The sequence below is a fragment of the Flavobacterium aurantiibacter genome (assembly GCF_002251775.1).
Classification (GTDB): Bacteria; Bacteroidota; Bacteroidia; order Flavobacteriales; family Flavobacteriaceae; genus Flavobacterium; species Flavobacterium aurantiibacter.
Genome location: NZ_NOXX01000207.1, coordinates 1 through 56,942 on the forward strand (window position 1 = coordinate 1; position 56,942 = coordinate 56,942).

Below are 56,942 nucleotides of genomic sequence, written 5' to 3' on the forward strand. Positions count from 1 at the left end.
AGCGGCAGGTCGGGCTGTTCACTGCAATACGCGCGTTTTGGCGCTGTTTCAGCCTACGTATTTGGTTGGGCTTCCGCTGGTCGCCAACCAAATTCGGGCTTCAATCGCGCCAAAAAGCTCGTATTTTCGTTGCCATCCCTTGTGCGGGGGTGAGGGTGTCTGGTGAATCGTTTTTCCTCGAGCACTTCCGCCGCGGCCGCGAGTGCAACGAATAGCCCACAGCCAAAAACGCCGGCTTTTGTGGCAGCGAGCGGGCGACGCTAGAAGCCACGCCAAGCAACTACAAAAGCAGCGTTTTTGGCGCGTCCCGATAGCTATCGGGAGGTAGTGAAACGCGCGAAATGCCGCCCAAAAAATTACCAAAATGCAAACAGTTGTTCCTGCTTAGGCAATTATCTTTGCGGTAATGACAATTTTACCGACACAAATAAAAAATCAGCGTGTTTTTTTACCGGGATGCGATCGCGTTTCGGTTTCGATGAAGCGACNGGTAGTGAAACGCGCGAAATGCCGCCCAAAAAATTACCAAAATGCAAACAGTTGTTCCTGCTTAGGCAATTATCTTTGCGGTAATGACAATTTTACCGACACAAATAAAAAATCAGCGTGTTTTTTTACCGGGATGCGATCGCGTTTCGGTTTCGATGAAGCGACTCGATTTGTGGCATCCGGTGGTTTCTGGCAATAAGTTTTTTAAACTAAAATACAATTTAGAAGCCGCCTCAAAAATGGGTGCAAAGCGTATTGTAACCTTTGGTGGTGCGTTTTCAAACCATATTGCTGCTTGTGCGTATGCGTGTAATAATGCTGGTTTTGAGTCGGTTGGAATCATTCGTGGCGAAGAGCTCGAATTTCAAGAGCGCAACGCTACTCTACGCTTTGCCGAAAGTTGTGGCATGCAGCTGCAGTTTGTGTCGCGCGAGATTTATTCCAAAAAGCAATTGCCGTTTAAAATTGCTTCCACCGATTTTATCATTCCCGAAGGCGGTGCCAACGAATGGGGTGTGCAAGGCTGTCGGGAAATTTTATCGGAATCCGACTCGAAATTCGACTTCATTGCGGTATCGCTCGGAACCGGAATCACGGCGGCCGGTTTGTCGCATGCCTTGTTTCCACAACAACAATTACTCGTTTTTTCTGCTTTGAAAGGCGCACTAACTGACAGCGATTTTTTTACTTTTGCCGATGCAAAGCGATACCGACTTTTTGAGCAGTATCATTGCGGCGGTTACGCGAAATGTCCGCCTGAATTAGTGCACTTTATCAACGATTTTTACAAACAAAACGGTTTTTTACTTGATCCGATTTACACCGGAAAAATGATGTTCGGTTTAGGCGATTTAGTACAAAACGGATTTTTTAAAAACGGGGCAAAAATTTTAGCCATTCACACCGGCGGATTGCAAGCAATTTCTGGTATGAATGCACGTTTGAAAGCAAATGAACTCTTAGAAATACAAACTGAATTATGAAGTATTTACTGGCTTTAGTAGCTGTTTTATTTTTAGCAACCAGCTGCAAATCGAAACAAAATTTAGTGCGAACCACTAAAACGGAACCGAAGATTAAAACCGTGAAAACAAAACCGGTTGCCCAGAATTCTGCAAACCAAACGCAAACCACGAAATCAAATAACCCGAAAAAAACAGAAACCATTGTATCGACATCAAATACTGTGGTATATACCGAAGTAGTGCAGTCGTATGTGAACGATTTCAAAGACGTTGCCATGTCGAACATGCGTACTTACGGAATTCCGGCGAGTATAATCTTGGCTCAAGGAATTTTAGAGTCGGGAGCGGGTAGAGGTCGGCTGGCGGTTGAAGCCAACAATCATTTCGGAATTAAATGTCATAAAGATTGGACCGGCGAGAGTGTTCGTCACGACGACGACAGCGAACAGGAGTGCTTCAGAAAATACAACGATGCCAGCGAATCGTATCGGGATCATGCCGTTTTCCTAACAGGAAGACAACGCTATGCTTCGTTATTTCAATTAGAAAAAAACGATTACGAAGCTTGGGCACGCGGTTTAAAGAATGCAGGTTATGCCACCGATCCGAAATACCCGGAGAAGTTAATTTCGTATATAGAGCGTTACGAGTTGGCACAATACGATGCGGCTGTTTTGGGTAAAAATTACATTCCGAAGCAGGCATCTAGCGAATCGATTGCCTACAGCAACAGCAATTATTACGAAGTGCAAAAAGGCGATACGTTGTATTCGATTTCAAAGCGGTTCGGACTAAGTGTTGAAGAATTAAAATCAAAAAATAATTTGGCAGACAATGCGATTGCTGTCGGACAAAAAATTAAAATCAAATAATGGAATACAAAAGGAGTAGTGCTTTATTTATTGAAGCGCAACAGTATATTCCGGGAGGTGTAAACTCTCCGGTACGAGCATTTAAAGCGGTTGGCGGACATCCGATTTTTGTTAAATCGGCAAAAGGCGCTTATCTGTATGATGAAGATGGCAACCGATTGATTGATTATATTAACTCGTGGGGACCAATGATCTTAGGACATGCCTACGAGCCCGTAGTGGAAGCTGTGATTGAAAAAGCAAAATCGGGAACTTCGTTTGGAATGCCTACGGAAATTGAAACTGAAATCGCGAAACTAGCCATTGAAATGGTTCCAGGCATCGATAAAATTCGGTTTGTAAATTCCGGAACTGAGGCTTGTATGAGTGCTATTCGTTTGGCGCGCGGTTTTACTTCGAGAAACAAGATTATAAAATTTGCGGGCTGTTATCACGGTCATTCCGATTCGTTTTTAATTCAAGCCGGCAGTGGTGCCAGTACGTTTGGTATGCCAAATAGTCCGGGTGTAACCGTTGGAACAGCACAAGATACGCTATTGGCAACATACAACAATGAAGCTAGTGTTCGCGAGTTGTTTGCGGCCAATCCGCATGAAATTGCCGCACTAATTGTGGAGCCGGTAGCGGGTAATATGGGTTGCATTCCTCCTGCAGCAGGATTTTTACAGTTTTTGCGCGACATCTGCTCGGAGAATAATACGCTGTTGATTTTCGATGAGGTAATGACGGGCTTTCGATTAGCTAAAGGAGGCGTACAAGAGTTATATGGTATAACAGCCGATATTTGTTGTTTTGGAAAAGTAATTGGCGGCGGTTTGCCCGTAGGTGCATTTGCAGCTCGTCGGGAAATCATGGATTTTTTAGCGCCAGTTGGACCTGTGTATCAAGCCGGAACATTGTCTGGAAATCCGTTGGCTATGATTGCCGGACTAACGATGCTACGTGCAATTAATTCCGATGCCGAGCTGTTTAAAAGGCTCGAGGAGAAATGTGCGTATTTAGAAAACGGTTTGCGTGTGGCATTTTCAGAAACTGCGATTCCGTTTACGATAAATCGGGTTGGATCGATGATTTCAATTCACTTCGCCAAGGAAAGTGTTGTTGATTTTGCCACTGCAAAGCTCGGCGACAACGAGTGGTTCAAAAAGTTCTTTCACGGCATGCTTCAGGAAGGCGTTTACATTGCACCTTCGGCTTACGAAAGTTGGTTTTTAACCGATGCTTTAACTTACGAAGATTTAGATTTTACGATTAGAGCCGCTAAGAAAGTCGCGGCAGAGATGTAACTGGAAGCTGTTTTATGGGGATATGAAACAAAAAAGGCGGTCAATCGACCGCCTTTTTCTTAATGGGTTATATTGTGAAAAACTTCTTTGTTTGCTTTCAATTTTTCAAATTGATCTGCAGGAATTGATGCCTCTATTTTTCTAGCAATAGTTTGATAAATTATTTCTTTGCGTTCTTCGCTACCACCTGTTGCTTCATTTAGAAGACGGTATTTTGTGGTAAATAACTCTTTAAACGATTCTCTCTGTTGTTCAGTTAGCGTGAGAACCGTACTTAATTCCTCTAAGTTGCTTTCCACTTTTTTCACGTCGATTCCGGCACTTTTAGTTGTTTGCGGAGAGGTGAGAGTAGCTTGAGTGGTTTTTTGAGCAAAACTAACCAAGGAAAAAAACAATATTCCAACTACTAGAAAATTTTTCATAACTTTTAAATTTATTGTAAAGTCAAATCTAAAGAAAATTTTTCAAATACAATTAATCTTGTGGTTCATTTAGTGTAGGTTCTAAATTTTTGCCTCTACGTCGATCTGCTAGTTTTTTTTCGATTTTATCCGCTCTTTTGTCGCGCGATGCTTCCCACTTGGCGAATTGCTCTGCCTTGAGTATTTTTTTCATTTGGTCGCGCAACGCAATTTTTTCGTCAAGGATTTTGTTCTTCATGTCGAAACGATCTTGCTCGGTTGGCTTTACACCAGATTTTCTCTTGGCAATCAGTTCTTCGCGAGCCGCTTCTCTTTTCTTTTCTGCTTCTAAAAATACTTGCTTGATCTCCTTTTGCTGCGCAGCGGTTAATTCGAGCTGCAATGTTAATTCCTTAACACGTAATTCGGTGCGTTGCTCGGGCGTTAGCGGCGCTTTGCGGGTTTTAACTTCTTTCTCTTGAGCGAAGCCTACGAAACGCGTAAGTACAATCGCAATCATCAATAGTTTCTTCATATGCTTATTAATTAAATATATGTCTATGACAATTTAATTTTCAAAAGGTTTAATGTTCGGCTTTTAATTCAAAGAATTTCTCTTCTCCTTCACTAACTACGCCAATTAAGCCTAACTTCGTTAAATTCTTAGTGTACTGATCCCATTTTTTGCCAGACAATTGCGCTTTTCCTTTCAATTCAGAAATAAGTAACTTGCCTTCCGCTTGTTGCAGCAAGTCCAAAAGATGCTGCTCTTCAGCGTGCAATTCAACAGTTTTTTTCTGCTTTTCCGGTCGCATCTGTGGAAAGAAAAGCACTTCCTGAATCGAAGTATTGTCGGTTAAGAACATGATTAGTCGATCCATGCCTATTCCCAAACCTGAAGTAGGTGGCATGCCGTATTCCAAAGCTCGTAGAAAATCTTCGTCGATAAATTGTGTTGCTTCCACATCTCCTTTTTCAGCCAAACGCAATTGCTCTTCAAAGCGCTCACGCTGATCAATCGGGTCGTTTAACTCCGAATAGGCATTGGCAATTTCTTTTCCACAAACCATCAACTCAAAACGCTCCGTCAACTCCGGATTTTCGCGGTGTTTCTTGCACAGCGGCGACATTTCTATCGGATAATCCGTAATAAATGTAGGTTGAATAAAATTCCCTTCGCAAAACGCGCCAAAAATTTCGTCAATCAGTTTTCCTTTCCCCATGGTGCCATCCACTTCAATACCCATATTTTTGGCAGCCTCGTATAATTCTTGCTCCGATTTTCCAGAAATATCAAATTGAGTAAATTTCAAAATGGCATCGCGCATGCTAATTCGCGGGTACGGCGCCTTAAAATCGACATCCGTACCGTTGAAAGTCGTTTTTGTAGTTCCGTTTACCGCAATCGCACAATGTTCGAGTAATTTTTCGGTAAACGACATCATCCAGTTGTAGTCTTTGTAGGCTACGTAAATTTCCATAGCGGTAAACTCCGGATTGTGTGTACGATCCATTCCTTCGTTACGGAAATTCTTCGAAAATTCGTAAACTCCTTCAAAACCGCCTACAATGAGTCGCTTTAAGTACAACTCGTTTGCAATACGCATATACAGCGGAACATCAAGTGCATTGTGGTGCGTAATAAACGGTCTTGCGGCAGCGCCACCTGGGATAGGTTGTAAAATAGGAGTTTCTACTTCCAAATATCCTTTTTCGTTAAAGAAACTGCGCATTGCATTAAAAAGTTTTGTGCGCTTTATGAAGGTTTCTTTAACGTGATCGTTTACGGTTAAATCAACATATCTTCTGCGGTAACGCAATTCGGCATCGCTAAAGGCATCGTGTACTTTTCCATCGGCGTCGGTTTTAACTACGGGCAACGGGCGAAGTGCTTTTGAAAGAACGGTCAGCTCAGTAGCATGTACCGAAATCTCACCTACCTGCGTTTTAAAAACAGTTCCTTTTATTCCAATGAAATCTCCTAAATCCAGTAAGCGTTTAAAGACTACGTTATAGGCAGTAGCGGCTTCATCGGTCGAAATATCATCTCGAGAAATGTATACTTGAATACGTCCTGTCGCATCTTTAAGTTCTGCAAACGATGCCTTCCCCATGATGCGTTTACCCATCAAACGACCGGCAATGGTTACTTCTTTCCCCGCCAGGGCGTCGTAGTTATTGAGAATTTCTTCCGCGTAAGCGTTGGTGTGAAAGGCCGCCGCTGGAAACGGATCGATATTTAGCTTTTTAAGTTCTTGTAGTGCTTCTCTGCGAAGTATTTCCTGTTCTGAAAGCATGGAATAAATTTTTTGCAAAGATAGCTTTTAAGCTCGCGGCTGCAAAACCCAAAGCACGGATAAATTGAGTGGTAAATTTTTTGGGGTAATTAATTTATTTTCAATTGGATTGTCTGTTTTATCAGGGCGGCTTTTCGCGCTGTTCGTTGCAATACCGCCTTGCCGTACCGGTTTGGGCTGTTTTTCGAGTCAGCTTCCTTTGGTCGCTGGTCTCAAAACGCCCGCACACGGCACGGTTGCGGCTTTATTTCCACTACCATCACGGCCGCGGCAATCGTTGCTAGGAGGCGTATTGTAAAAATTGTTAGAAAGTTATTTTTTTATTTTGGGTTTTTAAGTTTTAAAATATTTTAAATCAGTATTTTATACGAGGTAATATTGCAATATTACAAGTGTTAAAATTCAATAGAAAAGTAGTTGCTTTTTCAAAAACATCATCATCAAAAACAGAATGAATTAGGATTCGTAACTTTGCAGCATGCAAGTACTCCAAAACAAAAAAGTTCTAGTAACCGATTTAGGTTCGAAAGATTACAAGGAAACATGGGATTTACAGGAGCAGATTTTTCAGCAAATTGTATCGCAAAAATTAGCAAATCGTTCAGGAGTCTATGAGCCAACGAAAAATCAGTTGCTATTTGTGGAACATCCGCATGTCTACACCTTGGGCAAAAGTGGCGATTTTGAAAATTTACTATTGTCAGAAGAGCAGTTAACTCGAATTGGAGCTACATTTTATAAGATTAATCGGGGAGGCGATATTACCTATCACGGTCCGGGGCAGCTGGTTGGTTATCCGATTTTAGATTTGGAGAATTTCTTCACAGATATTCACAAGTACTTGCGTTTGTTGGAAGAGGCAGTAATTGCTGTTGTTGGACATTACGGTTTAAAAGGACAACGATCATCGGGTGAAACAGGCGTATGGCTCGATCCCGACACGAAATTTGCGCGGAAAATCTGTGCCATGGGAGTTCGAGCATCGCGTTGGGTTACCATGCACGGTTTTGCCTTGAACGTAAATGTCGATGTAGGTTATTTCGATCACATCATTCCTTGCGGAATTAGAGGTAAAGGTGTTACCTCTTTGCAAAACGAACTAGGAGTTACTCAAGTTCCTATAGAAGAAGTAAAAGCTTTGTTTTTGAAATTTTTCCAGCAGTATTTCGAAGCGGAAATCGTTACCAGTTAAGCGGAAGTTCTGGGTCGGGGAGTAAGCGGAACGACTTTCGATGATACTCAGTAGCTCCAAACTCTCGAATCGCTTGCCTATGCTGTAACGTAGGATATCCCATATTTTTTTGCCAGCCGTATTTTGGATATTTATCTGCAATTTGATTCATGAATTCGTCGCGATAAGTTTTTGCAAGTATGGAAGCTGCAGCAATGCTTAAAAATTTTGCATCTCCTTTTACAATCGTTTGGTAAGGAATATTTCTATACGGTTTAAAATAGTTTCCGTCAATAATAACAAAATCAGGCGCAACCTTTAGCTTATCGAGTGCATCTTGCATACATAGAATTGAAGCATTTGCGATGTTTAAAAGGTCGATTTCATAGTTGTCAATAAATGAAACTCCAAAGGAGATAGCATTGTTTTCAATTTCATTTCTTAGTACATGTCTCTTTTTGGCGGATAGTTTTTTAGAATCATTAAGTTGATTGTTAAAGTAATCTCTTGGGAGTATGACAGCAGCCGCAGTAACTGGTCCAGCTAGACAGCCTCTACCTGCTTCATCGGTACCTGCTTCAAAATCGTACTGTGAATAACGAGTTTTTAAACACATATAAGCGTTTTTTAACAAAATTCGAAAATTAAATATATAATTTTGAAAAAAAATTAATCAATGAAATATAATACAATTTTTAAGATTTTATCTTGCTTTGTTGTTTTTCACGGTTTTTCTCAAACTGCAGAGCAGAGAAAGGATATAAGTAAAAGTTATGATGTTCGTGCAGCAAAAGAACTAGCAAATGAGCTTTCGGAAAGATATTTTGCTAGAAAAGCCGAGGCAATCCGATTAGCAGAACTCAATAATTGGCCAATTACTTACGTTGCCCAAGATTCATCTTATCGAGAGTTGATGTATGTAGAAGAGGGAAGACCCATTTATTATGCAACTCACAACGCTGGTGCAGCTAGAACAATTCGGGTAAACAGAATCAATACGGGTGGAGTAGCTGGATTAGATCTAAATGGTCAGGAAATGGTCGCAGGTATCTGGGACGGCGGTCCAATTCGTACGTCGCATGTTGCGCTGGTTGATCGAGTGATTACAATGGATGGTGAAAACTTCGTGAATAGTAACGAAGGTTCTAATCATGGAACGCACGTTGCAGGAACCATGATTGCTAGCGGTGTTGGGAGTGCATCTGCAAGAGGCCTTGCATATCAGGCAACACTTTGGGCAAATACGTTTGCCAACGACGAATCAGAAGTTGTAAGCCAAGCTTCCGATGGCTTACTTGTGTCCAATCATAGCTACGGAATTCCTGTTGAGAACGTAGTAAAAAGTGTTCGCGGGAAATATATAGGTGAGTCTCGTGCATGGGACCAATTTATGTATAGTTATAAATACTATCAACCCGTAATCTCAGCAGGGAATGATAGAGGTACGCCTGATGATGATGAAGCAGGTTACGACTTGTTAGTCGGTAACAAAAACAGTAAAAATGCAGTGGTAGTTGCTGCCGTGGGTACAGTTAATAATTACAATGGGCCAGAATCGGTTGTTATGAGTACATTTAGTAGTTGGGGTCCGACAGATGATGGTAGGATAAAGCCAGATATCAGTTCCAAAGGAGTAAGTGTATTCTCGACTGGCTCAGCATCCAATAGTTCTTTTTATTCAAATCAAGGAACGTCTATGGCTGCGCCTGGTATCGCTGCAGGTTTGTTATTGCTGCAGCAGCATTACTTCAATGAAAACAATACGTTCATGAAATCGGCAACTCTGCGAGGAATCATGATAAATAGTGCAGATGAAGCAGGGGATTATCCAGGACCTGATTGTAGATTTGGTTGGGGACTGATGAATGCTGAGCGAGGTGCTGAGATAATTTCGAATGTAGAATCTTCTAGCTTAATTGAAGAGAATGTGCTACAAGAAAACGCCACTTATAGCAAAACAATATTTTCCGATGGTAATGAACCACTAAAGCTTACTTTAGCTTGGACAGATCCCGCTGGTTCAATTGCAAACTCCGTTGAAGACAGTTCAACTCCTGTTTTAGTGAACGATTTGGACGTTCGTATTACAAAGGATGATCAAACTTACTTTCCATGGGTACTCGATTTGAATTTTATTCAAGGCGAGGCACTAAAACAAGACAATGCTGTGGACAACGTTGAAACCATTGAAATTTTAGAGCCTACCGCAGGCTTCTATCAAATTACAGTTAGTCACAAGGGATCTTTGTTTTCAAACGCTCAAGAATATTCTCTGATTGTAAACGGAATCAATGTGCCGCTTTCAACTCCAGAACTTTCACAGAGTAAAGTGCAGCTGTTCCCTAATCCGGCAACGAGCGAGGTAAGCTTATATCTTGAAAATATTGATAATGCTGATTGTGACATCACAATTACAGACGCAATAGGACGAAAAGTAAATAATTTCAAGAAATTAAATCAAAGCGGAGATCTTATTCGTTTAGATGTATCGGCGCTTTCATCAGGTATTTACTTTGTTGCTACTCAATATAATGGCTTGAGTGTTGTTAAGAAGCTTGTAATAAAATAGTAATTGATAAAAATGTAGATTTCTGGCAAAATCATAGTTAAATCGTAACATTTCTAAAACCTTTTAATAATAATTATTTGTTTTATTAAGTTTAATTTAAGATTTTTGCCAATAACTAATTTTAACAAAAATAATATGAAATCGAAGTTTACTTGGTTTCTAGCGTTAATTTTAACGCTAATGCTAAATGTATCGTTCGCTCAAGAAAAGACGATTACAGGTGTCGTAAGTAACGCTGGATTGCCTTTGCCTGGAGCAAGCGTTACTGTTAAAGGTACTACTGTCGGGACTTCAACAGACTTAGACGGTAAGTATTCTCTTAAAGCTCCCGTTGGTGCAACTATTGAGTTTAGTTTTCTCTCGATGAAAACAAAGTCAATTGTTGTAGGAGCAAGCAATGTCATTAATGTTTCATTGGAAGAAGATGTAAACAAATTAACTGAGGTTGTTATTACCAACAGTTACAACGCTGGTCAAAAGAGAAGCGATGTGGTTAGTTCGGTTAGCACGGTTAGTGCTAAGCAGCTAGAAAACAATGCATTTACATCTTTTGATCAAATGCTGCAAGGTCAAGTTGCTGGTTTGACTGTTGTGTCAGGTTCTGGACAACCAGGATCAGCTGCGAAAGTTCGTATTCGTGGAAATTCATCGATTACGGGAAACAATGACCCACTCTACATCCTCGATGGTGTTCCTATTACTGCAAATGACTATGCAGCGTTAAATCCTAATGATTTTGAGAACGTTAACGTTCTTAAAGATGCTGCTGCAACGGCTATTTACGGTTCTCGTTCTTCTGCTGGTGTTATTGTAATTACCTCGAAAAAAGGTAAATATAATTCGCCTACTCAGTACACTTATCGCGGACAGTCAGGTATTACCGAGGTTAGTCGTGCACGTTTCAATATGATGAATTCAAGCCAACTTTTAAATTTTCAGCGTTTAGTCTCTAATGGTCGAGGTGCCACTGGTGGCGCAAATGGAGGTCCAATGACAGATGCTGAAATAGCAGAGGCGTCAAAAGTTAACACAAATTGGAGAGATGTTTTCTTTAGAACTGGATTTACACAGTCTCATGAATTACAAATTCGTGGAGGTTCTGAAAACACAAGATTCTTTAATTCGTTAGGTTATTTTGAGCAAGATGGTGTTGCTATTCGATCAAACTTGCAACGTTTTACGTTTAGAAGTAATCTCGATCACAAAGCGGATGAGAACACGACAATGGGGTCAACATTATCTATTGGTTTTACTAAACAAGATTTGATAGATAGTGAAAACTCAATTACATTGCAGAACCCCTATGCAGCTGCCTATTTAGGTAGTCCTTACGATAGTTTGTATGATGCCAATGGAGATTTTGCAACAGGTAATGGTTTTATTGGTGCCAATGCCTATGAAAACTTAGTTCGTAATTTACGTTACAATAATCAGCTTAAGTTAGTAGGTTCTTTGTACGCAGAGCGAAAGTTTGCAAAAAATTTCACTGCCCGTTTCGACTTGGGTATAGATTATTCATATGATCAACTGATTAGAGGATCGGATCCTAATTCGTTTTATGGTTCGACGACACAGCCGGGTAATGAGGGTTTCTATGGTGAAACCAATAGTTATATAGCACGTTTTAATAACACTTTCAAGTTGAACTACTCCAATACATTTGCAGAAAAGCACAGTGTTGATATTTCTGGTTATTTTGAATGGTTGAAGACTCACGCTCGTTCAGGTCAGTTCTTTGGATACGGAATTAATCCCAAACTTGTTGGTTATCCTGAGGGGATAACGCAAGGTTCAGCGGCTAATGGATTATTTGCCGAGGTAGGTGGTGCTGAATCCGAAAGCGGTATTCTCTCTTATTTCATGGTTGGTAAATACGGTTATGGCGAGCGATTTAACGCTGAACTTTCTTTGCGTCGCGATGCATCAAACAGATTCGCTGATGCTAACAAGTGGGCAACGTTTTATGCTGTTGGTTTAAACTATAATTTTATTAACGAGAATTTAGATGGCTCAGATAAGCTTTTTCAATCTCTTATAGTAAGAGCGAGTTATGGTAGCTCTGGGAACCAGAATGGTATAGGTAACTTTCAAGAAGAAGGTACATGGGGAACTGGTGGTTACGGAGGTAATCCGGGAATCGCCCCTCTAACATTTGGAAACCCTGCACTTAAGTGGGAATCGGGCGTAAAGCGAAATATTGGTGTGGATTATAGTTTGTTAAAGAACCGTCTATTTGGTACTGTTGAATATTATGATAACTATACTGATAATCTGTTCATTTCTCAAACTCCACCTTTCGAAAGTGGTAAGCCGCAATTTGATGAAAATGCTGGAAAAATGAGTAATAAGGGAGTTGATATTCAATTAGAGGGAATTCTTGTTAAGACTAATGATTTGAGCTTCAGCTTGTATGGTAATTTTAATTACAACAAAAATACGATAGAAGATTTAGGTCAGGTAAGTGAATTCGTTCAAGGTACTGCTATTATCCGTGAGGGTTTACCGTTCGGTTCGCACTTTGCTGTGGGTTGGGCTGGAGTTAATCCTGCCAATGGACAGCCGCTATATTACGATTTAAATGGTAACGTTACAACACAGTTTACAGAAGATAATAGTACTGCGAATTGGGGTACTTACGAACCACCTTACTCAGGAGGTTTTGGTCACAAATTGAATTATAAAGGCTTAGAGTTCTCTTCATTATTTACTTTCGCCGCAGATTATATGCGTTATAACAATCAGACCTTTTTCCAAGAGAATCCTAATTTTGCGCAATTTAATATGTCCACTCTTATGCTTACAATGTGGCAAAATCCGGGTGACATAACCGAAGTTCAAAGTTTTAGATACAACAGAGAGTTTTCATCGAAAGACATTGAAGACGCTTCCTTTTTGAGATTAAGAAATATCACTATAGCGTACAACCTGCCAGATAAGGCCATCAAGAGTTTAAAATACATTTCGTCTGTAAGAATATACGCTCAAGGTCAGAATCTTGCAACATGGACTAAATTCTCTGGATTTGATCCAGAAGATGATAACAATATTGCGGGGTACGAATATCCTACACCTCGTATCTACACTTTTGGAGTAGACGTTAAATTTTAAAAATTGTAAAAATGAAAAGTAAATATTTGTTAATTATCGCAGTTGCGGCATTATTATTAGGCTCATGCGAAAATGTATTAGACATAGGTCCTCGCGATGAAATAACCGATTCGAACGCCATTACGAATATGGAAGATCTTCGTTTTGCGGTAACTGGTGTATATGGCGCAATTGGTGGTTCTAGGCCGATTTCTTGGTCGGCTTATTTTACCGACGAATGCCGTAGGTCACCGCAAAACAGGGGACAAGGTATTCAAATCCATACATGGTCTATTAATTCGGGTACCAACGAAGTAGATGATATTTATGGGGGCTATTATGTGACGATCGTAAGAGCAAATATTGTTCTTGAAAGGTTAGACGGAGTGCCTACAGTAACTGATGCTGAAGTTGTTGAGAAGACGAAAATTGCTGCTGAGTTACGCGCGATTCGTGCTTTCTGTCACTTTGAGTTGCTTCGTTTTTTTGCTCCCAGTTATACCGACGGTAATGCTTTAGGTGTTGTTATTGCCGACCGTGAACTTTTCTTGGAAGAATTACCTAGAAATACAGTATCTGAAGTTTTTGCATTTATTAATGAGGATCTTGCTGCTGCTTACACTACTTTAAATCAAATTAGTAATAATGATGATATTACACGTATAACACCTCTAGCCGTTCAAGCTCTTCGCGCCAGAGTTGCTTTGTATGAGAAAAGATATGATGATGCAATTGTTTTAGCAGAGCAAGTAGCTGCAGCGGTTCCTTTGGCAACTACACCTGCTGCATACTTAGGTATTTGGTCTGATGCACAAGAAACAGAGGTTATTTTTGAATTGAAAAGAGTTGCCGGTGACGGTGCTGTAGGTACAATTTTTCAGGATACAAACAGAGAAGTCTATTTCAACATATCAAATAGTTTGTTTTCTATTTTTCAGGTGGGTGATTACCGCAGAAATATTGGAGCACTCCAAGAGTCCGGAAGTACGCCAGCTAATTTAAAAGTTGGTAAGTATTCAGGTTCGTCTTCTAATTATGGTTTAAATGACATCAAGATATTGCGTGCGTCGGAGATGTACTTGATATTAGCAGAGGCTTATGCTTTAAAGGCAAATCCTGATCTTGATTTAGCTGCCGAATGGTTAAACAGATTACGCAGAGCGCGAAGAACTAATCCAAATTCAACGACTGTCTTACCTGATGTCACTTTTAATTCTCAGCAAGTAGCAGTGGATTTAATTTTAACAGAAAGAAGAAGAGAGCTTTGTTTCGAAGGACACCGCTTCTTCGACCTTAAGCGCTTTGGTCTTGGTGTTGACAGGCTTCCTGCAGACGTTGTTCTAAATTCTTTCGCGGAAGATTTACAAGCGGGGGATTACCGGTTTACACTTCCAATTCCACAGGAGGCTATTTTTGTTAATCAGAGGTTGGATCAGAATCCTAATTATTAATTTTTAATAATCATATTTATGAAAAAAATATTTTCAATCTTTTTTCTTGGTCTTTTATTCGCTGGATGTACTGGGGAAGAGGCTGAGGTGTACAAAGTTTCAGATGGGACAATCGCGTATTTCACTGCGGGCACTACTGATACATATTTTGTGCAAGACACTCCAAATTCGTCTACACTTATAGAAGTTGGCGTTACTGTAGCCTCACCAGAAGAAAGAACATTTACAGTGTCTGTAGATCCAAGTTCTACCGCAACACCTGATCAATATACTATCGATCAATCTTCTTTAGTTATACCTGCCAATTCGTATGTAGGCTATTTGAAAGTTGCTGGTAACTATGCTGCTGCAAGCATCACGGGCAGTACATTAGTTTTAAAGCTAGACTCTGTTGAAGGTGCCGAAGTGCTTTCTACGGATGCAGTATTCTCGCTTGAAATTTTTCAATTTTGTCCTTTAGTAAGAGATGAGTTTCTTGGTACTTATGCAGTGACTGAGTATGATGCCGCTGGTGCAGTAATTGATACTTATACAAGTGATGTAACTGCTGGTGAAGGTCCCAATGATATTTTAATGTCGAATATTTATAACTTTAGTCCTGACTCACAAACCAAATTGACACTAAATGATGCGGACCCTTCAAACTTTGTAATTGAATTTCCGCCTTTCTTACAGAATTTCCTTTTAGACGGAGGCGCTGCTAATGGTTTTATTTATGTGGAAGGTTTTTCAGGTACTTTTTCTGCATGTCAGAAAGAGCTTGAGTTTACCTACAGATTAAGATTTGGAGCTGGCAACGGAGGTACTTCGGCTACAGCTACCTATAGAGTAGTTGCTGTGTTACAGTAATTTGTAAATAGTTTTTATTTAATAATTTTAGGGTTACAGTGAGTTTTCAGTGTAACCCTTCTATTTTATATTTATGCGATTTATACTTTATCTTTTCTATTTTTCATTTGCTGTTCATAGCGCGTACGCGCAACAACGTAATCCTGTTGATTCGTCTATAGTTAAAAAATTGGAACTAGAAGGTGATGCTGCATGTGCTATGCTAGACTGGGAAGCGGCTGTTAACTGCTATAAAAGAATTTTGGAACTACGACCAGAAGTAGCAAATTATCACTATAAGTATGGAGGAGCATTAGGTATGTTAGCAAAAAGTAGTAATAAGATTAAGGCGCTTTCAATGATCGGCGAGATAAAAAAATCGTTTGAAACGGCTTTAAAGATAAACAAAAATCATATTGAGGCTAGATATGCTCTCATTGAACTCTATCTGGAATTACCTGGTATTGTGGGAGGAAGCGAGAAAAAAGCACAGAGGTATGCAAATGAACTTTTAAGTATTTCTGCAGTAGATGGATACATTTCAAAAGGTCGCATCGCAGAGTTTTTCAAAAGATATAAACAGGCCGAGAATTTTTACCTGCAAGCCCACAAAATCGGTAATTCTAAAATAACCAAACAAAAACTGATTAACATATACAAGCTTACAAAGCAATTTGATAAATTGCAGAGTCTAGGTTAATACCAAATAAATGAATATCCATTTTATCGCAATAGGAGGCAGTGCCATGCATAACCTCGCACTAGCTCTGCATGCAAAAGGGGAAACTATAACAGGTAGCGACGATGCTATCTTCGAACCATCGTTGACCCGTCTCAAAAATGCGGGTTTACTTCCCAATATTCTCGGTTGGCACCCTGAGAAAATTTCAACTTCTCTAGACGCTGTAGTGCTCGGAATGCATGCAAAAGAAGATAATCCAGAGCTTTTACGAGCCAAAGAACTAGGCATAAAAATTTACTCCTATCCCGAGTTTTTATACGAACAAGGAAAAGATAAAACACGTGTAGTCATTGGTGGTTCCCATGGAAAAACATCAATCACCTCAATGGTATTACATGTTCTCAATTACTGCGATAAACCAACCGATTATATGGTGGGTGCACAACTGGAAGGGTTCGATCGTATGGTTTCAATAGAATCTGAAAACGAATTTTTCTTAATCGAAGGCGATGAGTACCTTTCCTCACCCATTGATCGGCGACCAAAATTTCACCTATACAATCCAAATATTGCCGTAATCAGCGGAATTGCTTGGGATCACATCAATGTATTTCCTACTTTCGATTCCTATATAGAACAATTCAGAATCTTTATTTCGAAAATTACTCCAGGCGGGATTTTAATTTATAACGAACAAGACGAAGTCGTAAAAACCATCGTTGAGGAAAGCACAAATCCAATTCGTATGATTCCCTACAAAGTTCCAAATTATAACATCAAAAACGGCATTACATACCTAAATACTGCGCATGGCGACTTACCCCTAGCGGTTTTTGGCGAACATAACCTCAGTAATTTGGCCGCAGCAAAGTGGGTTTGCCAATGTATGGGCGTAGATGAAGCTGATTTCTATGAAGCCATCGTTTCATTTAAAGGAGCATCAAAACGACTAGAACTCGTTGCCCGAAACCAAACAAGTACTATTTTCAAAGATTTTGCACATGCGCCCAGTAAAGTAAAAGCAACAACTGCCGCAGTAAAAAAGCAGTTTCAAGGCGTAAATTTTATTGCGTGTCTCGAATTACATACATATAGCAGCTTGAACCCAGAGTTTCTTGTACAGTATAAGGCTGCGCTTGAACTTGCAGATACAGCTGTGGTATTTTACGACTTGGAAGCGCTAAAAATTAAAGGGATGACAAAAGTTAGTCCTGAAGACATTAAGAAGGCATTCGATCGAACCGATTTAATTGTTTTTACCTCCGCAGAGGATTTCCGAAATTATGTTTCCGAACTTCCACTAGAATCAAGAAATTCGGTTCTACTTTTAATGAGTTCCGGGAATTATGGGGCTATTGATTTTGGAAAATTAAAATCAAGATTAGCATAAAAACCGTACTTTTAGGCTTATTTAAAAGCCATACAGATGTACGATTTAATAAACGAAGGGCCAATTAATACTTGGCACGAATCCGAACAGCCCCGTGAAAAACTAAGCACAAAAGGTGTAAACGCACTATCCGATTCTGAATTACTAGCCATTATCCTTGGAAGTGGCTTTAAAAGTAAATCGGTCGTAGCCGTAGCTCGACACATGCTTAATGTTCATCACAACAAATTACATGTCCTCGCAAATCAGTCGCTAACAGATCTAAAAAAGTTTAAAGGAATTGGTACCGCTAAAGCCGTTGCCATCTTAGCCGCTTTCGAACTCGGACGCCGCCGAGAACTCGAAGCCGCACAAGAACAAAAAACATTTAAATCAAGCAACGAGATGTATCAGTACCTAAAACCACTTATTGGTTATCTCGAGCACGAAGAATTCTGGGTCGTTTATCTAAACAACGCAAATAAAATTCTCAGTTCTGTAAAAATAAGCAGTGGTGGGCTTACTTGTACGGTTGTCGACATTCGTGTCATCTTCAAGCAAGCATTGCAACTCTCAGCGGTTGCTATAATACTGGCACACAACCATCCATCAGGAAACGTTAGCCCAAGCAAACAAGATTTTGAAATCACTCAAAAAATCGCAATCGCCGGGAAGCAACTGGATATCGCCGTACTCGACCACATCATTGTTTCTTCAAATAATTATTATAGCTTTAAACGGGAAGAAGAAATGCCCGAAATCTAAATGAAAACCAAGCAAATCCAGCATATTTTCTTTGATCTCGATCATACTTTGTACGACTTCGAAACCAATTCAGCAAAAGCACTTGAACGAGCATTCGATGAATTGAATATGATACAGCGTGGCATTTCGGTATCCGAGTTTTTACCTATTTATGTTCCCATTAATAAGGCTTTGTGGGATCTTTACCGCGATAATCTCATCTCACAACACGAATTGCGCTACCGCCGATTTAAAGATAGTTTTGATCGGTTGAATTTCAATGTCGCAGATACTGAAGTAGCACAGCTATCAGAAATTTACATCAACGAATTACCAAATTTCGCGTCTTTGTTTCCATATGCCACCGATGTACTTCAGAAACTACAAAGTACTTTTCAGTTGCACATCATCACCAATGGTTTCGAATCGGTACAGCTCAAAAAAATGCAGCAGGCGAATATTCAGAGATTTTTCACTACGATAACGCATAGCGAATCAGTCGGATTCAAAAAACCCGACAAACGTATTTACCAGCACGCACTAAATAGCGCTAAAGCACAAGCAAACGAATCTATTATGATTGGCGACTGTGAAATCGCCGATTACACCGGAGCACTAAATGCCGGGCTGCACGCGCTACTTTTCGACCCTGAAAACTTGTCTAACATCAATAAAAAAATATCATGCTTATCTCAAATACCAGAAATGCTAGAAAAATTCTAGCCCTATTCCTTCTAATTTTCGTTTGTTCCACCTCTGTCGCGCAGAAAAACACCTTTATAGTACCTACGCAATTCGAATGGCAAACCAAAGAAAATCAGTACCGTATCAGTACTGTGCTTAAAACAAAACTAGTTGAATACGGCTACGCTGCTTATTATAGTAGCGATATACTTCCAGACGAAGTATCTCTTAATGCTTGTTATAATTTTACCTTAAAGGTGGTGCGTATAAAAAGCGCTTTTATTTCTAAACTCAGGATAGACGTGTTAGATTGCCAAAATCAAGTGGTCCTTCAAAGTGAAGTGGGAAGTAGCAAAGATAAAGATTACGAACAAGCTTATCGTGAAGCACTAGAAGAAGCGATACTCAATATATTGCCGAAACTGAAGTCATTAGCGCGTAAAAATCAAATACAAGGCTCAAGTACATCGACAGAAAGTCCTGATACTATCGCGGATAATGAAGAAACAGACAAAGGCGAATCTAAAAGCGATATAACAGTTACCAAAAATTCGCGTGGCTATACTTTAGTCACAGCAAATAATATAGTGATACAGCTGCAAATTACATCACAACAAAATGTGTTTTTAGCTTTTCTCGATACCAAACCTGCAATTGGTTTTTACAATGCTGGAAAGCTATTGTTGGAATACTATGAAACAAATAGAAAGGTAACCCTGAATTACGATGTAAAACTCCCGCAGTAAAATCGTTAATAGCCGTATTTATCGCCCCAACGCTTTTTCAAAAACGCACGATCTGTCGTTTCCCGAGAATTAGTACCCGGCTCGTAAAACTTCGTGCCCGATAGCTCCTCCGGTAAATATTCCTGAAAAGCAAAGTTTCCTTCGAACGAATGTGCGTATTGGTACTCTTCTCCGTAGCCCAATTCTTTCATCAATTTCGTGGGCGCATTGCGCAAATGCAGCGGAACTGCATACGGCGGAAGCTTCTCAATCAGTGCCAAAGCCTCATTAATAGCAACGTAAGTGCTGTTCGACTTCGGACTGCTAGCCAAATAAACCGCACATTGGGCTAAAATAATCCGACTCTCCGGATTGCCAATTGCCGAAACCGCCTGAAAAGTACTGTTCGCTAAAACCAAAGCCGTTGGGTTGGCATTCCCAATGTCTTCCGAGGCTAAAATCACCAATCGTCGAGCAATAAATTTCACATCTTCACCGCCGCTCAACATGCGTCCCAACCAATAAATTGCCGCATTCGGATCACTGCCGCGAATCGATTTAATAAAAGCCGAAACTACATCGTAATGCATCTCACCACTTTTATCATACCGCGACATTTGCTGCTGCGCCACCGCTAAAACCTGAGCATCATTAATAATCGCAGGCTCCGAAGTTTGCGACAACACAACCAGTTCCAACAAATTCAATAATTTTCGTGCATCTCCGCCCGAATAACGCATCAAAGCCGTTGTTTCCTCAATCTTTACTTGCCGCGTTTTCAATAACACATCTTCCGCCAATGCCCGTCGAATCAAAGTTTCCATTTCCGGAACGCCAAAAGACTCCAAAACATACAACTGGCAACGCGACAAAAGGGCAGGAATAACCTCAAAACTCGGATTTTCTGTCGTAGCGCCAATTAAGGTCAACCAACCTTTTTCAACCGCTTCCAACAACGAATCTTGTTGCGATTTGCTAAACCGATGAATTTCGTCTATAAACAAAAGTGGTTTTTGCGGATCAAAAATTCCACCACCGCGTTTCGCCCGATCAATAACCTCACGAACGTCTTTCACACCTGCGTTTACAGCACTTAACGAATAAAACGGTCGCGTCGTTTCCGCCGCCAAAAGTTGCGCTAAAGTTGTTTTTCCCGAACCCGGAGGTCCCCAAAACAACAAACTCGGAACCACACCCGTTTCAATAAACTTAGTCAAAATCCCACTTGCACCAACCAAATGGGGCTGGCTAATATAGTCCCGCAAATGCTTCGGCCGCAAACGTTCAGCTAAAGGTATATCCATACCGTAAAAGTAATTCTATTTCATAAATCTTAATACTCCTGTCTTAATACTTAATACTCTCCTCTTAATACTTCCCAGTAGCTAATCCGCCTATTCACTGCAAGTTTGTGCACTTGCGTTTGGTTTTGTCTGGCGCCGCAAAGCGCTTCCTTCGGTCGCGTGTGCAGCTGCCGTCAAAACACAAGCGCAAGCACACAAAGCTTTCCGTTGCTATGCGGGCTAGGGCAATCGTTCCCACAATCAAACCTGACAAAAAAGCAGTTCATTAAAAATCGGACTCGTTTTTGCTTTCAATAAGTAAATCTAGCTATACAGCGCCATGAATTTAAAATTTACACCTGCAACTTGGCTTTTTCCGCTACTATTCGTAGGTGTGCTGTGGCTCGTTTTCGGCATCGAAGAGTTTTTAAATACCACTTTCGTGGCGTTCTCGCTCAACCCAAGAACATTCACCGGTCTGGCAGGTGTCGTTTGTGCCCCTTTTCTTCATGCCGATATCGAACATTTAGCCAATAACAGCGTGGCGCTTCTCGCTTTACTTACGGCATTGATGTATTTCTACCGCCGACTCGCACTAAAAGTAGTTGTCATTGGTATTTTACTTTCCGGAATCATCACTTGGGTAATCGGTCGGCCTTCTTATCATTTAGGCGCCAGCTCACTAATTTATGTGGTTGCGTCGTTTCTTATTTTCAAAGGCTTACAAGTGCAGCATTACCGTTTGGTTGCGTTGTCTTTTCTGGTAATCTTTTTCTACGGAAGTAGTATTTGGTATATGTTCCCAACAGCCGATGCAGGCATTAGTTGGGAAGGTCACTTGTCGGGTTTCATCGCTGGTTTATTCCTAACCAAAAAATACGCCGATTACAATCCGATCATCGAGCCCCAATACGAATGGCAACGACCCGATTACGACCCATCGACCGATAAATTCATGCAACGATTCGACGAAAACGGAAATTTCGTAAACCCACCACCGCCCGAACCCGAGCCAGAAGCTAGTCCTGAATTTCAGATAATTTACGATTTCAAACCCAAGAAAGAAGAGTCGAATTAGGCAAGACGCTGCCGAATCGCCTCATACAAAAAAGCACCGCAAGCCACCGAAACATTAAGCGATTCTATGGTTCCGTGCATCGGTAGTTTAGCCGTCGCATCAACAATTTTTAGAACACTTGGGTTAATTCCGCGGTCTTCACTACCCATAATTATCGCAGAAGGTTTTGTGAAGTCAACATCATAAACCAAAGCATTTGTTTTTTCTGTAGCTGCTACTACTTGAAAATCGCTGCTTTGTAAATAAAATATAGCGTCTTTAATGTGATCTACTTTGGCAATCGGAACATTAAAAACCGCGCCCGCACTGGTTTTTACGGTATCTCCGTTTACAGGAGCAGCTCCACTTTTTCCGATTATAATTCCGTGAACTCCCGTACACGATGCTGTTCGAATGATGGCTCCGAAATTTCGGGCATCGCTAATTTGATCTAAAATCAAAAAAAGCGGATTCGAAGTTGTTTCAAGTGCTTTTTCCACTAGTGTTTCTAAACTCAGAAAATCAATGGGAGCAATTGTCGCCACAGCGCCTTGATGGTTTCCGGGCGTTAATTTGTTTAGTTTTTCCAACGGAACTTGTGAATAAGAAATACGCTCCCTGTTTAAGGTGTTAACGAGCGTTTTCATCAAATCGCTACTGCTGTCCTTTTGTATATATACTTTATCGATTGTCGTTTTCGCTTGTATTGCTTCCAAAATAGCGCGAACGCCAAAAATATTTTCTGAATTTTGCATGCGGCAAAGATAAAAAAAGCCCGCTAGCAAGTGCCGCGGGCTGTAGAATTTAAAAATAGGGTTGTTTATAACGATAAGGGCGGCCAAGGACTACCGTCGGGTCTTGTAAGTGTTACCTCACCACCTTCGCCATAAGTATTCGTCCAGCTAAACGATAAACTAGCACCATTAACAACCAGATTACTCATCGTGTATGTGTCTCCAAACTGATCGTTTCCTCCAAATTGAATAGTATTACAAACATCTACTAAGGTTACTCCTTCTGAAATATTTCCAGGCCCATAAATGGCTTCCCATCCGCCAAAAGAAGCATCTGAAATTTCATACGCACCACCGCCAATAGCAGTAAATGTAACGGTGCCCGTTATTGGACCCGCAACCGATGCTCCGCCTGGCTCATATGCATCTGTGGTAGAGTAGTTATAGGTACCACCTAAATCCGATGGACAAGAAACCAAAAACGATTGTGAAACACTGTAAACCGCCGAATTTGCCACATTAGCACCAAAATTTCTAGAGCCATCGTCGTTATACATTTTGATAACTGTTCCGTTTGGAAGAGTCAAGTCGGCAGTAATCAATAGTTCATCGCCAACTTCGAAATCCGCGGGAACGTTTATTTGCTCAAACGCATCAAAAATGCTGTTTTTCGTAATCGAAACTGTAGCAGGAAATTCTGTTATTCCCGATTGAAGCACCGATCTAAAAACAGATCCGTCAGATTTGTAGTAAAACAATACCACATCCATCGAGGATACTTTGCCAAAGCCTTTATCTAAAGTAAGAGAAAGGTTTATGTCTCCACCGTTAGTAACCGCCACGAGATTAATAATCTCATCTGAGGTATCGTTAATTGTAATATCAGGAACGGCCGCTTCGATCAGATTCAATTTTGAATCGCCGCCGTCGGTTTCGCACCCCGACAGCGTTAGAGCTGTGGAAAGTGCGAGAAAAAATAACTGTATTTTTTTCATTTTTTTTGCTTTTTAGTCTATGTCCCAGAATATTTTGTAGCTCGCCGGATTTTTCTGTGCGGGCGCGTTAGAGTTTACATTTAACTCGTTCACAGGCCAAAACCAACTGAATTGATATGGATTACTCAAAACCGTATCGGCATCATCTAACGGAAAATCGTCTCCGTTATCGAGTTGGTATTCTGGCGACGGAGCAAGCGGGTCGGCGAGAACAGGGAAGCCCGTTCTTCGGTAATCATTATACTGATCCATTGGATCGCCATAAGTAGCTACCCATTTTTGAGTCATAATAATCTCCAGTTTCTTATTGTTTCCAGCACTATTGAATTCATCGATAACGTTGTCAATAAATGTATTTGCCGCAGTAGTGCCAGCTAATACAGGAACATCTTGCGGAGCATCGTTAGCTGCAACAACTTGATCTACTTTAGCAAAAGACGCTTCCATAGCTTCTCTTAATTTGGCAGATGCAGAACCTGACATTAAGCCAACATGAATAAGTTCAGCTTGAATGTACAGGAATTCGTCGTAGGTTAAAATTCGGTGTGGTGCAATTCCAGTCGGACGATCTGTAGTCCCGGCCATCAAAACATTTACACTCGCTCCTTCACCATCATCATAGCGACCTCCCGCAGGGAAAATTCCTGGATACGTGTATGAGTTTTCAGCGCTGAAGCTAACATTTGGTCCTACAGAACCAAAACGAATAGAGAAAAATCCGGTACCAGCATCCCAATAGTCGGCAACTGGATCTCCTGTTTCTGGATTTCCTTGATCAACCGGTAGTTGGTTTGCTTGCAATTGATTGAAGAAGTAGTAAGGAATTCTAGGGTCTCTATTTCCATTGTGAATGTTCGGATTAACTCCTTTCATAATTTCATAGAACCAAGGCGATTGGTAGCTGCCAAATTGGGTAGAATTGTAAGATTCTAAAAACAACAGGTTACGTTCGTCGACGGGAGCTAATACATTATAATGTTTAAATTCAAAATCGTCGGCACTAGAAGTCATGAAGTTACCTTCTGCGACCAGCGCATTGAATCCTGCAGTGTCAAAATCGGATACTTTTCTAATTTGATTATATAATTTCAATTTGAACGTATTGGCAAAACGTATCCACTTGTCTGTATCTCCATCATAAATTAAATCGTCACTACCCGGCTGGTTTAAACCTTCTCCGGAGTTAATATTCTCTTTAGCGGTGTCTAATAGAGCAAAGATTTCATTGTAAATAGTTCTTTGCTCGTCGAATTTCGGACTAATAATACCTGATTCTAGTTGCCCGGCTTCCGAATAAGGTACATCACCCCATAAATCAACAGCAACCGACATGATATAGGCTTTCTCAATCTGCGCAATTCCCACATAAACCAGATCGCCTGATTCAGTTCCTTTGGAAATAATGTTGTTGATATTAAGTAAAGTGTAATACACAGCATTCCAATCGTTGAGCATGTTGATGTTGTCAACTTTTAGACCGTATTGGTCGTATTCTTCCCGAGTTGTAGTTTGGTGTGTGTACACAGAAAGAATAGTTCCGCCGTTTACATTAAAATTAGTAAGGTTGTTTAAATCAACTTGACTACCGGTTAATAGCAGCGAAAGTGGCGCATTTGTTGGATTATCGTTGTCTTTATCCACATCAAGAAAATCCTGACAAGATGAAAAAAGTACGCCTAGAGCGAGTGCATAGGCTCCAATGCGTGAACTCAGTTTATATTTTATAGTATACATAGCGCTTTAATTAGAAAGTTACATTTAACTTAAATCCGTATCTCTTCGCAGTAGGAGCAGATTGAACTTCAATTCCTTGCAGGTTCGTTCCGCCAAAACTGGTAACCTCCGGGTCGAAATTTGTGTATTTGGGAACATTAGGGGCATGATACCATAAGTTACTTCCGATAAATGCAAACGAAATAGCTCCGAAAGGGGTTTTATCTAACCATTTTTTAGGAACGTCGTAAGTTAAGCTGGCCTCACGTAATCTGAATACGGTTCCGTCATAAATACTAGCTTCGTCGACAGAATTTATCGCAAAGGTATTTCCGCCATTTGGAGAGAAATACAACTCATTCATTCCCAATTGAACGGTGTTTGGAATCTTATTTCCGTTCGCATCTAAAATAGGCGTCCCATCACTGTTTCCATAAAAACCCGGAATAATAAATGTACGTTCGCGATTTTCAGTGTCACGAGTTACGCCTCGACCCAATAAAGATTCGATAGTTGATGATTTAATATCGCCACCTTGTCTCCAATCAAATTGTGTTCTTAAAGTAAATCCTTTATAGGAAAGGGAATTGATAAAACTCATCTTAAAGTCAGGAGTCGGATCGCCGATAATGCCAGGAGTAGGGTCCTGAATGATACCTCCTCCATTTGGATTAATCAGAAAATTACCTTCCTCATCTCTTGCAAATCGCGTTCCGTAAAAGACCCCAAAAGGCTGCCCTTTCGCGACGTATGCAACCTGATTTACATCAATCGGGTAGCGTTCTAATCCTTCAATCAATTCAGTCACTTCGTTCTCATTTTTAGTAAACGTTGTAAACACGTTCCATTTGAAATTTTCGCTTTGAAGTGGAGTCACATTCAAACCAATTTCAATACCCTTATTAACCATTTCGCTGACATTAGTGTTAAATTCTGCATAACCACTTGAGCCAGGTACTGTAATAGGAGTCAACAAATCTGTTGTTGTTTTCTGATAAACAGTGAAATCAAGAATGACTTTTCTTTTAAAAAATTCTAAATCAGTTCCCAATTCGATTTCAGTTGTAAACTCGGGAGTTACGTTTGGGTTTGCCAAGAAGTCTGGATTTCGGATCGTTGAAGTTCCATTAAATGGATTACCGATAACATAGGGTTTGTTCAGAAATTCTGCTGCAGCATCGCGACCTGCTCTTGCAATACCAAAGCGTATTTTTGCAAAATTCAGAACATCACTTTCTATCTTTAAAGCATCGGTTAAAATCAAGGATGTTGAAAATGAAGGATAGAAATACGAGTAGTTGTTTTTCGGTAAGGTAGAAGAAATGTCGTTTCTTCCCGTAAGGTTAACAAACCAATAATTTTTATAAGATAATGTCAAATCACCAAAGAATCCAACATTTCTTCTTTTTGTTTTGGAATCAATCAAGTTCGTAATGGTTTCAACATTACGCATATTGAAAAGTTCAGGCAAAATCATGTCGTTACCTTGGTAAACTATACGGTCGGTTGTATTGTTCAAGATGTTTGTACCTGTAATTGCAGATAAAGCGATATCATCGGTAAGTTGATAGTCGAAGTTTACCAATAGCGTTTGCTCTAGGTCTGCAGTCGTAAATTCATCTGTAGTTAAAGAACCGACACCTCCGTTAGCACGCGAATTTATGTCTCTAATTTCCATTCGTTCCAACTCGTAACGGTTGTATCCCAAACGATAAGAAGCTGAAATATTCTTGTTAAAGCTGTATGCAAGATTAAATCCAGCGACGGTTCGATTGGTTTCAGTTTTGATTTGATCGTTTTCCCAACTCCACAGCGGATGATCGAACTGCCCTTCAAGAGGAGTCACCGATGCTCCTGTCAGCGGATCTTTATATGGAAGGTTGAAGTCCCAGTTACGCGCTAAGATCATGGTTCGAGCAAATGAGGATGAAGAACCATCAAATTGATTTTCACCAAAGAAGCCACCAACTTGCTCTGTTTTTGTGTACGACATGTTGCTGCCAACTGTAATGCCATTTTTCAATTTGAAAGTTCCACCAGTAGAAATCGCTGTCCTATCAAATGTGTTGTACGGAATGTAGCCGTTTTGATTTAAGTCGGACAATGTTAAGTTAAACGATCCTTCTTCTGAGCCATAGCTTAAATTAACGCTTTGATCGTTTACGGTTCCTGTTCGAAACAAATCTTTTACGTTGTTTGGTTTAGCGACATAGGGAACCGTTGGTCCGAATCGATCCGGAAAAGCTGCTAAAATCGGCGCCCATGTCGGAATTTCGGTTATAGTTCCGAATCTTGGTCCCCATGATCCATTTGCGCTAGCATAATTGAAGTTGCTTCCTGCGCCATACTTATTCTGATATTCGGGTAAATTAGCTATATTCTCGAAATATGTCCCGCTACTTACCGTAACACCAAGCTTTTTATCTCGTTTTCCACGAGCACTTCCCGATTTCGTGGTGATTACGATTACACCGTTCACAGCTCTAGATCCGTAAAGAGCTGCCGCGGGGATAGATTTAAGAACAGTCATAGACGCAATGTCATTAGGGTCAATGCTCGATAATCCAGACTGGTAGCCACCTCCGCCAGTTGTTTGGCTAGATGTAGTTACTTCGGGATTACTGTATGCAATTCCATCCACAATAATTAGGGGTTGAATATCGCCGTTTAATGTATTAACCCCTCGAATTGTAATTTGATTTGCAGCACCTGCAACACCCGTAGATACGTTAATGTTCACACCTGGAACTTTTCCGTTCAGTGCACGCGTAACATCAGGTTCAGAGACTTCAGTAAGTTCGGCTGCTTTCACGGTACTTACGGCGTATCCCAAATCTCTTGGATTCCGTTTAATACCGAATGCAGTTACAACAACACCTTCAAGTTCGACAGATTCATCTTCAAGTGATACATTCACCACATTGCCAGTAACAACAACTTGCTTTGTTTTCATACCAATAAAACTAAATACAAGAGTTTTTTCGTTTCTGGTGTTGATGGAATACTTACCATCAAGATCAGTTTGTGTACCATTGGTCGTTCCTTTTTCAACAACTGAGACTCCCGGTATGGGAAGTCCTTTGCTGTCCGAAACAACGCCGGTTACGGTGCGCTGTTGCGCAAAAGTAATCTCCGCAACTAAACATAGTAGCAGCGCGAGATAGCTGGTTAGTTTCATTTTCATTACTTAGGTTTTGGATTAGTTTACTTACCCAAAAGTCGTAAATAAATCTTAACGAAACACTAAAAATTGTAAGAAATTTACACATCTTTCATTAAAAGCTTAAAAATAACTCTTAAAGCTAATGTGTGCCAATGCGTTGCGTAACGAGTTTTCTGTGCCTGATAATCGCGAAAAAGCATAAGTGAAATTCAGAATACCATTCTTGGTAGCCAAAACAAATCCGGCACCTGCCGCGAATACCGTTTTTGAAATATTTGTTGTTTGATCACTGAAATATCCAAAATCACTTAAAATTTGAACATTTAAGTTTGGAGCTACCAAATAATAATAATTATTCATAAGCGAGGTAAAGCTGTGGGCTTGCAAAACATTTTCATTCAATCCGCGGATCGAGTTAAAACCACCGAAACGATACAATTCGTTCACAAGAATTCTCTTCGATCCTAAGAAGTGGTTGTCGGTGTTTATTTGAACTCTGCTTTTTGCAGAAAAGGCTATGTTGTAGCTTCCAGTAAGTCTTAATAAAGTTTGATTCACCTCGTTGGTTTCACGAACCGATTTCCCTAAGCCTAATTTTAAGTTTACAAAATCCGTGTACCGAAAAAAATCATCACTTTTTGCGTTTCTACTAAAGTCGAAACCAACCGTGTAAAATGTGCTGCGAAAGTCTTGTAGTGTTTCGCTATTTTGCGACTGAATATCACTGGATTCTCCACTTTCATATCCTAAAAATACCCGGGAATTGTGTTTGAGTAGATAACCAATTTCTATCGCCGATTTTGAAGTTTGAAAAGTGCTGTCTTGCCTGAAAATGTTTAGCTGACCTCGTAGCACTAAGTTCGAATTGAAAAGATAGGGTAGGGTACCAGAGAAAAAGAAATTGCGTTGTTCTTGTCCGTCGGTTTTCCAGTTTAACTGAAATTCTTCGCTAGACTTTAAAATATTGACCAATGCTAGATCTAAATAGCCATTTACCACCAATTTATTGTCTGCGTTTTGTAGTCCTGCAAATCCTTCAAATCGATTATTTCGTACTTTCTCATCGTATATATATAGGAGTGTCGAATCTTTGGTAAACAAGACTTCACTTTTACGCGCAATCCGAGCAAATTTCAAGTTGTTGATTTCTGCTTCGATTTTAGAAATGGTTTTATCGTTGAAAATGCTTTTCCGATAGCGGGCTTTTAAGTGTTTTAAAACGTTTTTAGGAATCTCGGTATTTTCTGCAAAGATTAAATTTGAAATTTTTCGTACCGTCGTATTCGAAATCTCCACTTTTAAAAAAACTTGATCAGCGCGCTCTTCAGTAACCACCGTTTTTAAACCAGCAAGTGCCATTCCTTGATCTTGAAGTTTAGCAGTGATTGATTCCATAAAAGCAGGCAGCTCGGCGGGTTTCATCAATATACTTTCCGCTTGTTCTTTTAGATAGGGTGTTATCGAGCTTAAGTCGATTTGAACGGTATTAAATTTCGTTCCAGATTCACATTCAAAAAGAATGCTGTTTTTTTCAATGATGCTCGATTTACAGCTGGCAAACAAATAGCCCGATTGCCTTAAAGAATCTGTGAATTGCTGTAGCCGGTCTTCATCGGATACTTTGGCAGGGATTTTTAGTGTGCGCTCTATCTTTTTATCGGGAAAATTAACTTTTATCAAAACGGTTTTTTGGCCGTACATCAGTGTTTGCAGTAGCAAGAAAAGCACTAAATAAGCCGATTTTGGTGTCATACTACCCATAACGTAAAAGTATCGGAAAATCTTTTGCAAACCCTTGTTTTAGAATTGTATTGAAAATTAATAGTTTAAGATTTGGAAGCATAAATATTATTTCTACCTTTGCAACCCCGTAAAAAGCGGGAATTTAGAAATTTTAGAAACTTGTAGTATTAATTATGCCAACAATTCAACAATTAGTAAGAACTGGAAGAACCCAGATAACTAAGAAGAGTAAATCGGTTGCATTAGATTCTTGTCCACAAAGACGAGGAGTTTGTACTCGTGTTTACACCACAACGCCAAAGAAACCAAACTCTGCAATGCGTAAAGTTGCGCGTGTACGTTTGACTAATGGGAACGAGGTAAACGCGTACATTCCTGGTGAAGGACACAATCTTCAAGAGCACTCGATAGTATTAGTTAGGGGAGGAAGGGTAAAAGACTTACCTGGAGTTCGTTATCACATTGTTCGCGGTGCACTAGATACATCTGGTGTTGCTGGTAGAACACAAAGACGCTCTAAGTATGGTGCTAAACGCCCAAAAGAAGCTAAAAAGTAATTCAAACTTTTAAGAAAAAGACATGAGAAAAAGACAGGCAAAAAAGAGACCTCTTTTACCAGATCCTCGTTTTAACGATCAATTAGTTACACGTTTTGTGAACAATTTGATGTGGGATGGTAAAAAATCTACCGCTTTTAAAGTGTTTTACGATGCGCTTGATATCGTAGAAAACAAGAAGCAAGACGCTGAAAAATCAGCTTTAGAGATTTGGAAAGATGCATTAACTAATGTGATGCCGCACGTAGAAGTACGTAGCCGTCGTGTAGGTGGAGCAACATTCCAAATTCCAATGCAAATCAGACCAGATCGCAAGATTTCTATGGCAATGAAATGGTTAATCCTTTACGCGCGCCGCAGAAACGAAAAATCGATGTCTCAAAAACTTGCTGCCGAAGTTTTAGCTGCTGCTAAAGAAGAAGGTGCTGCGGTTAAAAAGAGAATGGATACTCACAAAATGGCAGAAGCTAACAAAGCGTTTTCACACTTTAGATTCTAATCGGAAATGGCAAGAGATCTTAAATATACTAGAAATATCGGTATTGCTGCGCACATTGATGCGGGTAAAACAACCACCACTGAGCGTATCTTGTTCTACACAGGAAAGTCGCATAAAATTGGTGAGGTACACGATGGAGCTGCTACCATGGACTGGATGGCGCAAGAGCAAGAGCGTGGTATTACCATTACCTCTGCAGCTACAACTTGCGAATGGAATTTCCCAACTGTACAAGGTAAAGTTATTCCAGAATCTAAACCATACCACTTTAACATCATCGATACTCCCGGACACGTTGACTTTACCGTAGAGGTAAACCGTTCATTACGCGTTCTCGACGGATTGGTGTTCTTGTTTTCAGCGGTTGACGGCGTTGAGCCACAATCAGAAACCAACTGGCGTCTTGCAGATCAGTACCGAGTGCCACGTATGGGCTTCGTGAACAAAATGGACCGTCAAGGCTCAAACTTCTTGGCTGTATGTCAGCAAGTTCGCGATATGTTGAAATCTAATGCAGTTGCAATTACACTTCCTATCGGTGAAGAAGCTGATTTCAAAGGAGTAGTTGACTTGGTGAAGAATCAGGCGATCATTTGGCATGATGAAACTCAAGGAGCAACTTTTGATATCGTAGACATTCCTGCGGATATGGTTGATGAAGTTAAGGAATATCGTTCAGCGCTTATCGAAGCAGTAGCCGAGTACGATGAGAACCTTCTTGATAAGTATATGGAAGATGAAAATTCTATTACTGAGGAGGAAATCAACAATGCACTTCGTGCTGCTACCATCGACATGGCTATTATTCCGATGTTGTGTGGTTCTTCTTTCAAAAACAAAGGCGTTCAGTTCATGCTTGATGCAGTTTGTAAATATCTTCCATCTCCCTTAGATAAAGAAGGTATCGAAGGTATTCACCCTGACGATTCTGAATTGTTAGAAGAAGATCAAAAGAAAATTATGCGTCGTCCTGACGTAAAAGAGCCTTTCGCGGCTTTAGCTTTCAAGATTGCAACTGACCCATTCGTAGGTCGTTTAGCTTTCTTTAGAGCGTACTCAGGTCGTTTAGATGCAGGTTCATATGTGTTAAATACACGTTCAGGTAATAAAGAGCGTATCTCTCGTATCTACCAAATGCACGCAAACAAGCAAAACCCAATCGAATTTATCGAAGCAGGTGATATTGGAGCAGCAGTTGGATTTAAAGATATCAAAACTGGAGACACTCTTTGCGACGAGAAGAATCCAATTATCTTGGAATCAATGAAGTTCCCGGCGCCGGTTATTGGTATCGCTATCGAGCCTAAAACTAAGGCTGATGTGGATAAAATGGGTATGGCGTTGGCAAAACTTTCTGAGGAAGATCCTACGTTTACCGTTCGTACTGACGAAGCGTCTGGCCAAACAATCATTTCGGGTATGGGTGAGCTTCACTTAGATATCTTGATCGATCGTATGAAGCGTGAGTTCAAGGTTGAAGTAAACCAAGGTGAGCCACAAGTAGAATACAAAGAAGCGTTTACTAAATCAGCACAACACCGTGAAGTTTACAAAAAACAATCGGGTGGTCGTGGTAAATTTGGTGACATTGTATTCCGTCTTGAGCCTGCTGATGAAGTGGATGGAAAAGTTCCAGATGGATTACAGTTTGTTAACGAAGTTAAAGGGGGTAACGTACCAAAAGAATACGTTCCGGCTGTTGAGAAAGGTTTCCGTGAAGCTATGAAAACAGGTCCTTTGGCTGGTTACCAAGTAGATAGTTTAAAAGTTACTCTTTTGGATGGTTCATACCACCCTGTTGACTCGGATGCACTTTCTTTCGAATTAGCAGCGCGTATGGGTTACAAAGAGGTAGCTAAAGCTGCAGGTGCAATCATCCTTGAGCCAATCATGAAGCTTGAAGTATTAACTCCTGAAGAAAACATGGGTGATATCGTTGGTGATATCAACAGAAGACGTGGTCAGGTGAACGATATGAGCGACAGAGCTGGTTCTAAGGTTATCAAAGCAAATGTGCCACTTTCGGAAATGTTCGGATATGTAACAACTTTACGTACCCTTTCTTCCGGTCGTGCAACTTCAACTATGGAGTTCTCGCACTACGCTGAGACACCTTCAAACATCTCTGAAGAGGTAATCAAAAAAGCAAAAGGTAACGCTTAATTCTTAAGAAAATGAGTCAAAAAATCAGAATAAAATTGAAGTCTTACGACCATATGTTGGTTGATAAATCTTCGGAGAAAATTGTGAAGACTGTGAAAAGTACCGGAGCTGTTGTTACTGGTCCAATTCCACTTCCAACACACAAAAAACTTTTTACTGTGTTGCGTTCGCCACACGTAAACAAGAAAGCGCGTGAGCAATTTGAAGTAATGTCGTACAAGAGATTGATCGATATTTACTCTTCGTCTTCGAAAACTATCGACGCATTAATGAAACTTGAATTGCCTAGCGGTGTTGAAGTGGAAATTAAAGTGTGATGCTTCGTAAGCAATAAGTCAAATCCGTCGGACACAGTTCGGCGGATTTTTTTTTGAAGAAAATGTACTGTGTTCTTTTTTGCCGAAGTTGTTACTTGCGGAAGGTCGAAACACGAGTTTTTTATGGCAGTTTTGGACTTTTTTAAGTTGTTAGGAAAACTTCTTAAAAAAAGGAATATCAATAGTTTGCATTACAAAATAAAAATATTACTTTTGCGCGCTCTCTTGGGAGTAGTATGCGCTATTCTCAAATTTAATAATTTATAACTAATTTAATATGTCTGGGTTAATTGGAAGAAAAATCGGCATGACCAGCATCTTCGACGAGAACGGGAAGAATATTCCTTGCACCGTTATCGAAGCTGGACCATGTGTTGTTACCCAAGTCAGAACCAAAGAGGTCGACGGGTATGAAGCGTTGCAACTTGGTTTCGATGACAAAACTGAAAAGCACAGTACAAAAGCTGCTCTTGGTCATTTCAAGAAAGCGGGAACTGTTGCTAAAAAGAAAGTTGTCGAGTTTCAAGAATTTGCAACAGAACAAAAATTAGGAGACATCATTGATGTTACAATCTTCGAAGAAGGAGAATTTGTGGATGTTCAAGGTGTTTCGAAAGGTAAGGGATTCCAGGGCGTTGTTAAACGTCACGGGTTTGGAGGTGTTGGACAGTCTACGCACGGTCAGCACAACCGTTTAAGAGCTCCAGGTTCTGTCGGAGCATCGTCTTACCCATCTCGCGTATTCAAAGGAATGCGTATGGCCGGCCGTATGGGTGGCGAAAATGTAAAAGTCCAAAACCTTAGAGTTTTAAAAGTGATGGCGGAGAAGAACTTACTTCTTGTTAAAGGTTGCGTTCCAGGTCACACAAACTCTTATGTAATCATTCAGAAGTAATGGAAGTAAAAGTTTTAAATACCAGCGGAAAAGAAACAGGTAGAACAATTACGCTATCTGATTCAGTTTTTGGAATTGAGCCTAACAAGCACGCCATTTACTTAGATGTTAAGCAATATCTTGCGAACCAACGTCAAGGAACACACAAGGCGAAAGAGCGTAACGAAGTTACAGGTTCTACTCGCAAAATCAAGAAACAAAAAGGTACAGGTACTGCTCGTGCAGGTTCTGTAAAGAGCCCTGTATTCAAAGGAGGAGGTACTATTTTTGGTCCTAGACCAAGAAGCTATTCTTTCAAATTGAATAAGAATTTAAAGCGTTTAGCACGTCGCTCGGCTTTAAGTATTAAAGCAAATGAGGCGTCTTTAATCGTTCTTGAGGACATTACACTAGACGCTCCAAGCACTAAAGGTTTTATTAACATCCTGAAAGCTTTAGGGTTAGAAGGTAAAAAATCTTTGTTCGTGTTGGGCGAGTCTAATAATAATGTATATGTGTCCTCACGCAATTTGAAGGCTACTTCTGTCGTAACAACCTCAGAATTAAACACTTACAGCATTCTTAACGCTAATTCTTTAGTGGTTTTAGAGAGCGCTTTGGAAGGAATTGTAGAGAATTTAAATAAATAAGACGCAAATGGAGATCCTAGTTAAGCCAATTGTAACTGAAAAAGTTACCAAACAAAGCGAGGTTTTGAACCAGTATGGCTTTGTAGTGGAGCGTCGCGCTAATAAAGTGCAAATTAAGAAAGCTGTTGAAGCTGCTTACGGAGTAACTGTAGTTAGTGTGAACACAATGAACGTTCGTCCAGATCGCTCTACAAAATACACCAAAAGCGGAATGATTCACGGCAAAACAAACGCGATTAAAAAAGCAATTGTCGAAATCGCTGAAGGTGAAACAATCGATTTATATAATAACAACATCTAATACAAGGCAGAACAATGTCAGTTAGAAAATTAAAACCTATTACCCCGGGTCAGCGTTTTAGAGTTGTGAATAGTTTTGACGCTATTACAACTGATAAGCCGGAGCGTTCATTACTCGCACCGATAAAAAAATCTGGAGGTAGAAATAGTCAAGGAAAGATGACCATGCGCTACACAGGTGGTGGTCATAAGAAACGTTATCGTGTTATTGATTTCAAAAGAACAAAAGCGGGAATTCCTGCTACTGTGAAATCTATCGAATACGATCCAAACAGAACTGCTTTTATCGCTTTATTGGCGTATGCTGATGGTGAGAAAACATACATAATTGCACAAAATGGTTTACAAGTAGGTCAAACGGTTATGAGCGGTGCAACTGCTCAGCCAGAGATCGGAAACACGATGCCATTGTCGCAAATTCCTCTGGGAACTGTAATCTCTTGTATTGAGTTACGCCCAGGTCAGGGAGCTGTTATTGCTCGTTCTGCTGGTACTTTCGCGCAGCTTATGGCTCGTGACGGAAAATATGCAACAATTAAAATGCCATCCGGTGAAACTCGTTTGATTTTGTTGACTTGTTCAGCAACTATCGGTGCAGTTTCAAACTCGGATCACCAATTGATCGTGAGCGGTAAAGCCGGTCGCAGCCGTTGGTTAGGTCGTCGTCCAAGAACAAGACCAGTAGCGATGAACCCTGTCGATCACCCGATGGGTGGTGGAGAAGGTCGTTCTTCTGGAGGACACCCAAGATCTAGAAAAGGTTTACCTGCTAAAGGATACAGAACCCGTTCTAATCAAAATCCGAGCAACAAGTACATTGTAGAACGTAGAAAGAAATAATAAGAGATGGCACGTTCATTAAAAAAAGGACCTTTTGTTCACTATAAATTAGAGAAAAAGGTATTAGAAAATAACGAGAAAGGAAATAAGGCTGTAATCAAAACGTGGTCTCGTGCTTCGATGATTACTCCAGATTTCGTAGGTCAAACAATTGCAGTACACAATGGTCGCCAGTTTGTTCCAGTATACGTTACTGAGAACATGGTAGGACACAAACTAGGTGAGTTTTCACCAACACGTTCGTTCCGCGGTCATGCCGGTGCTAAAAATAAAGGTAAAAAATAAGCAGTTATGGGAGTTCGTAAAAGAGAAAGAGCTGAAGGCATTAAAGAAGCTAATAAAAAAGTTGCTTTTGCTAAACTAAATAACTGTCCTTCTTCTCCAAGAAAAATGCGTTTAGTCGCTGATTTAGTTAGAGGTCAGAAGGTGGAAAGAGCTTTGAGTCTATTGAGATTCAGCTCTAAAGAAGCTTCACGAAAGTTGGAAAAACTATTGTTATCTGCCATCAACAACTGGGAACAGAAAAATGAAGGTGGTGATGTTAGTGCAGCCGGACTATTCGTTAAAGAAATCCGCGTTGATGGTGGTATGATGTTGAAAAGACTACGTCCAGCACCTCAAGGTCGCGCACACAGAATTAGAAAACGTTCTAACCACGTAACCGTAGTTTTAGGACAAGCAGATAATACACAAAGCAATTCATAAGCAGTATGGGACAGAAGACAAATCCAATTGGTAACAGACTTGGGATCATCAGAGGTTGGGATTCTAACTGGTTCGGTGGTAATGACTACGGCGACAAAATCGCTGAAGATTACAAAATCAGAAAGTACATCCATGCTCGTTTATCAAAAGCTAGTGTTTCTAAAGTAATCATCGAGAGAACTTTAAAACTTGTAACCGTTACTATCACCACCGCTCGTCCAGGAATTATCATTGGAAAAGGCGGCCAGGAGGTAGACAAGTTGAAAGAGGAATTGAAGAAGATTACCGACAAAGAAGTTCAGATCAATATTTTCGAAATCAAAAGACCTGAGCTAGATGCATTTCTTGTTGCTTCAAGCATTGCACGTCAGATTGAAAGCCGTATTTCTTATAGAAGAGCGATCAAAATGGCTATTGCAGCTTCTATGCGCATGAATGCAGAAGGTATCAAAGTTATGATTTCAGGACGTTTGAATGGTGCTGAAATGGCGCGTTCAGAGTCTTTCAAAGAAGGTCGTATTCCTTTGTCTACTTTCAGAGCCGACATTGATTACGCTTTGGCTGAAGCACATACTACTTACGGTCGTATGGGAATCAAAGTATGGATTATGAAAGGTGAAGTTTACGGAAAGAGAGATCTTTCTCCACTTATCGGAATGGATAAGAAACAAGCGGGAGGTAATTCAGGTAAGTCTGATGCACCACGCGGAGGAAAGTCAAACTTTAACAAGGGTCCAAAATCGGACGCTCGTAAACGCAAATAATTTTTAAAAGTAAAATCGAATGTTACAGCCTAAAAGAACGAAGTACCGCAAGGTACAAAAAGGTAGAATGAAAGGGAACAGCCAAAGAGGCCACGAACTTTCAAATGGCATGTTCGGAATTAAATCTGTGCACGAAACAGGCATGTTCTTAACCTCACGTCAGATCGAAGCAGCTCGTATCGCAGCAACGCGTTACATGAAACGTGAAGGACAACTTTGGATCAAAATCTTCCCAGATAAACCAATCACCAAAAAACCTCTAGAGGTACGTATGGGTAAAGGTAAAGGTGCTGTCGAATATTGGGCAGCAGTTGTTAAGCCAGGAAGAATCATGTTCGAAGTTGGTGGAGTGCCATTGGCAGTTGCAAAAGAAGCTTTGCGCCTTGCGGCTCAAAAACTTCCAGTGAAAACTAAATTTGTAATCGCTAGAGATTTCGAAGCCTAATCTGTTAATTATGAAACAATCAGAAATTAAAAATCTTTCCGTAGAGCAACTACGAGAAAACTTAAGCCAGGCCAAGAAAACTTACAACAGTTTGAAGATGGCTCACGCGATCTCTCCAATCGAGAATCCGCTTCAGATCAGAACTGTTCGCCGAACAGTCGCTCGTCTTGCTACTGAAATAACTAAACGTGAGCAACAATAATTCTGTATTATGGAAGCTAAAAGAAATTTAAGAAAAGAGAGAATCGGTGTGGTGACTTCCAATAAAATGGAAAAGTCAATCGTTGTGGCTCAGGTAACACGTGTAAAACACCCACTATACGGTAAATTCGTATTGCGTACTAAGAAATTTGTTGCGCACGACGAGAAAAACGACTGTAACATTGGAGATACTGTTCGCATCAGCGAAACACGTCCAATGAGTAAAACAAAGTGTTGGAGATTAGTAGAAATCATTGAAAGAGCTAAGTAATGGTACAACAAGAAAGTAGATTAAAAGTTGCGGATAACACCGGTGCTAAAGAAGTACTGACCATCCGTGTGCTTGGAGGTACTAAGCGCAGATATGCCTCTGTTGGCGATAAAATTGTAGTTTCAATCAAAGATGCTACTCCAAACGGTAACGTGAAAAAAGGAGCTGTATCAACTGCTGTAGTAGTGCGTACTAAAAAAGAAGTACGTCGTGCAGATGGTTCTTACATCCGTTTTGACGATAATGCTTGCGTACTTTTGAATGCAGCTGGTGAAATGCGCGGAACTCGCGTTTTCGGTCCAGTAGCAAGAGAACTTCGCGAAAAGCAATTCATGAAAATTGTATCACTTGCACCTGAGGTGCTTTAATTTTAGGAGACAATGACTAAGTTAAAAATTAAATCAGGAGACGTTGTTCGCGTTATCGCAGGTGATCACAAAGGTGCCGAAGGCAAAGTTGTACGCGTAGATCGCGAAAAGAACAGAGCAATCGTTGAAGGGGTAAACATGGTGTCTAAGCACACAAAGCCTAGCGCTAAAAACCCTCAAGGCGGTATTATTAAAAAAGAAGCTCCTATTCATATCTCAAACATTGCACTAATCGATCCAAAGTCTAAAGAGACTACTCGCGTTGGTTTCCGTGTTGAAGGAGATAAGAAAGTGAGATTTTCTAAAAAATCAAATCAAGTATTGTAGTTATGGCTTATATCCCTAGACTTAAAGAAGAATATAAAGCCCGCGTAATCGCTGCTTTAAAAGAAGAATTCGGCTATAAAAACGTAATGCAAGTTCCTAAATTGGAGAAAATCGTTTTAAGCCGTGGTGTTGGTGCTGCTGTGTCGGATAAGAAATTAATCGAATACGCAGTAGACGAATTGACAAAAATCACTGGTCAAAAAGCGGTTTCTACAATCTCTAAGAAAGACGTTGCATCGTTTAAACTTAGAAAAGGTATGCCAATTGGTGCAAAAGTTACTCTTCGCGGAGAGCGTATGTACGAATTCTTAGATCGTTTAATCACTTCTGCACTTCCACGTGTAAGAGATTTTAACGGTATTAAGGCTACTGGTTTTGACGGACGTGGTAACTACAATTTAGGTATTACTGAGCAAATTATTTTCCCGGAAATCGATATCGACAAGGTAAATAAGATTGCAGGTATGGATATCACTTTTGTGACTACCGCTAAAACAGACAAAGAAGCGAAATCACTTTTAGCAGAATTAGGTTTACCATTTAAAAAGAATTAAGGATGGCTAAAGAATCAATGAAAGCACGTGAAGTAAAACGTGCAAAAACTGTAGAAAAATACGCTGCGAAAAGAAAAGCACTTTTGGAAGCTGGCGACTATGTTGGCCTTCAAAAATTGCCTAAAAACGCTTCTCCAGTAAGAATGCACAATCGTTGCAAACTTACAGGTCGTCCAAGAGGTTATATGCGCCAGTTTGGTATTTCACGTGTTACTTTCCGTGAAATGGCAAACATGGGTTTGATTCCAGGTGTGAAAAAAGCTTCTTGGTAATAAAAAAAGAGTATCAATTGGTTTAAGGTTCGCCGCGAGAGCCGTAGGCGAAAACCAAAACCGCAATTAATTAAATATGTACACAGATCCAATCGCAGATTATCTGACCCGAGTACGAAACGCTGTGGCTGCAAACCACAAGGTTGTCGAAATTCCGGCTTCTAATCTGAAAAAAGAAATCACTAAGATTTTGTTCGATCAGGGTTATATCCTGAGCTACAAATTCGAGCAAAACACCGTACAGGGTACGATTAAAATCGCTCTCAAATACGACAAAGAAACCAAAGAGCCTGTAATCAAGGACATTCAGAGAATCAGTAAGCCTGGTTTGAGAAAATATGCCGGAGCTACAGAAATTCCAAGAATCTTGAATGGTCTTGGTATCGCTATTGTATCAACTTCAAAAGGTTTGATGACCGGAAAGCAAGCACGCCAGTTAAATATTGGTGGCGAGGTCATCTGCTACGTTTATTAATCTTAATCCAGCAAGAAATGTCTAGAATTGGTAAAAATCCCGTTTCGATTCCTGCAGGTGTTACAGTAAACTATGCAGATGGTATCCTTACAGTGAAAGGAAAAAAAGGTCAGCTTACGCAAGTTATCAGCGATGTGGATCTTAAAATAGAAGAGAACCAAATCGTGGTAGAGCGCTCATCAGATCACAAAGATCAACGCGCGAAGCACGGTTTGTACAGATCACTAATCAGCAATATGGTTGTTGGTGTTTCTGAAGGTTTTACAAAAGAGTTAGAATTAGTTGGTGTAGGTTATAGAGCTTCTAACCAAGGTCAAAAGCTCGACCTAGCTCTTGGTTTTTCTCATAACATTATTCTTGAAGTTGCTCCAGAAGTAACTTTGGAAACAATTTCTGAGAAAGGTAAGAACCCAATCGTGAAACTAACTTCATACGACAAACAATTGTTAGGTCAAGTAGCTGCTAAAATCCGCGGATTCCGTAAGCCAGAACCTTACAAAGGAAAAGGTGTGAAATTCGTAGGTGAAGTATTGAGAAGAAAAGCAGGTAAATCAGCTTAAAAATATTAGATTATGTCATTAACAAAAACTGAAAGAAGACAACGTATTAAATTCAGAATCCGTAAAATCGTTTCGGGTACTGCTGCTAAGCCACGTTTGTCTGTGTTTAGAAGTAATAAAGAGATCTATGTTCAGCTGATTGACGATGTACAAGGTGTAACTATCTTGGCAGCTTCATCTCGCGACAAAGACGTAGATTCTAAAGGTACTAATGTGGAAGTGGCTGCAGCTGTAGGTAAAGCTATCGCTGAAAAAGCTCTTAAAGCAGGTATCGAGAATGTAACATTTGATCGTGGTGGTTATTTGTACCACGGTCGTATTAAATCACTAGCCGAAGGCGCAAGAGCCGCTGGTTTAAAATTCTAATCGAAGATGTCAAAGTATAAAAACGTAGAATTCGTAAAGCCTAGCGGTCTTGAATTGAAAGATCGATTGGTGAGTGTAAACCGTGTAACGAAAGTTACTAAAGGTGGACGTGCTTTCGGTTTCTCTGCCATCGTAGTAGTTGGCGACGAAAACGGAGTTGTAGGTCACGGTCTAGGAAAATCTAAAGACGTATCTGAAGCAATCGCTAAAGCTGTGGAAGATGCTAAGAAAAACTTGGTACGTGTACCGCTTAGCGGACAATCGGTTCCGCACGAGCAAAAAGGTAAATTTGGTGGAGCAAGAGTATTCTTGATGCCAGCATCTCACGGTACTGGAGTTATTGCTGGTGGTGCTGTACGTGCGGTATTGGAGTCTGTTGGTATTCACGACGTACTTTCTAAGTCGCAGGGATCATCAAACCCACACAACGTAGTTAAAGCTACTTTCGATGCCTTGCTTCAAATGAGAAGTGCTCACACGGTAGCAAAACAACGTGGTATTTCATTAGATAAAGTGTTTAAAGGTTAATTCAGCGAATCATGGCAAAAATTAAAGTAAAACAAGTTCGCAGCAAAATCAATTGCCCGCTAACACAGAAGAGAAGCCTTGAGGCTCTTGGACTTCGCAGAATGGGACAGGTTGTTGAGCACGAAGCCAACCCTGCTATTCTCGGAATTATCAATAAAGTTAAACACTTAGTTTCTGTTGAAGAAGCTAAATAATCCGTAAACTATGAACTTACATAACTTACAACCTGCAGAGGGATCAACGCACAACCAAAATAAGCGCGTAGGTCGTGGAGAAGGCTCCGGAAAAGGCGGAACTGCTGCACGTGGACACAAAGGTGCGAAGTCTCGCTCAGGTTACTCAAAGAAGATCGGATTTGAAGGTGGACAAATGCCACTACAAAGACGTGTTCCTAAATTTGGATTTAAAAATATCAACAGAGTGGAATATCAAGGAATCAACCTTGATACAATTCAAGCACTAGTTGACGCAGGTGTTATCTCCGACTCATTAGATTTCGCAACAATCGTTGAGAATCGTTTGGCTACTAAAAATGAAGTAGTTAAAATTTTGGGTAGAGGTACTCTTACTGCAAAAGTGAAAGTTAGCGCACATAAATTTACTGCTACTGCTAAAGCTGCGATTGAAGCGGCAGGTGGTGAGGCAGTTAGCTTGTAATTCTAAGACTGATGAAGAAATTTTTCGAATCTGTATCGAATATCTGGAAAATCGATGAACTGCGTTCTCGTATCGTTCTAACTTTAGGCCTTTTGTTGGTTTATCGTTTCGGCGCTCACGTAACGTTGCCAGGCATCGATGCAACCCAGTTGAATGCGTTAGCAGGCCAAACTAAAGACGGTATTGGTTCTATTCTTGATATGTTTACCGGAGGCGCTTTTTCTAAGGCTTCCGTTTTTGCATTGGGAATTATGCCATACATCTCGGCCTCTATCGTAGTACAATTAATGGGAATTGCAATTCCTTACCTTCAGAAACTTCAGAAAGATGGGGAAAGCGGTCGCAAAAAGTTGAATCAAATTACCCGTTGGTTAACAATTGTGATTACAGTTGTTCAAGGTCCAGGTTATATCTATAATTTGTATTCAACGCTACCCGCACAAGCATTTTATCCAGAAGTAAGTCAACAAGTGTTTGTGGCACTTTCTATTGTAATCCTAACAACAGGAACAATATTTGCAATGTGGCTTGGTGAGAAAATTACTGATAAAGGTATCGGAAACGGAATTTCGCTGCTAATCATGGTTGGAATTTTGGCTCGTCTTCCACAAGCATTTTTACAAGAATTTACTTCGACCATCACAAATAACGGAGGTGGACCAATGATTTTGGTGCTTGAAGTTATCGGCTGGTTATTAGTAATCATGTCTTGTGTACTCCTTGTTATGGCTGTGAGAAAGATACCGGTACAGTATGCACGTCGTACCGTTTCTGGAGATTTCGAACAAGATATCAATGGTGAAAACAGACAATTCATTCCTCTAAAATTAAACGCTTCTGGCGTAATGCCAATCATCTTTGCGCAAGCAATTATGTTTATTCCAGCAGCAGTGGCAGGCTTGTCGCAGTCAGAAACTTCACGATCTATTGCATCAACGTTTGGTGATTTATTCGGATTCTGGTACAATCTCGTATTCGCATCCTTAATCATCATCTTTACTTACTTTTATACTGCTATTACTGTTCCAACGAATAAAATGGCAGACGACCTGAAGCGAAGCGGTGGCTTTATCCCTGGAATCAGACCAGGAGTTGAAACGTCTGATTATCTGGATAAGATTATGTCTTTGATTACGTTCCCGGGTTCGTTATTCCTAGCGCTACTTGCTGTGTTCCCAGCAATCGTAGGTAGTTTAGGTGTACAACAGTCTTGGGCAATGTTTTTCGGAGGTACCTCTTTGATCATCATGGTAGGTGTTGTTATTGATACCGTTCAACAAGTGAATTCATATCTGCTTAACAAGCATTATGACAGCTTGATGAAATCGGGCAAAAACCGTAAAGCTGTAGCATAATTATGGCAAAACAAGCGGCTATTGAACAAGACGGATCTATCATCGAAGCATTGTCGAATGCAATGTTCCGTGTCGAATTGGAAAACGGACACGTAGTAATTGCTCACATTTCTGGAAAGATGCGTATGCACTACATCAAATTGCTTCCGGGCGATAAGGTGAAACTGGAAATGAGTCCTTACGACTTGTCAAAGGCAAGAATAACTTATAGATATTAATATAGCTCATAGCAATGGGTTTCATGTTCATAATCGTGTGGAAATGAAACCAAAAGCTAAAAGCTAAAAGCTAAAAAAAGATGAAAGTTAGAGCATCAGTTAAGAAAAGAAGCGCCGAGTGCATTATTGTGCGTAGAAAAGGGCGTCTGTACGTAATCAACAAAAAGAATCCTAGATTTAAACAAAGACAAGGATAATTATGGCAAGAATAGCAGGGGTAGACATCCCAAAAAATAAAAGAGGCGTAATTGCTTTAACCTATATCTTCGGATTAGGAAGAAGCCGTGCTAAAGATATTTTAGCGAAAGCGCAAGTAAGCGAAGACAAAAAAGTTCAAGATTGGAATGACGACGAAATCGGAGCAATCCGTGACGCCGTTTCATACTACAAAATCGAAGGTGAACTTCGTTCTGAAATTTCATTAAACATCAAACGTTTAATGGACATCGGATGCTACCGTGGTATCCGTCACAGAAGCGGACTTCCATTGCGTGGTCAGAGAACCAAAAATAACTCTCGTACTAGAAAAGGTAAGAGAAAAACTGTCGCTAACAAGAAAAAAGCAACTAAATAAGAATTAGTATGGCTAAAGCAACAACTAAAAAACGTAAAGTTATTATCGAGTCTTCAGGTGAAGCTCATATTAACGCAACTTTCAATAACATCATCATATCACTTACAAACAAAAAAGGTGAAGTTATCTCTTGGTCTTCGGCCGGTAAAATGGGTTTCCGTGGTTCAAAGAAAAACACACCTTACGCTGCGCAAATGGCCGCGGAAGATTGCAGCCGCGTAGCTTTGGAAGCTGGTTTGAAGAAAGTGAAAGTTTTCGTGAAAGGACCAGGTAACGGACGCGAGTCTGCTATCCGCTCTATTCACAACGGTGGAATCGAAGTTACTGAAATCATCGACGTAACTCCAATGCCACACAACGGGTGTAGACCTCCAAAAAGACGTCGAGTTTAATCCCAAATTAAAGTAGTATAGTATAACCCGGAAAGCAAAAGCGCTATCGAAGGATCTGACCTGAATTCATAGTGGCTTTCCAAAATCATTAAAAATGGCAAGATATACTGGTCCAAAAACCAAAATCGCGCGTAAATTCGGCGAGGCAATCTTCGGCGAAGACCGCGCTTTCGAAAAGAGAAATTACCCACCGGGACAACACGGTCTCGCAAAAAAAAGAGGTAAAAAGTCAGAGTACGCAATCCAATTAATGGAGAAGCAAAAAGCTAAGTATACTTACGGAATCCTTGAAAAACAATTCCGTGGTTTGTTCGAAAGAGCTTCTGCTGCTCGTGGTGTAACAGGTGAAGTACTTATCCAGTTGTGTGAAGCACGTCTTGATAATGTAGTTTTCCGTATGGGTCTTGCACCTTCTCGCAGAAGTGCACGCCAAATCGTTTCTCACAGACACATTACAGTGAATGGTGAAGTTGTAAACATCCCATCGTATCACCTGAAAGCAGGCGATAAAGTTGCCGTTCGTGAGAAATCAAAATCTTTAGATATCATCGAGCGTTCCCTAGCTGCGTCTTCTCATGTTTATGAGTGGATCACTTGGAACGATTCACAAAAAGAAGGTGTTTTCGTTTCAGTACCTACTCGTACTCAAATCCCAGAAAACATCAAAGAACAGTTGATCGTCGAATTGTACAACAAATAATAACTGACTTAGTCGAAATTATGGCAATATTTAATTTTCAAAAGCCCGATAAGGTAATTATGGTCGACTCAACGGACTTCGAAGGAAAGTTCGAATTCAGACCATTAGAACCCGGATACGGTCTTACTGTCGGTAATGCGCTGAGAAGAGTTCTACTTTCTGCTCTTGAAGGTTATGCCATCACTTCTGTCCGTATTGAAGGTGTAGATCACGAATTCTCCACCATTCCGGGCGTTGTAGAAGACGTAACCGAAATCATCTTGAATTTGAAGCAAGTTCGATTCAAACGTCAGATTGAAGATGTTGACAACGAAGCGATCACAATCTCTATTTCAGGTAAAGATCAAATAACAGCAGGCGACTTCCAAAAGTTCATCTCTGGTTTCCAAGTTCTTAACCCAGAATTAGTAATCTGTAATCTAGATAGCAAAGTCAATATCAACATGGAACTTACGATCGAAAAAGGTCGTGGATACGTTCCTGCTGAAGAAAACAAGAAAGCTAATGCTCCAATCGGAACTATCGCTACAGACTCAATCTACACTCCAGTAATCAATGTGAAATACGCAATTGAAAACTTCCGTGTAGAGCAAAAAACCGACTACGAAAAGTTAGTGTTCGAAATTAAAACCGATGGGTCTATCACGCCTAAAGATGCGTTGACAGAAGCTGCAAAAGTTTTGATTCACCACTTTATGCTATTCTCTGACGAGCGTATCACGCTTGAAGCAGACGAAATTGCACAAACTGAATCGTACGACGAAGAGTCATTGCATATGCGTCAGTTGCTTAAAACGAAGTTGGTCGATATGGATTTATCTGTTCGCGCACTTAACTGCTTGAAAGCCGCTGAAGTAGAAACACTTGGAGATCTTGTATCTTTCAACAAAAACGACTTAATGAAATTCAGAAACTTTGGTAAGAAATCTCTTACTGAGCTTGACGAGCTTGTTGCCGTGAAGAACCTTACTTTCGGAATGGACTTAAGCAAATACAAATTAGATAAAGACTAACCTGAGTCTGAAGTTTGCAGATTCTAAGTTTATTAAGAAATGAGACACGGAAAGAAAAATAATCACTTAAGCAGAAAAGCTGGTCACAGACGCGCTTTACTTGCAAATATGGCTTGCTCGTTAATCGAACACAAGCGAATCAATACTACTGTGGCGAAAGCTAAAGCGCTTCGTTCATACGTAGAGCCTTTGATCACCAAATCAAAAGAAGATACTACGCACAATCGTCGTATCGTATTCTCTTACCTACGTAGCAAATACGCTGTAACAGATTTGTTCCGCGACGTTGCTGCTAAAGTAGGAGATCGTCCAGGAGGATACTGCCGAATCATCAAATTAGGAAATCGTCTTGGTGACAACGCGGATATGGCGATGATCGAATTAGTTGACTTCAACGAACTTTACAACGGAGGTAAAAAAGAAGTTAAGAAAGCAAAAAGCAGAAGAGGTGGTAAGTCGAAAGCGGCTGCTACTCCTGAAACCGCTCCAGTTGCCGAAGAAGTTCAAGCTCCAGTTGCCGAAGAAACTGCTGCTCCAATCGTTGATGAAGCTCCAGAAGCTTCTAACGAAGAGTCAGAAGACAAAGCTTAATTACAAAGCAAAACAAACTTTGAAAGACCTGCATTTTGTGGGTCTTTTTTTTGGAAAATGGTTTGTGTTTGTAAACCTATGTTAATACCCATTTCTTAGGTCTTAATACTGCGGTCATCCGTCTTAATACTCAAGTCTCCAGTCTTAATACTCCAATCTTAATACTCCTTAGTGCCTAATCCCGTTTTCCGTTTCAAAGCCGCAGCCAAAAACCGCCGCTTGCTGGCCTTTAACAGCAGCTTCCGTTGGTCGCTGTGTTAAAAACCGCCGCGGTCGGTTTCTGGCCTTGCGGGTTTTCCACTTCAACCGGGGGCAGGGGTTGCGTGTTTACGTATCAAAGACTACTTTTGCATGAACAACACAACTATGAAATATCAACAACGCGATGCAGCCATCCTTCTCCTTGCAGATGGCACTATCTTCCACGGAAAATCGATTGGAATACCAGGAAAAGCAACTGGCGAACTTTGTTTTAACACCGGAATGACCGGCTATCAGGAAATCTTTACCGACCCGTCGTACTTCGGTCAGCTTATGGTGACAACCAATGCCCACATTGGTAATTACGGCGTTAACCGCAACGAAAAGGAATCCGGATCTATAAAAATTGCGGGCTTGATTTGTCGTAATTTTAGTTTTCAGCACTCGCGTCCCGATTCAGATGGTAATCTATTCGATTATTTTAAAGCACAAAGTTTAATCGCAATCAGCGATGTTGATACACGTGCGTTAACGGCTTACATCCGCGATCACGGCGCTCAAAACGCCATCATTTGCACAGACGAGACGCCCGTTGATGAACTAAAATCGATTTTAAAGGCGGTTCCCGATATGAAAGGTCTAGAATTAGCCAGCAGAGTATCGGCTACCGAACCTTATTTCTACGGCAATCCTGAAGCTAAGTTCCGAATTTCAGCACTCGATTTAGGAATCAAAGAAAATATTCTTCGTCACTTAGCAAGCCGCGACTGTTACATCAAAGTATTTCCGTACAACAGTGCTTTTTCTGATTTAAGTAGTTTTAATCCGCACGGTTATTTCTTGTCAAACGGTCCTGGCGACCCAGAACCGCTTACGGAAGTTATTGCTTTGGCAAAAGAAATTATTAGTCGCGATCTTCCTCTATTTGGAATTTGTCTCGGACATCAGCTTATCGGATTGGCTAATGATGTTCCAACGTACAAGATGTTTAACGGCCATCGCGGAATCAACCATCCTGTTTTCAATGTAGTAACTGGAAAAGGCGAAATTACATCCCAAAATCACGGATTTGCAGTAGAGCGTGCCGCGGTTGAAGCGCATTCCGAACTTGAAATCACTCACCTTCACTTAAACGACGGAACTATTGCAGGAATGCGAATGAAAAATAAACCCGTATTTTCAGTACAATACCATCCCGAAGCAAGTCCAGGACCTAACGATTCGATTTATTTATTTGATGCGTTTGTTGCAACTTTAGATCAAGATTAATAAATGAGTTAGATTTTTTCTGGAGGAATCGGGTGCTTATACATTTCCTTTACAGACGTGCTTCTTATTAAAGGTCTAAATAGCATCACATCACAAATACGATATAGCATATGAAAAACGCTCTCAGTTTAGATAAATGGCTTGAGATTGCAGCGCTTTCAATGTTCGCTATTCTTTTGGGCTTTTCGATCTATCTTTATTTTAATTTGCCAGAAACTATTGCAACACATTTTAATGCAGTGGGTAAAGCCGATGCATACGGTCCTAAATCCACCGTATTTATCTTGCCTGGAATTTATTTGTTCTTACAGTTGTTACTGAGTTCAATTTCGCTGTCATCAGATTTGCTGAATACGCCAGTTGAAATTACAGCAGAAAATCAAGAACGCCAGATTGAATTGGGAAGACGTTTTTTACTTGTGCTCAGAATTGTTGTTGGTTTTATCTTTTTAAGTATCGAATATGCAGCTTATGGTTTAGGCGATAAAATCGACGACGATTTAACTATCTGGTTGCTGCCTCTGATTATACTGCTTCTTGCCATTCCAATTGTTGGATATATCGTATTAGCCCGACGTGCCCGCTAACTGGCTTTTAAAACTGAAAATAGATAAAGGTTGTTCTTGTAGTAAATACACCAAAAACCAGAATTGAAAGTAACAGCAGTAAACACTTTGTATACTGGTATTTTCCGAAAATAGGATGTTCTCTTCCGCGTGATAGCCAGTCTATTCCAACAAATAGTACTAGCAGAACAATGGTTAGTTTTGTGTTTTCTGGCCATCCGCTGCTGTTTTTGTATTTTGAGAATGCTAGTAGGTTTTCAATATAAAGAAAGGCTTCATTGATGCTTTTGGAACGGAAGAAAATCCAAGCGAAGCAAACAAGTAGGAATGTTACAGACATCTGAAACAACTCTTGTAATCGCGGAATCATTCTATGTTCCGCAACAATACCAAGATGCTTTTTTGTTTGGTTTAGAAAAATTAAAGGAAGGAAAAATAATGCGTGCAGCAATCCCCAAAAAACAAAAGTTAGGTTAGCTCCATGCCAGAAACCACTGAGTAAAAAAACAATTAAGGTATTTCGAATCGTTTTTACTTTTCCTTGCCGGTTCCCACCCAATGGGATGTACACATAGTCGCGAAACCAATTGGAAAGCGACAAGTGCCAGCGACGCCAAAACTCGGCTATATCTCTCGAAAAATAAGGTTGTTTGAAATTTTGAATCAGCTCTATTCCGAAGAGTTTTGAGGTACCTAGTGCTATGTCGGAATAACCAGAAAAGTCGCCGTATATCTGAAAAGCGAAACAAATAGCGCCAAGTGCTAAAAACGTTGAGTCGTGATTTTCGCTGTTGTCGAAAGCTGCATTCGCCACAACGGCACACTGGTCGGCAACGACAACTTTCTTGAAAAAGCCCCAAGCGATTTGATAAAATCCTTGAATCGCCGCGTCGTAACTGAACTTTCGCGATTTTTTTAGCTGTGGTAACAAATGCGTAGCTCGCTCGATGGGGCCTGCAACTAATAAAGGGAAATAGCTTACAAACAAGGCATAAGTTATAATATTTCTTTCTGGCTTTATTCGCTCTTTGTAAACGTCGATTATATAAGAAATTCCGTGGAACGTGTAGAACGATATTCCAACTGGCAGAATTATCTCTAGGCTATGCATTCCTATGTTAAATCCGATATTTTCTAGTAACTGGCTGAACGAGTCGATGAAAAAGTTGACGTACTTAAAATAGCCAAGAAATGCCAAATTCATTCCGACGCTTACCCAAAGCCAAAGTTTTCGTTTTTTTAGAACCTTTTCTCGGTCTATTTTAAACGCACAATAATAGTCGAGCAGCGTAGAAAACCCCAACAGAGCCAAAAATCGGTAGTCCCAAAAACCATAAAATAAAAAGCTCGCACCTAATAGTAAGCTGTTTTGCCATTTGATGCTGTTTTGAAAACGGATCCAATACAAACCGAAAACGATTGGTAAAAAGAGCGCATAATCAAACGAATTAAACAGCACAGTTTTTTGTTTATTAGGTGTTGAAAGTAGGAATTTTTTACCAAACACCATTTGTTGACGCGACTCTAATTATCGTTGAGTATTGGTTTTAATCGAACGGGAATTTGAACAGTCTATATTTTTATTTTCGTAGAAATACAAATTCACTCTTCTTTGGCGCAGCAATAATAAAACTGAGTTGGTCTAGCACCAAAAAATCTAAATCGGATAAAAAAGTCACGTCATAACATAAGTGTTCTGCATTTTAATCTCGCCGAAATCGTTTGCGTTTATAACTTTAGTTCTGTGAATTTTACCAGCTTAAGAGAAATGCATATTTTCGAATCATCAAAAAATTAAATCTTTTTTTATGAGTATCATCATTAAAGTGCATGCGCGACAAATCTTGGATTCTCGCGGAAATCCGACTATCGAAGTTGATGTAATTACTGAAAACGGTGTTCTTGGCAGAGCAGCTGTGCCTTCTGGAGCGTCGACAGGCGAACACGAAGCGGTAGAATTGCGCGACGGCGGTAAAGCTTATATGGGTAAAGGCGTTTCTAAAGCTGTTGAAAATGTGAACACAAAAATTGCCGAGGCGCTTGTTGGAATTTCTGTTTTTGAGCAAGAATTACTCGATCGAACCATGATTGCACTCGACGGTACTCCAAACAAATCAAATTTAGGTGCTAATGCTATTCTTGGCGTTTCGCTTGCAGCGAGTAAAGCTGCCGCAGCCGAATTAGGATTGCCTTTATATCGCTACATTGGAGGCGTAGCTGCAAAAACGCTACCAGTTCCGATGATGAACATCATTAACGGAGGTTCGCACTCCGATGCACCAATTGCTTTTCAGGAATTCATGATTATGCCTGTTAAAGCAACTTCGTTCACGCATGCCATGCAAATGGGAACCGAAATTTTTCACAACCTTAAGAAAGTACTTCATGACCGTGGCTTATCAACAGCGGTTGGCGACGAAGGTGGTTTCGCTCCAAATTTAGCCGGCGGTACAGAAGATGCACTCGACAGCATCAAAACAGCAGTTGAAAATGCCGGTTATAGCTTTGGCGACGATGTGAAAATTGCACTTGATTGCGCCGCTTCCGAGTTTTACGTAAACGGAAACTACGACTATAAAAAGTTCGAAGGTGAAGGTGGAAAAATTCGCTCATCTAAAGAACAAGCCGAATATTTGGCGGAACTAGCTTCTAAATACCCAATTATTTCTATCGAAGACGGTATGTATGAAGATGATTGGGATGGATGGAAGTACCTTACCGAATTAGTGGGCGATAAAGTACAGCTCGTTGGCGACGATTTGTTTGTTACTAACGTACAACGATTATCTACAGGTATTGAAAAAGGTATTGCGAATTCAATCTTGGTTAAAGTAAACCAAATCGGTACTTTATCTGAAACGATCGCTGCGGTAAATATGGCACACAACGCAGGTTATACCTCAGTTATGAGTCATCGTTCTGGAGAAACCGAAGACAGTACAATTGCTGATTTGGCAGTAGCTTTGAATTGTGGACAAATTAAAACCGGTTCCGCGTCACGTTCTGATCGTATGGCCAAATACAACCAGCTTTTGCGTATTGAGGAGGAGTTGGGAGAAACGGCTTATTTTCCTGGAGAGCGCGCTTTCAAAATCAGGTAAGTAATTACTATACTTTGTAAGACCCGGATTTTGTCCGGGTTTTTTTGTGCAATTAAGTCAATGAATATCAGTTTTTAACCCCAAGATTTGATGGAAATCTAATCCATTAACGCAACCCGATTCATTTTTGTTTATCCTATGGTTGTAACCTTTAAACAAACCCAGGACATGAAACAGAAATTACTTCTATTGCTCTTTGTAGCATGGAGCGGATTTTCCCAGCAGGTAAATTTCACCGATCCAAATTTGAAGGCGTTCCTTCTTGTAGCGGGAACAAGTTTTTCAAATGCCTTTGACGAAAATTATAATCCAATTGCTGTCGATGCAGACGGCGATGGTGAAATATCTACTCAAGAAGCTCAAGCCGTTTACTATTTAGATATCGCCTTTTTTGATATCAGTAGCATTGGTGGTTTGGAGGCTTTTACCAATCTGCGAATGCTCGACTGTTCATATACAAACTTGCAGGGTCAGTCGATAGATTTAACAACTCTTACCAATTTGGAAGTACTGCGTATAAGCAATTGCGGTATCGCCGATTTAAACATCGCCGGATTAAACGCACTTAAAACTTTGTATGCCGACCAAAATAACCTTATTGGTTTCAGCCTCTCCAATCATAATGCGATAGAAGCTATTTCATTGTCCGCTAACCAATTGACGGCTATTAATTTGGCGAATCTTCCTGGCTTGAAACTTTTAAATGTAAATCAAAATCAACTAACAGCGCTAGGATTAGACAATACGCCAGCTCTAGAAAATCTGATGTTTTTCAGTAACTCGATTAGTCAGGTAGATTTTTCAGGTTTTCAGTTCCTGCGAAGCATTATCGGTTACGATAATAATTTGACAACAGTCGACGTGTCATCTAACCCTAATTTATTCGAGCTTGGTTTAAGCGATAACGAAATCACTTCGGTAAATTTTTCAGCTACAAATGCACTACTGTACACGGTTAATTTGTCTAATAATCTGCTAACATCGATCGATGTTTCTGGATTAATATCATTATCCGATTTAGCACTAACAAATAACCAGATTAGTTCGTTAGATGTCGCTTCAAATGCATCCCTACGCGGTTTGTTTGTGTCGCAAAACAGTTTGAGCCAGCTCGATGTATCGGCAAATCTTATGTTGAATATACTCGAATGTGCTAGCAACAACTTAACGGAATTAAATCTAGAAGGTTTGAGTTTTCTTTATCAATTAGATTGCAGCTATAACGCACTTACAAGCCTGTCTCTAGAAACAAATACCGCTATTTATTCGTTGCGCTGCAATAATAATGCATTAACTGCTTTAGATGTTTCAGGTCAGCCGACTCTTTATGTTTTGGATTTTTCATCGAATCCTATTTCAGAAATCGATTTAAGTACGCAAATGTATTTGTCGGAACTTTATGCAAACAACACCAATGTAGTTGATTTGGATTTATCGAATGCCTCATACTTGTTTGTAGTGCGATTCGCTCCAAACGAAAATCTTGAATCGGTTAATTTAAAGAATAACGGTTTTCAGGATATCTCATTCTCTGGAAACGATTTTACGCAAGTTCCTAATTTGCAATTTATTTGTGTAGATGAATTTGAAACGACGTTCTTTCAGTATTACGTCAATCAAGTAAATCCGAACATCATCGTAAACGGATATTGTACGTTTGAACCTACAGGAACATTCAATACAATTTCAGGTGTTGCGCGATTCGACTTCGACAACGATGGTTGCGAAGATGCCGATTTACCCGTGCCGAATCTTCAAATAAACATCACAAATGGTCAAGGAAGCGGAGCTTATTTCACTAACGAAAGCGGAACCTTTGCATTTGCAGTTCCCGCCGGAACCTATACGTTAAATGCTTCGATTGCCAATGCAGAAGCTTTTCAAATTTCTCCATCACAATCAACCGTTTCCTTTACAGAGGAAGACGGCGCTCAAACCGCAACCGTTGATTTTTGCTTGACACCAATAAATCCGACTGCCGACGGAGAAATTACCGTACTTCCGTTTTCTGTTCCGTACATTGGATACGAAACGTATTACCAAATTATCGTCACAAACAAAGGCAGCTTACCTATATCTGGAACGGTTTTCTTTAACTTCGATGGAGATGTTGCATATTTAAGTATTGCTTCGCCTTTCGCCGATTCGGTAACCGCGAATCAAGCAGCTTTTAACGTAGATCAGTTATTGCCTTTTGAACAACGTACTATTATAGTAGCTTTGATGTTTCAGGCTGATCCTACGGTAGCACTTCCAATAGATTCATTTAATTTCTCAGCTCAGTTCGTGATTAATCAAACCGATGTTAACCCAGACGACAATACATTCGAGTTTATACAATCAACACAAGAGGCTCAAATTGAAAATGCAGTTTTCTGTTTGGAAGGCGAAACAGTTGATGCGTCGGAAATTGGAGAATACCTGCACTATGCAGTAAGCTTTAGAAATACCGGTACAACAGCAGCTCCTTTTGTAGTGTTGCGTTCCGAGTTAGACGGAAATAGCTTCGATTTAAGTTCCATTCAAGTAGTTAGCGCCACTTCTCCAGTAACTACACAAATCACAGGAAATGTACTGGAATTGATTTTTGAAGATTTAAATCTGCAACCGGGTGCTGAAGGAGACGTACTGCTCAGAATGAAGTCGAACCCTAATTTACAACCTGGCGATACAGTGGCGTATGGCACTTCAGTTTATCTGGATTACGACACCATGGTTAACACTAATTTAGCCCAAACAACGTTCCAAGCTGCTCCACTTTCTGTTGACGACAATGAAGTTACTGTTGGCGTTTATCCAAATCCAACGAGCAGTAAACTATTCATCGACGCCAAGAATAAAACAATTGGAAAAATTGCTGTTAGCGATCTTGCAGGAAAGCAAGTTTTAACCACAACATATAACAATACCACCGGAATCGACGTGCAAAGTTTAGCCCCAGGCATGTATATACTTAATGTGGAAACATCCAACGGTAAATCCGTTCAAAAATTTATGAAAAAGTAAATTACAGAAGTTCTCAGTATTTTACGAGGGAAAGTCGGCCATTTGAGCCGACTTTTTCTTTTTTCTAACCACTGTGTTAAATTTTTAAATGAACCAAAAAATACCTATAAGTAGGTAGTTTTTAGTTTTTGCTTCTCTATAAGTTTGGACATGTAAAAAACAACTTTGTTATGTCTATCATTGTTAATTACCCGCACAAACCATATTCGGTGAGAAATTCTCGAAATTTTAGTTCAGGAAGCATCGATGTGCAAATTATTTTGCCAGAGGAAGTAAACGGATTGCCCTTACATTTTGAAATAGGGCCGGTTTACAATATTTCAAGTGGTATTCGAAACGCGATTATGATTTACCTCAAAGAAAAAAGTGGTAACGACATCAACGTATCAAGAGAATCATCTTTCTTAATCAACAAGAGTTTCAACATCAATCTCGACAATTTAATCGCAGTAGAAGGGAGCAGAGACATTAATTTTTCACGCGATAGCATTCACGTTTACGTTTGTCATCAAGCTCCCGAATTACGAAATATTAACGATGTAGTTTATTGCCAAAATCATGTTCCAGGTCCCGCTACATTAGCAAGTTTGTTACTTGAAGAAAGCAGGTACTTTGCAGTTAATGGCGATAGTTTTTTTGAGGATGATCCTTCACAAGTTCCAAGTTTTCCAACAAAATACGGAATGGGAGTCATTAGAAATTAAATCGAGTCAAAACAAAAAAATAACAAAAAACAGTTTCTGATTTACTAATTGCTGTCGCTACATGGATATTTAGCAGCAGCCAAAAAATAAAAAATGCAAGTAATTACCGGCCACATAACGCCAACTTTCGCTCTAACTCTTATTCTAGTGCTTTTTGCAGTTGTTGCGCTATTAATTTATTTAACGATTTTATGCCGTCGTGTATATGTGCAGCAAAACCAGAAGATTCTGCTGCAGCGAAAGGTTTCCGA

General features: G+C 40.2%; 64 protein-coding genes (1 of these 64 running past the window's edge). 53 read left to right on the forward strand and 11 right to left on the reverse strand.

Annotation, left to right across the window (positions count from 1 at the left end; all coding sequences use genetic code 11):
- From CHX27_RS15725 to hemL, 4 genes are all read left to right on the forward strand, one after another.
- A partial coding sequence (locus CHX27_RS15725) for a hypothetical protein (RefSeq protein WP_207758958.1) occupies window positions 1-215 on the forward strand: 215 nt, incomplete at its 5' end.
- A 357-nt stretch (window positions 216-572) separates the two neighbouring features.
- On the forward strand, window positions 573-1,472 hold the full coding sequence (locus tag CHX27_RS10595; RefSeq protein ID WP_094486755.1) for a 1-aminocyclopropane-1-carboxylate deaminase/D-cysteine desulfhydrase: 900 nt from the start codon (window positions 573-575) through the stop codon (window positions 1,470-1,472).
- On the forward strand, window positions 1,469-2,326 hold the full coding sequence (locus CHX27_RS10600) for a glucosaminidase domain-containing protein (RefSeq protein WP_094486756.1): 858 nt from the start codon (window positions 1,469-1,471) through the stop codon (window positions 2,324-2,326). The genes CHX27_RS10595 and CHX27_RS10600 overlap by 4 nt, the downstream gene beginning before the upstream one ends.
- Window positions 2,326-3,612: a glutamate-1-semialdehyde 2,1-aminomutase gene (gene hemL, locus CHX27_RS10605; protein WP_094486757.1), complete on the forward strand. Its 1,287-nt coding sequence runs from the start codon at window positions 2,326-2,328 to the stop codon at window positions 3,610-3,612. Before CHX27_RS10600 ends, hemL begins: the two co-directional genes overlap by 1 nt.
- A gap of 59 nt (window positions 3,613-3,671) precedes the next feature.
- On the opposite strand, the gene CHX27_RS10610 is transcribed toward hemL, so the two are convergent.
- Genes CHX27_RS10610 through lysS form a run of 3 tightly spaced genes read right to left on the reverse strand, consistent with a single transcriptional unit; the run spans window position 3,672 to window position 6,310 of the window.
- Complete coding sequence (locus tag CHX27_RS10610; protein ID WP_094486758.1) at window positions 3,672-4,034, reverse strand: hypothetical protein; 363 nt, start codon at window positions 4,032-4,034, stop codon at window positions 3,672-3,674.
- A 52-nt stretch (window positions 4,035-4,086) separates the two neighbouring features.
- Window positions 4,087-4,548, reverse strand: a complete 462-nt coding sequence (locus CHX27_RS10615; protein WP_133063457.1) for a hypothetical protein — start codon at window positions 4,546-4,548, stop codon at window positions 4,087-4,089.
- A 49-nt stretch (window positions 4,549-4,597) separates the two neighbouring features.
- Window positions 4,598-6,310 carry a lysine--tRNA ligase gene (lysS, locus tag CHX27_RS10620; protein ID WP_094486760.1) on the reverse strand — a complete coding sequence of 571 codons (1,713 nt, stop codon included), beginning with the start codon at window positions 6,308-6,310 and terminating at the stop codon, window positions 4,598-4,600.
- Window positions 6,311-6,788: 478 nt separating this feature from the next.
- On the opposite strand from lysS, the gene lipB reads away from it, so the two are divergent.
- A complete protein-coding gene (gene lipB, locus CHX27_RS10625; RefSeq protein WP_094486761.1) occupies window positions 6,789-7,502 on the forward strand; it encodes a lipoyl(octanoyl) transferase LipB in 714 nt (237 codons plus the stop codon).
- Here lipB and CHX27_RS10630 read toward each other — a convergent pair.
- A complete protein-coding gene (locus CHX27_RS10630; RefSeq protein WP_094486762.1) occupies window positions 7,492-8,097 on the reverse strand; it encodes a ribonuclease HII in 606 nt (201 codons plus the stop codon). The two genes, lipB and CHX27_RS10630, sit on opposite strands and share 11 nt — an antisense overlap.
- 60 nt (window positions 8,098-8,157) lie before the next feature.
- On the opposite strand from CHX27_RS10630, the gene CHX27_RS10635 reads away from it, so the two are divergent.
- The 9 genes from CHX27_RS10635 to CHX27_RS15350 all read left to right on the forward strand — a co-directional run bounded on the left by CHX27_RS10635 (window position 8,158) and on the right by CHX27_RS15350 (window position 19,641).
- A complete protein-coding gene (locus CHX27_RS10635; RefSeq protein WP_094486763.1) occupies window positions 8,158-10,050 on the forward strand; it encodes a S8 family serine peptidase in 1,893 nt (630 codons plus the stop codon).
- A 135-nt stretch (window positions 10,051-10,185) separates the two neighbouring features.
- Window positions 10,186-13,158 carry a SusC/RagA family TonB-linked outer membrane protein gene (locus tag CHX27_RS10640; protein WP_094486764.1) on the forward strand — a complete coding sequence of 991 codons (2,973 nt, stop codon included), beginning with the start codon at window positions 10,186-10,188 and terminating at the stop codon, window positions 13,156-13,158.
- Window positions 13,159-13,169: 11 nt separating this feature from the next.
- A complete protein-coding gene (locus CHX27_RS10645) occupies window positions 13,170-14,588 on the forward strand; it encodes a RagB/SusD family nutrient uptake outer membrane protein (protein WP_094486765.1) in 1,419 nt (472 codons plus the stop codon).
- 18 nt (window positions 14,589-14,606) lie between these two features.
- Window positions 14,607-15,437 (forward strand): hypothetical protein, encoded by an 831-nt coding sequence (locus CHX27_RS10650; RefSeq protein WP_094486766.1) that lies wholly within the window; start codon window positions 14,607-14,609, stop codon window positions 15,435-15,437.
- A 169-nt stretch (window positions 15,438-15,606) separates the two neighbouring features.
- Entirely contained in the window at window positions 15,607-16,116 is a 510-nt protein-coding gene (locus CHX27_RS10655) for a tetratricopeptide repeat protein (protein WP_133063458.1), read from the forward strand.
- A gap of 10 nt (window positions 16,117-16,126) precedes the next feature.
- Window positions 16,127-17,488 (forward strand): UDP-N-acetylmuramate--L-alanine ligase, encoded by a 1,362-nt coding sequence (locus CHX27_RS10660; RefSeq protein ID WP_094486768.1) that lies wholly within the window; start codon window positions 16,127-16,129, stop codon window positions 17,486-17,488.
- A gap of 36 nt (window positions 17,489-17,524) precedes the next feature.
- Window positions 17,525-18,232, forward strand: coding sequence for a RadC family protein (radC, locus tag CHX27_RS10665; protein WP_094486769.1), 708 nt, complete (start codon window positions 17,525-17,527; stop codon window positions 18,230-18,232).
- A complete protein-coding gene (locus tag CHX27_RS10670; protein WP_094486770.1) occupies window positions 18,233-18,934 on the forward strand; it encodes a YjjG family noncanonical pyrimidine nucleotidase in 702 nt (233 codons plus the stop codon).
- Window positions 18,895-19,641: a hypothetical protein gene (locus tag CHX27_RS15350; protein ID WP_133063459.1), complete on the forward strand. Its 747-nt coding sequence runs from the start codon at window positions 18,895-18,897 to the stop codon at window positions 19,639-19,641. The genes CHX27_RS10670 and CHX27_RS15350 overlap by 40 nt, the downstream gene beginning before the upstream one ends.
- Before the next feature lie 5 nt (window positions 19,642-19,646).
- On the opposite strand, the gene CHX27_RS10680 is transcribed toward CHX27_RS15350, so the two are convergent.
- On the reverse strand, window positions 19,647-20,924 hold the full coding sequence (locus CHX27_RS10680; protein ID WP_094486772.1) for a replication-associated recombination protein A: 1,278 nt from the start codon (window positions 20,922-20,924) through the stop codon (window positions 19,647-19,649).
- A gap of 319 nt (window positions 20,925-21,243) precedes the next feature.
- On the opposite strand from CHX27_RS10680, the gene CHX27_RS10685 reads away from it, so the two are divergent.
- A complete protein-coding gene (locus tag CHX27_RS10685) occupies window positions 21,244-21,981 on the forward strand; it encodes a rhomboid family intramembrane serine protease (protein WP_094486773.1) in 738 nt (245 codons plus the stop codon).
- Here CHX27_RS10685 and rlmB read toward each other — a convergent pair.
- From rlmB to CHX27_RS10710, 5 genes are all read right to left on the reverse strand, one after another.
- Window positions 21,978-22,715, reverse strand: coding sequence for a 23S rRNA (guanosine(2251)-2'-O)-methyltransferase RlmB (gene rlmB / locus CHX27_RS10690; protein ID WP_094486774.1), 738 nt, complete (start codon window positions 22,713-22,715; stop codon window positions 21,978-21,980). The two genes, CHX27_RS10685 and rlmB, sit on opposite strands and share 4 nt — an antisense overlap.
- Window positions 22,716-22,780: 65 nt before the next feature.
- A complete protein-coding gene (locus tag CHX27_RS10695) occupies window positions 22,781-23,689 on the reverse strand; it encodes a hypothetical protein (protein WP_094486775.1) in 909 nt (302 codons plus the stop codon).
- A gap of 12 nt (window positions 23,690-23,701) precedes the next feature.
- The gene (locus tag CHX27_RS10700; protein WP_094486776.1) at window positions 23,702-25,423 is read right to left on the reverse strand and encodes a SusD/RagB family nutrient-binding outer membrane lipoprotein; all 1,722 of its coding nucleotides are present in this window, start codon (window positions 25,421-25,423) and stop codon (window positions 23,702-23,704) included.
- A 10-nt stretch (window positions 25,424-25,433) separates the two neighbouring features.
- Window positions 25,434-28,586 carry a SusC/RagA family TonB-linked outer membrane protein gene (locus CHX27_RS10705; protein ID WP_094486777.1) on the reverse strand — a complete coding sequence of 1,051 codons (3,153 nt, stop codon included), beginning with the start codon at window positions 28,584-28,586 and terminating at the stop codon, window positions 25,434-25,436.
- Window positions 28,587-28,685: 99 nt separating this feature from the next.
- The gene (locus tag CHX27_RS10710) at window positions 28,686-30,356 is read right to left on the reverse strand and encodes a BamA/TamA family outer membrane protein (protein ID WP_133063460.1); all 1,671 of its coding nucleotides are present in this window, start codon (window positions 30,354-30,356) and stop codon (window positions 28,686-28,688) included.
- A gap of 125 nt (window positions 30,357-30,481) precedes the next feature.
- On the opposite strand from CHX27_RS10710, the gene rpsL reads away from it, so the two are divergent.
- From rpsL to CHX27_RS10885, 34 genes are all read left to right on the forward strand, one after another.
- Window positions 30,482-30,865: a 30S ribosomal protein S12 gene (gene rpsL, locus CHX27_RS10715; protein ID WP_007136570.1), complete on the forward strand. Its 384-nt coding sequence runs from the start codon at window positions 30,482-30,484 to the stop codon at window positions 30,863-30,865.
- A gap of 22 nt (window positions 30,866-30,887) precedes the next feature.
- Window positions 30,888-31,364 (forward strand): 30S ribosomal protein S7, encoded by a 477-nt coding sequence (gene rpsG, locus CHX27_RS10720; RefSeq protein WP_094486779.1) that lies wholly within the window; start codon window positions 30,888-30,890, stop codon window positions 31,362-31,364.
- A 6-nt stretch (window positions 31,365-31,370) separates the two neighbouring features.
- Window positions 31,371-33,527 carry an elongation factor G gene (gene fusA, locus CHX27_RS10725; protein WP_094486780.1) on the forward strand — a complete coding sequence of 719 codons (2,157 nt, stop codon included), beginning with the start codon at window positions 31,371-31,373 and terminating at the stop codon, window positions 33,525-33,527.
- A gap of 11 nt (window positions 33,528-33,538) precedes the next feature.
- Window positions 33,539-33,844 (forward strand): 30S ribosomal protein S10, encoded by a 306-nt coding sequence (rpsJ, locus tag CHX27_RS10730; RefSeq protein ID WP_091141407.1) that lies wholly within the window; start codon window positions 33,539-33,541, stop codon window positions 33,842-33,844.
- Window positions 33,845-34,121: 277 nt separating this feature from the next.
- Window positions 34,122-34,739 carry a 50S ribosomal protein L3 gene (rplC, locus tag CHX27_RS10740; RefSeq protein ID WP_094486782.1) on the forward strand — a complete coding sequence of 206 codons (618 nt, stop codon included), beginning with the start codon at window positions 34,122-34,124 and terminating at the stop codon, window positions 34,737-34,739.
- On the forward strand, window positions 34,739-35,368 hold the full coding sequence (gene rplD, locus CHX27_RS10745) for a 50S ribosomal protein L4 (protein WP_094486783.1): 630 nt from the start codon (window positions 34,739-34,741) through the stop codon (window positions 35,366-35,368). Before rplC ends, rplD begins: the two co-directional genes overlap by 1 nt.
- Window positions 35,369-35,375: 7 nt before the next feature.
- Entirely contained in the window at window positions 35,376-35,669 is a 294-nt protein-coding gene (gene rplW / locus CHX27_RS10750; protein ID WP_094486784.1) for a 50S ribosomal protein L23, read from the forward strand.
- Between the two features lie 14 nt (window positions 35,670-35,683).
- Window positions 35,684-36,508 (forward strand): 50S ribosomal protein L2, encoded by an 825-nt coding sequence (gene rplB / locus CHX27_RS10755; RefSeq protein ID WP_094486785.1) that lies wholly within the window; start codon window positions 35,684-35,686, stop codon window positions 36,506-36,508.
- A 6-nt stretch (window positions 36,509-36,514) separates the two neighbouring features.
- Complete coding sequence (gene rpsS, locus CHX27_RS10760) at window positions 36,515-36,793, forward strand: 30S ribosomal protein S19 (protein WP_094486786.1); 279 nt, start codon at window positions 36,515-36,517, stop codon at window positions 36,791-36,793.
- 6 nt (window positions 36,794-36,799) lie between these two features.
- On the forward strand, window positions 36,800-37,213 hold the full coding sequence (rplV, locus tag CHX27_RS10765; protein ID WP_094486787.1) for a 50S ribosomal protein L22: 414 nt from the start codon (window positions 36,800-36,802) through the stop codon (window positions 37,211-37,213).
- Between the two features lie 5 nt (window positions 37,214-37,218).
- A complete protein-coding gene (gene rpsC, locus CHX27_RS10770; RefSeq protein WP_094486788.1) occupies window positions 37,219-37,977 on the forward strand; it encodes a 30S ribosomal protein S3 in 759 nt (252 codons plus the stop codon).
- Window positions 37,978-37,996: 19 nt separating this feature from the next.
- Window positions 37,997-38,422 (forward strand): 50S ribosomal protein L16, encoded by a 426-nt coding sequence (gene rplP / locus CHX27_RS10775; protein WP_094486789.1) that lies wholly within the window; start codon window positions 37,997-37,999, stop codon window positions 38,420-38,422.
- A gap of 10 nt (window positions 38,423-38,432) precedes the next feature.
- Window positions 38,433-38,624, forward strand: coding sequence for a 50S ribosomal protein L29 (gene rpmC / locus CHX27_RS10780; RefSeq protein ID WP_094486790.1), 192 nt, complete (start codon window positions 38,433-38,435; stop codon window positions 38,622-38,624).
- A gap of 9 nt (window positions 38,625-38,633) precedes the next feature.
- Window positions 38,634-38,894: a 30S ribosomal protein S17 gene (gene rpsQ / locus CHX27_RS10785; RefSeq protein ID WP_094486791.1), complete on the forward strand. Its 261-nt coding sequence runs from the start codon at window positions 38,634-38,636 to the stop codon at window positions 38,892-38,894.
- Window positions 38,894-39,262: a 50S ribosomal protein L14 gene (gene rplN / locus CHX27_RS10790; RefSeq protein ID WP_007803649.1), complete on the forward strand. Its 369-nt coding sequence runs from the start codon at window positions 38,894-38,896 to the stop codon at window positions 39,260-39,262. Before rpsQ ends, rplN begins: the two co-directional genes overlap by 1 nt.
- A 12-nt stretch (window positions 39,263-39,274) precedes the next feature.
- Window positions 39,275-39,589, forward strand: coding sequence for a 50S ribosomal protein L24 (rplX, locus tag CHX27_RS10795; RefSeq protein WP_094486792.1), 315 nt, complete (start codon window positions 39,275-39,277; stop codon window positions 39,587-39,589).
- Between the two features lie 2 nt (window positions 39,590-39,591).
- Entirely contained in the window at window positions 39,592-40,143 is a 552-nt protein-coding gene (gene rplE / locus CHX27_RS10800) for a 50S ribosomal protein L5 (RefSeq protein ID WP_094486793.1), read from the forward strand.
- Between the two features lie 2 nt (window positions 40,144-40,145).
- A complete protein-coding gene (gene rpsN, locus CHX27_RS10805) occupies window positions 40,146-40,415 on the forward strand; it encodes a 30S ribosomal protein S14 (RefSeq protein WP_094486794.1) in 270 nt (89 codons plus the stop codon).
- Between the two features lie 76 nt (window positions 40,416-40,491).
- Window positions 40,492-40,890 (forward strand): 30S ribosomal protein S8, encoded by a 399-nt coding sequence (gene rpsH, locus CHX27_RS10810; RefSeq protein WP_094486795.1) that lies wholly within the window; start codon window positions 40,492-40,494, stop codon window positions 40,888-40,890.
- Between the two features lie 17 nt (window positions 40,891-40,907).
- Window positions 40,908-41,450, forward strand: a complete 543-nt coding sequence (gene rplF, locus CHX27_RS10815; RefSeq protein WP_094486796.1) for a 50S ribosomal protein L6 — start codon at window positions 40,908-40,910, stop codon at window positions 41,448-41,450.
- Window positions 41,451-41,462: 12 nt separating this feature from the next.
- The gene (gene rplR, locus CHX27_RS10820) at window positions 41,463-41,816 is read left to right on the forward strand and encodes a 50S ribosomal protein L18 (RefSeq protein WP_094486797.1); all 354 of its coding nucleotides are present in this window, start codon (window positions 41,463-41,465) and stop codon (window positions 41,814-41,816) included.
- A 6-nt stretch (window positions 41,817-41,822) separates the two neighbouring features.
- Entirely contained in the window at window positions 41,823-42,344 is a 522-nt protein-coding gene (rpsE, locus tag CHX27_RS10825; RefSeq protein WP_094486798.1) for a 30S ribosomal protein S5, read from the forward strand.
- 11 nt (window positions 42,345-42,355) lie between these two features.
- Complete coding sequence (gene rpmD, locus CHX27_RS10830; protein ID WP_094486799.1) at window positions 42,356-42,538, forward strand: 50S ribosomal protein L30; 183 nt, start codon at window positions 42,356-42,358, stop codon at window positions 42,536-42,538.
- A 10-nt stretch (window positions 42,539-42,548) separates the two neighbouring features.
- Entirely contained in the window at window positions 42,549-43,001 is a 453-nt protein-coding gene (gene rplO, locus CHX27_RS10835; protein ID WP_094486800.1) for a 50S ribosomal protein L15, read from the forward strand.
- A gap of 11 nt (window positions 43,002-43,012) precedes the next feature.
- A complete protein-coding gene (gene secY, locus CHX27_RS10840) occupies window positions 43,013-44,356 on the forward strand; it encodes a preprotein translocase subunit SecY (RefSeq protein ID WP_094486801.1) in 1,344 nt (447 codons plus the stop codon).
- Between the two features lie 2 nt (window positions 44,357-44,358).
- Complete coding sequence (gene infA / locus CHX27_RS10845) at window positions 44,359-44,574, forward strand: translation initiation factor IF-1 (RefSeq protein WP_035129818.1); 216 nt, start codon at window positions 44,359-44,361, stop codon at window positions 44,572-44,574.
- Window positions 44,575-44,654: 80 nt separating this feature from the next.
- Complete coding sequence (gene ykgO / locus CHX27_RS10850) at window positions 44,655-44,771, forward strand: type B 50S ribosomal protein L36 (RefSeq protein ID WP_002987490.1); 117 nt, start codon at window positions 44,655-44,657, stop codon at window positions 44,769-44,771.
- 2 nt (window positions 44,772-44,773) lie between these two features.
- Window positions 44,774-45,148, forward strand: coding sequence for a 30S ribosomal protein S13 (rpsM, locus tag CHX27_RS10855; RefSeq protein WP_094486802.1), 375 nt, complete (start codon window positions 44,774-44,776; stop codon window positions 45,146-45,148).
- Window positions 45,149-45,156: 8 nt separating this feature from the next.
- Window positions 45,157-45,540: a 30S ribosomal protein S11 gene (gene rpsK / locus CHX27_RS10860; protein WP_094486803.1), complete on the forward strand. Its 384-nt coding sequence runs from the start codon at window positions 45,157-45,159 to the stop codon at window positions 45,538-45,540.
- 94 nt (window positions 45,541-45,634) lie between these two features.
- Window positions 45,635-46,240 (forward strand): 30S ribosomal protein S4, encoded by a 606-nt coding sequence (rpsD, locus tag CHX27_RS10865; protein WP_094486804.1) that lies wholly within the window; start codon window positions 45,635-45,637, stop codon window positions 46,238-46,240.
- Between the two features lie 20 nt (window positions 46,241-46,260).
- A complete protein-coding gene (locus tag CHX27_RS10870) occupies window positions 46,261-47,253 on the forward strand; it encodes a DNA-directed RNA polymerase subunit alpha (RefSeq protein WP_094486805.1) in 993 nt (330 codons plus the stop codon).
- 39 nt (window positions 47,254-47,292) lie between these two features.
- Window positions 47,293-47,844 (forward strand): 50S ribosomal protein L17, encoded by a 552-nt coding sequence (rplQ, locus tag CHX27_RS10875; protein ID WP_094486806.1) that lies wholly within the window; start codon window positions 47,293-47,295, stop codon window positions 47,842-47,844.
- 366 nt (window positions 47,845-48,210) lie between these two features.
- Window positions 48,211-49,314, forward strand: a complete 1,104-nt coding sequence (gene carA / locus CHX27_RS10880; protein ID WP_094486807.1) for a glutamine-hydrolyzing carbamoyl-phosphate synthase small subunit — start codon at window positions 48,211-48,213, stop codon at window positions 49,312-49,314.
- 110 nt (window positions 49,315-49,424) lie between these two features.
- A complete protein-coding gene (locus tag CHX27_RS10885) occupies window positions 49,425-49,901 on the forward strand; it encodes a DUF1648 domain-containing protein (RefSeq protein WP_094486808.1) in 477 nt (158 codons plus the stop codon).
- A gap of 7 nt (window positions 49,902-49,908) precedes the next feature.
- Here CHX27_RS10885 and CHX27_RS10890 read toward each other — a convergent pair whose 3' ends face one another.
- Window positions 49,909-51,339 carry an MBOAT family O-acyltransferase gene (locus CHX27_RS10890; protein ID WP_094486824.1) on the reverse strand — a complete coding sequence of 477 codons (1,431 nt, stop codon included), beginning with the start codon at window positions 51,337-51,339 and terminating at the stop codon, window positions 49,909-49,911.
- A 349-nt stretch (window positions 51,340-51,688) separates the two neighbouring features.
- Here CHX27_RS10890 and eno point away from each other — a divergent pair, with 349 nt between their 5' ends.
- The 4 genes from eno to CHX27_RS10910 all read left to right on the forward strand — a co-directional run.
- The gene (gene eno, locus CHX27_RS10895) at window positions 51,689-52,981 is read left to right on the forward strand and encodes a phosphopyruvate hydratase (RefSeq protein WP_094486809.1); all 1,293 of its coding nucleotides are present in this window, start codon (window positions 51,689-51,691) and stop codon (window positions 52,979-52,981) included.
- 168 nt (window positions 52,982-53,149) lie between these two features.
- Window positions 53,150-55,987 carry a DUF7619 domain-containing protein gene (locus CHX27_RS10900; protein WP_165764502.1) on the forward strand — a complete coding sequence of 946 codons (2,838 nt, stop codon included), beginning with the start codon at window positions 53,150-53,152 and terminating at the stop codon, window positions 55,985-55,987.
- A gap of 170 nt (window positions 55,988-56,157) precedes the next feature.
- Window positions 56,158-56,691 (forward strand): hypothetical protein, encoded by a 534-nt coding sequence (locus CHX27_RS10905; RefSeq protein ID WP_094486811.1) that lies wholly within the window; start codon window positions 56,158-56,160, stop codon window positions 56,689-56,691.
- Between the two features lie 93 nt (window positions 56,692-56,784).
- Window positions 56,785-56,942, forward strand: partial view of a sensor histidine kinase gene (locus tag CHX27_RS10910; protein WP_094486812.1) — the 5' end (the start) only. Its footprint extends 643 nt past the window's final position; only the first 158 of its 801 coding nucleotides appear in the window; it begins with the start codon at window positions 56,785-56,787; the stop codon falls past the right edge of the window.

Bases quoted from the DNA above. Each gene is read 5' to 3' on its own strand.
- CHX27_RS10595 (WP_094486755.1), top strand. From the start codon at position 573: ATGACAATTTTACCGACACAAATAAAAAATCAGCGTGTTTTTTTACCG.
- CHX27_RS10600 (WP_094486756.1), top strand. From the start codon at position 1,469: ATGAAGTATTTACTGGCTTTAGTAGCTGTTTTATTTTTAGCAACCAGC.
- hemL (WP_094486757.1), top strand. From the start codon at position 2,326: ATGGAATACAAAAGGAGTAGTGCTTTATTTATTGAAGCGCAACAGTAT.
- CHX27_RS10610 (WP_094486758.1), bottom strand. From the start codon at position 4,034: ATGAAAAATTTTCTAGTAGTTGGAATATTGTTTTTTTCCTTGGTTAGT.
- CHX27_RS10615 (WP_133063457.1), bottom strand. From the start codon at position 4,548: ATGAAGAAACTATTGATGATTGCGATTGTACTTACGCGTTTCGTAGGC.
- lysS (WP_094486760.1), bottom strand. From the start codon at position 6,310: ATGCTTTCAGAACAGGAAATACTTCGCAGAGAAGCACTACAAGAACTT.
- lipB (WP_094486761.1), top strand. From the start codon at position 6,789: ATGCAAGTACTCCAAAACAAAAAAGTTCTAGTAACCGATTTAGGTTCG.
- CHX27_RS10630 (WP_094486762.1), bottom strand. From the start codon at position 8,097: ATGTGTTTAAAAACTCGTTATTCACAGTACGATTTTGAAGCAGGTACC.
- CHX27_RS10635 (WP_094486763.1), top strand. From the start codon at position 8,158: ATGAAATATAATACAATTTTTAAGATTTTATCTTGCTTTGTTGTTTTT.
- CHX27_RS10640 (WP_094486764.1), top strand. From the start codon at position 10,186: ATGAAATCGAAGTTTACTTGGTTTCTAGCGTTAATTTTAACGCTAATG.
- CHX27_RS10645 (WP_094486765.1), top strand. From the start codon at position 13,170: ATGAAAAGTAAATATTTGTTAATTATCGCAGTTGCGGCATTATTATTA.
- CHX27_RS10650 (WP_094486766.1), top strand. From the start codon at position 14,607: ATGAAAAAAATATTTTCAATCTTTTTTCTTGGTCTTTTATTCGCTGGA.
- CHX27_RS10660 (WP_094486768.1), top strand. From the start codon at position 16,127: ATGAATATCCATTTTATCGCAATAGGAGGCAGTGCCATGCATAACCTC.
- radC (WP_094486769.1), top strand. From the start codon at position 17,525: ATGTACGATTTAATAAACGAAGGGCCAATTAATACTTGGCACGAATCC.
- CHX27_RS10670 (WP_094486770.1), top strand. From the start codon at position 18,233: ATGAAAACCAAGCAAATCCAGCATATTTTCTTTGATCTCGATCATACT.
- CHX27_RS15350 (WP_133063459.1), top strand. From the start codon at position 18,895: ATGCTTATCTCAAATACCAGAAATGCTAGAAAAATTCTAGCCCTATTC.
- CHX27_RS10680 (WP_094486772.1), bottom strand. From the start codon at position 20,924: ATGGATATACCTTTAGCTGAACGTTTGCGGCCGAAGCATTTGCGGGAC.
- CHX27_RS10685 (WP_094486773.1), top strand. From the start codon at position 21,244: ATGAATTTAAAATTTACACCTGCAACTTGGCTTTTTCCGCTACTATTC.
- rlmB (WP_094486774.1), bottom strand. From the start codon at position 22,715: ATGCAAAATTCAGAAAATATTTTTGGCGTTCGCGCTATTTTGGAAGCA.
- CHX27_RS10695 (WP_094486775.1), bottom strand. From the start codon at position 23,689: ATGAAAAAAATACAGTTATTTTTTCTCGCACTTTCCACAGCTCTAACG.
- CHX27_RS10700 (WP_094486776.1), bottom strand. From the start codon at position 25,423: ATGTATACTATAAAATATAAACTGAGTTCACGCATTGGAGCCTATGCA.
- CHX27_RS10705 (WP_094486777.1), bottom strand. From the start codon at position 28,586: ATGAAAATGAAACTAACCAGCTATCTCGCGCTGCTACTATGTTTAGTT.
- rpsL (WP_007136570.1), top strand. From the start codon at position 30,482: ATGCCAACAATTCAACAATTAGTAAGAACTGGAAGAACCCAGATAACT.
- rpsG (WP_094486779.1), top strand. From the start codon at position 30,888: ATGAGAAAAAGACAGGCAAAAAAGAGACCTCTTTTACCAGATCCTCGT.
- fusA (WP_094486780.1), top strand. From the start codon at position 31,371: ATGGCAAGAGATCTTAAATATACTAGAAATATCGGTATTGCTGCGCAC.
- rpsJ (WP_091141407.1), top strand. From the start codon at position 33,539: ATGAGTCAAAAAATCAGAATAAAATTGAAGTCTTACGACCATATGTTG.
- rplC (WP_094486782.1), top strand. From the start codon at position 34,122: ATGTCTGGGTTAATTGGAAGAAAAATCGGCATGACCAGCATCTTCGAC.
- rplD (WP_094486783.1), top strand. From the start codon at position 34,739: ATGGAAGTAAAAGTTTTAAATACCAGCGGAAAAGAAACAGGTAGAACA.
- rplW (WP_094486784.1), top strand. From the start codon at position 35,376: ATGGAGATCCTAGTTAAGCCAATTGTAACTGAAAAAGTTACCAAACAA.
- rplB (WP_094486785.1), top strand. From the start codon at position 35,684: ATGTCAGTTAGAAAATTAAAACCTATTACCCCGGGTCAGCGTTTTAGA.
- rpsS (WP_094486786.1), top strand. From the start codon at position 36,515: ATGGCACGTTCATTAAAAAAAGGACCTTTTGTTCACTATAAATTAGAG.
- rplV (WP_094486787.1), top strand. From the start codon at position 36,800: ATGGGAGTTCGTAAAAGAGAAAGAGCTGAAGGCATTAAAGAAGCTAAT.
- rpsC (WP_094486788.1), top strand. From the start codon at position 37,219: ATGGGACAGAAGACAAATCCAATTGGTAACAGACTTGGGATCATCAGA.
- rplP (WP_094486789.1), top strand. From the start codon at position 37,997: ATGTTACAGCCTAAAAGAACGAAGTACCGCAAGGTACAAAAAGGTAGA.
- rpmC (WP_094486790.1), top strand. From the start codon at position 38,433: ATGAAACAATCAGAAATTAAAAATCTTTCCGTAGAGCAACTACGAGAA.
- rpsQ (WP_094486791.1), top strand. From the start codon at position 38,634: ATGGAAGCTAAAAGAAATTTAAGAAAAGAGAGAATCGGTGTGGTGACT.
- rplN (WP_007803649.1), top strand. From the start codon at position 38,894: ATGGTACAACAAGAAAGTAGATTAAAAGTTGCGGATAACACCGGTGCT.
- rplX (WP_094486792.1), top strand. From the start codon at position 39,275: ATGACTAAGTTAAAAATTAAATCAGGAGACGTTGTTCGCGTTATCGCA.
- rplE (WP_094486793.1), top strand. From the start codon at position 39,592: ATGGCTTATATCCCTAGACTTAAAGAAGAATATAAAGCCCGCGTAATC.
- rpsN (WP_094486794.1), top strand. From the start codon at position 40,146: ATGGCTAAAGAATCAATGAAAGCACGTGAAGTAAAACGTGCAAAAACT.
- rpsH (WP_094486795.1), top strand. From the start codon at position 40,492: ATGTACACAGATCCAATCGCAGATTATCTGACCCGAGTACGAAACGCT.
- rplF (WP_094486796.1), top strand. From the start codon at position 40,908: ATGTCTAGAATTGGTAAAAATCCCGTTTCGATTCCTGCAGGTGTTACA.
- rplR (WP_094486797.1), top strand. From the start codon at position 41,463: ATGTCATTAACAAAAACTGAAAGAAGACAACGTATTAAATTCAGAATC.
- rpsE (WP_094486798.1), top strand. From the start codon at position 41,823: ATGTCAAAGTATAAAAACGTAGAATTCGTAAAGCCTAGCGGTCTTGAA.
- rpmD (WP_094486799.1), top strand. From the start codon at position 42,356: ATGGCAAAAATTAAAGTAAAACAAGTTCGCAGCAAAATCAATTGCCCG.
- rplO (WP_094486800.1), top strand. From the start codon at position 42,549: ATGAACTTACATAACTTACAACCTGCAGAGGGATCAACGCACAACCAA.
- secY (WP_094486801.1), top strand. From the start codon at position 43,013: ATGAAGAAATTTTTCGAATCTGTATCGAATATCTGGAAAATCGATGAA.
- infA (WP_035129818.1), top strand. From the start codon at position 44,359: ATGGCAAAACAAGCGGCTATTGAACAAGACGGATCTATCATCGAAGCA.
- ykgO (WP_002987490.1), top strand. From the start codon at position 44,655: ATGAAAGTTAGAGCATCAGTTAAGAAAAGAAGCGCCGAGTGCATTATT.
- rpsM (WP_094486802.1), top strand. From the start codon at position 44,774: ATGGCAAGAATAGCAGGGGTAGACATCCCAAAAAATAAAAGAGGCGTA.
- rpsK (WP_094486803.1), top strand. From the start codon at position 45,157: ATGGCTAAAGCAACAACTAAAAAACGTAAAGTTATTATCGAGTCTTCA.
- rpsD (WP_094486804.1), top strand. From the start codon at position 45,635: ATGGCAAGATATACTGGTCCAAAAACCAAAATCGCGCGTAAATTCGGC.
- CHX27_RS10870 (WP_094486805.1), top strand. From the start codon at position 46,261: ATGGCAATATTTAATTTTCAAAAGCCCGATAAGGTAATTATGGTCGAC.
- rplQ (WP_094486806.1), top strand. From the start codon at position 47,293: ATGAGACACGGAAAGAAAAATAATCACTTAAGCAGAAAAGCTGGTCAC.
- carA (WP_094486807.1), top strand. From the start codon at position 48,211: ATGAAATATCAACAACGCGATGCAGCCATCCTTCTCCTTGCAGATGGC.
- CHX27_RS10885 (WP_094486808.1), top strand. From the start codon at position 49,425: ATGAAAAACGCTCTCAGTTTAGATAAATGGCTTGAGATTGCAGCGCTT.
- eno (WP_094486809.1), top strand. From the start codon at position 51,689: ATGAGTATCATCATTAAAGTGCATGCGCGACAAATCTTGGATTCTCGC.
- CHX27_RS10900 (WP_165764502.1), top strand. From the start codon at position 53,150: ATGAAACAGAAATTACTTCTATTGCTCTTTGTAGCATGGAGCGGATTT.
- CHX27_RS10905 (WP_094486811.1), top strand. From the start codon at position 56,158: ATGTCTATCATTGTTAATTACCCGCACAAACCATATTCGGTGAGAAAT.